General features: G+C 62.8%; 45 protein-coding genes. 29 read left to right on the top strand and 16 right to left on the bottom strand.

Translation table 11 applies throughout. The features are described 5' to 3' along the window. The first annotated feature begins 798 nt into the window (after window positions 1-798). Window positions 799-1,893, top strand: a complete 1,095-nt coding sequence (locus ACIGJC_RS28185) for a replication protein RepA (protein WP_483712826.1) — start codon at window positions 799-801, stop codon at window positions 1,891-1,893. A gap of 92 nt (window positions 1,894-1,985) precedes the next feature. Here the strand turns inward: ACIGJC_RS28185 and ACIGJC_RS28180 are convergent, their stop codons facing one another. Then, window positions 1,986-2,189, bottom strand: a complete 204-nt coding sequence (locus tag ACIGJC_RS28180; RefSeq protein WP_042880443.1) for a cold-shock protein — start codon at window positions 2,187-2,189, stop codon at window positions 1,986-1,988. Window positions 2,190-2,570: 381 nt separating this feature from the next. Here ACIGJC_RS28180 and ACIGJC_RS28175 point away from each other — a divergent pair, with 381 nt between their 5' ends. Together ACIGJC_RS28175 and ACIGJC_RS28170 are read left to right on the top strand one after the other, a co-directional pair. Next, window positions 2,571-3,230, top strand: coding sequence for an AAA family ATPase (locus ACIGJC_RS28175; RefSeq protein ID WP_483712825.1), 660 nt, complete (start codon window positions 2,571-2,573; stop codon window positions 3,228-3,230). A gap of 3 nt (window positions 3,231-3,233) precedes the next feature. Continuing rightward, entirely contained in the window at window positions 3,234-4,244 is a 1,011-nt protein-coding gene (locus tag ACIGJC_RS28170; RefSeq protein ID WP_483712824.1) for a ParB/RepB/Spo0J family partition protein, read from the top strand. A gap of 59 nt (window positions 4,245-4,303) precedes the next feature. On the opposite strand, the gene ACIGJC_RS28165 is transcribed toward ACIGJC_RS28170, so the two are convergent. After that, complete coding sequence (locus ACIGJC_RS28165; protein ID WP_483712823.1) at window positions 4,304-5,869, bottom strand: phage integrase family protein; 1,566 nt, start codon at window positions 5,867-5,869, stop codon at window positions 4,304-4,306. Between the two features lie 332 nt (window positions 5,870-6,201). Here ACIGJC_RS28165 and ACIGJC_RS28160 point away from each other — a divergent pair, with 332 nt between their 5' ends. From ACIGJC_RS28160 to ACIGJC_RS28095, 14 genes are all read left to right on the top strand, one after another. Then, window positions 6,202-7,425 (top strand): RtcB family protein, encoded by a 1,224-nt coding sequence (locus ACIGJC_RS28160; RefSeq protein ID WP_483714428.1) that lies wholly within the window; start codon window positions 6,202-6,204, stop codon window positions 7,423-7,425. Between the two features lie 190 nt (window positions 7,426-7,615). Next, on the top strand, window positions 7,616-8,722 hold the full coding sequence (locus ACIGJC_RS28155; RefSeq protein WP_483712822.1) for a ligase-associated DNA damage response exonuclease: 1,107 nt from the start codon (window positions 7,616-7,618) through the stop codon (window positions 8,720-8,722). Then, a complete protein-coding gene (locus ACIGJC_RS28150) occupies window positions 8,719-10,419 on the top strand; it encodes an ATP-dependent DNA ligase (protein ID WP_483712820.1) in 1,701 nt (566 codons plus the stop codon). The genes ACIGJC_RS28155 and ACIGJC_RS28150 overlap by 4 nt, the downstream gene beginning before the upstream one ends. A 729-nt stretch (window positions 10,420-11,148) precedes the next feature. Next, complete coding sequence (locus tag ACIGJC_RS28145) at window positions 11,149-12,006, top strand: response regulator transcription factor (protein ID WP_483712819.1); 858 nt, start codon at window positions 11,149-11,151, stop codon at window positions 12,004-12,006. A 198-nt stretch (window positions 12,007-12,204) separates the two neighbouring features. Continuing rightward, on the top strand, window positions 12,205-12,675 hold the full coding sequence (locus tag ACIGJC_RS28140) for a DNA-binding response regulator (protein ID WP_483712818.1): 471 nt from the start codon (window positions 12,205-12,207) through the stop codon (window positions 12,673-12,675). 96 nt (window positions 12,676-12,771) lie between these two features. Then, the gene (locus ACIGJC_RS28135; RefSeq protein WP_483714426.1) at window positions 12,772-13,050 is read left to right on the top strand and encodes a hypothetical protein; all 279 of its coding nucleotides are present in this window, start codon (window positions 12,772-12,774) and stop codon (window positions 13,048-13,050) included. A gap of 591 nt (window positions 13,051-13,641) precedes the next feature. Beyond that, on the top strand, window positions 13,642-14,625 hold the full coding sequence (locus ACIGJC_RS28130) for a DUF1839 family protein (RefSeq protein WP_483712817.1): 984 nt from the start codon (window positions 13,642-13,644) through the stop codon (window positions 14,623-14,625). Further along, window positions 14,622-16,739, top strand: coding sequence for a glycoside hydrolase family 2 protein (locus ACIGJC_RS28125; RefSeq protein WP_483712816.1), 2,118 nt, complete (start codon window positions 14,622-14,624; stop codon window positions 16,737-16,739). Before ACIGJC_RS28130 ends, ACIGJC_RS28125 begins: the two co-directional genes overlap by 4 nt. Window positions 16,740-17,029: 290 nt before the next feature. Then, window positions 17,030-17,752, top strand: a complete 723-nt coding sequence (locus ACIGJC_RS28120) for a Crp/Fnr family transcriptional regulator (RefSeq protein WP_483712814.1) — start codon at window positions 17,030-17,032, stop codon at window positions 17,750-17,752. Window positions 17,753-17,845: 93 nt separating this feature from the next. Beyond that, the gene (locus ACIGJC_RS28115) at window positions 17,846-20,257 is read left to right on the top strand and encodes a polysaccharide biosynthesis tyrosine autokinase (protein WP_483712813.1); all 2,412 of its coding nucleotides are present in this window, start codon (window positions 17,846-17,848) and stop codon (window positions 20,255-20,257) included. Between the two features lie 278 nt (window positions 20,258-20,535). Further along, window positions 20,536-20,787, top strand: a complete 252-nt coding sequence (locus ACIGJC_RS28110) for an acyl carrier protein (RefSeq protein ID WP_483712812.1) — start codon at window positions 20,536-20,538, stop codon at window positions 20,785-20,787. Next, window positions 20,784-21,983 (top strand): acyl-CoA dehydrogenase family protein, encoded by a 1,200-nt coding sequence (locus ACIGJC_RS28105; RefSeq protein WP_483712811.1) that lies wholly within the window; start codon window positions 20,784-20,786, stop codon window positions 21,981-21,983. Before ACIGJC_RS28110 ends, ACIGJC_RS28105 begins: the two co-directional genes overlap by 4 nt. A 10-nt stretch (window positions 21,984-21,993) precedes the next feature. Then, window positions 21,994-22,998, top strand: coding sequence for an amino acid--[acyl-carrier-protein] ligase (locus ACIGJC_RS28100; protein WP_483712810.1), 1,005 nt, complete (start codon window positions 21,994-21,996; stop codon window positions 22,996-22,998). Between the two features lie 20 nt (window positions 22,999-23,018). Next, window positions 23,019-25,577 carry a beta-mannosidase gene (locus ACIGJC_RS28095; protein WP_483712809.1) on the top strand — a complete coding sequence of 853 codons (2,559 nt, stop codon included), beginning with the start codon at window positions 23,019-23,021 and terminating at the stop codon, window positions 25,575-25,577. A 73-nt stretch (window positions 25,578-25,650) separates the two neighbouring features. Here the strand turns inward: ACIGJC_RS28095 and ACIGJC_RS28090 are convergent, their stop codons facing one another. Further along, the gene (locus tag ACIGJC_RS28090; protein ID WP_483712807.1) at window positions 25,651-26,685 is read right to left on the bottom strand and encodes a DUF1839 family protein; all 1,035 of its coding nucleotides are present in this window, start codon (window positions 26,683-26,685) and stop codon (window positions 25,651-25,653) included. Between the two features lie 253 nt (window positions 26,686-26,938). On the opposite strand from ACIGJC_RS28090, the gene ACIGJC_RS28085 reads away from it, so the two are divergent. From ACIGJC_RS28085 to ACIGJC_RS28075, 3 genes are all read left to right on the top strand, one after another. Continuing rightward, window positions 26,939-28,057 carry an acyltransferase family protein gene (locus tag ACIGJC_RS28085; protein WP_483712806.1) on the top strand — a complete coding sequence of 373 codons (1,119 nt, stop codon included), beginning with the start codon at window positions 26,939-26,941 and terminating at the stop codon, window positions 28,055-28,057. Window positions 28,058-28,288: 231 nt separating this feature from the next. After that, window positions 28,289-28,906 carry a sugar transferase gene (locus ACIGJC_RS28080; RefSeq protein ID WP_483712805.1) on the top strand — a complete coding sequence of 206 codons (618 nt, stop codon included), beginning with the start codon at window positions 28,289-28,291 and terminating at the stop codon, window positions 28,904-28,906. A gap of 117 nt (window positions 28,907-29,023) precedes the next feature. Continuing rightward, complete coding sequence (locus tag ACIGJC_RS28075) at window positions 29,024-29,662, top strand: phosphatase PAP2 family protein (RefSeq protein WP_483712803.1); 639 nt, start codon at window positions 29,024-29,026, stop codon at window positions 29,660-29,662. Between the two features lie 16 nt (window positions 29,663-29,678). Here ACIGJC_RS28075 and ACIGJC_RS28070 read toward each other — a convergent pair whose 3' ends face one another. From ACIGJC_RS28070 to ACIGJC_RS28055, 4 genes are all read right to left on the bottom strand, one after another. Further along, a complete protein-coding gene (locus ACIGJC_RS28070; protein ID WP_483712801.1) occupies window positions 29,679-30,347 on the bottom strand; it encodes an acetyltransferase in 669 nt (222 codons plus the stop codon). Between the two features lie 125 nt (window positions 30,348-30,472). Beyond that, window positions 30,473-32,698, bottom strand: coding sequence for a polysaccharide biosynthesis tyrosine autokinase (locus ACIGJC_RS28065; protein WP_483712800.1), 2,226 nt, complete (start codon window positions 32,696-32,698; stop codon window positions 30,473-30,475). Continuing rightward, on the bottom strand, window positions 32,695-33,159 hold the full coding sequence (locus ACIGJC_RS28060; RefSeq protein ID WP_483712798.1) for a low molecular weight protein-tyrosine-phosphatase: 465 nt from the start codon (window positions 33,157-33,159) through the stop codon (window positions 32,695-32,697). Before ACIGJC_RS28060 ends, ACIGJC_RS28065 begins: the two co-directional genes overlap by 4 nt. 15 nt (window positions 33,160-33,174) lie before the next feature. Next, a complete protein-coding gene (locus tag ACIGJC_RS28055; protein ID WP_483714425.1) occupies window positions 33,175-34,302 on the bottom strand; it encodes a polysaccharide biosynthesis/export family protein in 1,128 nt (375 codons plus the stop codon). A 493-nt stretch (window positions 34,303-34,795) separates the two neighbouring features. Here ACIGJC_RS28055 and rfaE1 point away from each other — a divergent pair, with 493 nt between their 5' ends. The 7 genes from rfaE1 to ACIGJC_RS28020 all read left to right on the top strand — a co-directional run bounded on the left by rfaE1 (window position 34,796) and on the right by ACIGJC_RS28020 (window position 44,141). Then, complete coding sequence (gene rfaE1 / locus ACIGJC_RS28050; protein ID WP_483714424.1) at window positions 34,796-35,755, top strand: D-glycero-beta-D-manno-heptose-7-phosphate kinase; 960 nt, start codon at window positions 34,796-34,798, stop codon at window positions 35,753-35,755. A gap of 7 nt (window positions 35,756-35,762) precedes the next feature. Beyond that, window positions 35,763-37,229, top strand: coding sequence for a lipopolysaccharide biosynthesis protein (locus ACIGJC_RS28045; protein WP_483712797.1), 1,467 nt, complete (start codon window positions 35,763-35,765; stop codon window positions 37,227-37,229). Between the two features lie 141 nt (window positions 37,230-37,370). Further along, window positions 37,371-38,408 carry a glycosyltransferase family 9 protein gene (locus tag ACIGJC_RS28040; RefSeq protein WP_483712796.1) on the top strand — a complete coding sequence of 346 codons (1,038 nt, stop codon included), beginning with the start codon at window positions 37,371-37,373 and terminating at the stop codon, window positions 38,406-38,408. A 66-nt stretch (window positions 38,409-38,474) separates the two neighbouring features. Next, complete coding sequence (locus ACIGJC_RS28035) at window positions 38,475-39,665, top strand: glycosyltransferase family 4 protein (RefSeq protein WP_483712795.1); 1,191 nt, start codon at window positions 38,475-38,477, stop codon at window positions 39,663-39,665. Window positions 39,666-39,902: 237 nt separating this feature from the next. After that, on the top strand, window positions 39,903-41,084 hold the full coding sequence (locus ACIGJC_RS28030) for an EpsG family protein (RefSeq protein ID WP_483712793.1): 1,182 nt from the start codon (window positions 39,903-39,905) through the stop codon (window positions 41,082-41,084). A gap of 173 nt (window positions 41,085-41,257) precedes the next feature. Next, window positions 41,258-42,742, top strand: a complete 1,485-nt coding sequence (locus ACIGJC_RS28025) for a right-handed parallel beta-helix repeat-containing protein (RefSeq protein ID WP_483712792.1) — start codon at window positions 41,258-41,260, stop codon at window positions 42,740-42,742. A 220-nt stretch (window positions 42,743-42,962) separates the two neighbouring features. Then, a complete protein-coding gene (locus ACIGJC_RS28020; protein ID WP_483712791.1) occupies window positions 42,963-44,141 on the top strand; it encodes an acyltransferase family protein in 1,179 nt (392 codons plus the stop codon). Between the two features lie 212 nt (window positions 44,142-44,353). Here ACIGJC_RS28020 and ACIGJC_RS28015 read toward each other — a convergent pair whose 3' ends face one another. The 5 genes from ACIGJC_RS28015 to ACIGJC_RS27995 form a co-directional block, all read right to left on the bottom strand. Further along, window positions 44,354-45,688: a glycosyltransferase family 4 protein gene (locus tag ACIGJC_RS28015; protein ID WP_483712789.1), complete on the bottom strand. Its 1,335-nt coding sequence runs from the start codon at window positions 45,686-45,688 to the stop codon at window positions 44,354-44,356. Continuing rightward, window positions 45,676-46,803, bottom strand: a complete 1,128-nt coding sequence (gene wecB / locus ACIGJC_RS28010; protein WP_483712788.1) for a non-hydrolyzing UDP-N-acetylglucosamine 2-epimerase — start codon at window positions 46,801-46,803, stop codon at window positions 45,676-45,678. The genes ACIGJC_RS28015 and wecB overlap by 13 nt, the downstream gene beginning before the upstream one ends. A gap of 1 nt (window position 46,804) precedes the next feature. Then, the gene (gene wbjC / locus ACIGJC_RS28005) at window positions 46,805-47,911 is read right to left on the bottom strand and encodes a UDP-2-acetamido-2,6-beta-L-arabino-hexul-4-ose reductase (protein ID WP_483712787.1); all 1,107 of its coding nucleotides are present in this window, start codon (window positions 47,909-47,911) and stop codon (window positions 46,805-46,807) included. Next, a complete protein-coding gene (locus ACIGJC_RS28000) occupies window positions 47,908-48,945 on the bottom strand; it encodes a polysaccharide biosynthesis protein (RefSeq protein ID WP_483712786.1) in 1,038 nt (345 codons plus the stop codon). Before ACIGJC_RS28000 ends, wbjC begins: the two co-directional genes overlap by 4 nt. Window positions 48,946-49,275: 330 nt before the next feature. Further along, entirely contained in the window at window positions 49,276-51,309 is a 2,034-nt protein-coding gene (locus ACIGJC_RS27995; protein ID WP_483712785.1) for a polysaccharide biosynthesis protein, read from the bottom strand. 541 nt (window positions 51,310-51,850) lie between these two features. On the opposite strand from ACIGJC_RS27995, the gene ACIGJC_RS27990 reads away from it, so the two are divergent. Then, window positions 51,851-53,047 (top strand): DegT/DnrJ/EryC1/StrS family aminotransferase, encoded by a 1,197-nt coding sequence (locus ACIGJC_RS27990; protein WP_483712783.1) that lies wholly within the window; start codon window positions 51,851-51,853, stop codon window positions 53,045-53,047. A 28-nt stretch (window positions 53,048-53,075) separates the two neighbouring features. Then, complete coding sequence (locus ACIGJC_RS27985; protein WP_483712782.1) at window positions 53,076-54,152, top strand: GNAT family N-acetyltransferase; 1,077 nt, start codon at window positions 53,076-53,078, stop codon at window positions 54,150-54,152. A 28-nt stretch (window positions 54,153-54,180) separates the two neighbouring features. On the opposite strand, the gene ACIGJC_RS27980 is transcribed toward ACIGJC_RS27985, so the two are convergent. The 4 genes from ACIGJC_RS27980 to ACIGJC_RS27965 all read right to left on the bottom strand — a co-directional run bounded on the left by ACIGJC_RS27980 (window position 54,181) and on the right by ACIGJC_RS27965 (window position 57,326). After that, entirely contained in the window at window positions 54,181-55,098 is a 918-nt protein-coding gene (locus ACIGJC_RS27980) for a glycosyltransferase family 2 protein (protein WP_483712780.1), read from the bottom strand. Window positions 55,099-55,179: 81 nt separating this feature from the next. Further along, window positions 55,180-56,127, bottom strand: a complete 948-nt coding sequence (locus ACIGJC_RS27975) for a response regulator transcription factor (RefSeq protein WP_483712779.1) — start codon at window positions 56,125-56,127, stop codon at window positions 55,180-55,182. Window positions 56,128-56,845: 718 nt separating this feature from the next. Next, window positions 56,846-57,157, bottom strand: a complete 312-nt coding sequence (locus tag ACIGJC_RS27970) for a hypothetical protein (protein ID WP_483712778.1) — start codon at window positions 57,155-57,157, stop codon at window positions 56,846-56,848. Window positions 57,158-57,200: 43 nt separating this feature from the next. Continuing rightward, a complete protein-coding gene (locus ACIGJC_RS27965; protein WP_041680323.1) occupies window positions 57,201-57,326 on the bottom strand; it encodes a hypothetical protein in 126 nt (41 codons plus the stop codon). Window positions 57,327-57,671 lie beyond the last annotated feature (345 nt).

The following is a 57,671-nucleotide window of genomic DNA, read 5'->3' as shown; positions in this document are numbered from 1 at the left end:
TCTGATGCCGCCCGGAAAGTATCCGCAGAAATGGGTACGCTAGGCTCAACAGGAGTCGTCTCGATGGACGCAGAAATGGGTACGGTCACGCTGCGCTCCCACCTTGAGCCGAGATCGCAGAAATAGGTACGCCGCAGAATTGGGTACGCCCGCGAGGTCCCAGCGCTGCACCGAGCCTTAGCGCAGAATCAGGTACGCTTTGCCCTGGTGTGGCGCAGAAACGGGTACGCTTTGCGGCGGAAGGGCGATGGGTATATGCCAGCACGAACCTATTTCTGCGGGGATAACTCCGTAAACCCGCCGCCCAGGCGCACTCAAACACCCGAAACCGCGCTTTCATCGCAGAAACAGGTACGCTAACGAGCTGTCTTGCTGTGGAAAAGCCTGTGGGAACAACAGGTTATCCACGCAGAATCCGGTTCGGGGTTTCCGCTGAAACAGGTTCGGTCTTGCGCAGATTCAGGTTCGGGCCTTCGCAGAATTGAGTACGGTTCTCCGCAGAATCTGGTTCGCGGGCGGTTCAATTCTTCTTTGAAATCAATGCCCTGACCTCTCCGTATACGGTTTACAAGTAGTTAACCCGTATCTGTATCGTTTACTTGTAGCCAAGGTCTGGCCATCCGTGGACAACCCCTACGGGTTGCCCACCGACAACCAGCCTGCCGTCAACGAGGTAAACACGGCACCTCAACCCAATCGGCATTCAGGGAAGCACCGTAGAAACGTATACGTACCCGTTTCTGCGTGACAAGGTTTACGGGTTCGCGTAAAAAGGCGGGTAATCCGAAGCACGCCACTATGCCCATCAAACGCTCCCCGGTCGCCGCGGGGGATCGCACCGTCCTGGATATGGACGGCGAGCCATCCCGCATCATTGTTCCTGGCAACGAGAACAGCCTGGTTCCGTCCGAGAAATTTCAACGTCTGTTCGACGAGGCGCAAGCCATGGAGCGCGAGGACGCCTGGCAAAGCGGCGAAGTCGGGTTCCTGAGTCGTGCCAGCGTCCAGGTCACGTTGCCGTATCGCGCGCCCAAAGGCGCGCCTCCCGTGTGGACGCGTACCAGCGGCAACATTTCGCTGATGATCCAGCCTGGCTACTTCACGCAGCAGCGCTCTGAGCGCGCCAGCAACGGCCGGCAGAAGCTGGTCTCCGAAACGGTTTCGCTGGGCTATCCCTATGGGTCGTATCCGCGCCTGATGCTTGCCTGGATCGGCAAGGAAATCATGGCCAAGAAGAAGCGGGGGGAATTCACCGGCACGGTGGAAGACCGACGCATCTCGCTGGGCAATTCCTTGTCGGAGTTCATGTACAACCTCGGCATTCCGATGGCGACGGGTGGCAAGCGCGGCACGATGACGCTGGTCCGACAGCAGATGATCCGCCTGTTCTCGGCGACCATCGCGATCGTCCAGAACAAGTCCACGCCCAGCCAGAACCAGAACAGCAGCCACGAGCCGTTGTCCATCGACCGTGTCGGCTACTTGCTGGCCGATCAGCTGTCGACGTGGTGGGATCCCATGCAGCCGGGCCAGGGCTCCATGTTCGAGAGCTTTGTGGTGCTCTCAGAGCCCTTTTTCAACGAGTTGGTTAACCGTCCCGTACCGGTCGACATGCGCGCGCTGAAGGCGCTCAAGCAGTCGCCGTTTGCGTTGGACGTTTACTCGTGGCTAACGTACCGATTCTTTACAATCCAGCGACGCACCGAGATCCCGTGGGAGGCCCTGCAGATGCAGTTCGGCACGGAAACCGAAAGCGAGCGCAAATTTCGCGCATTGTTTCGCAAGGCACTCAAGGACGTGCTGGTGGTCTACCCCGGCGCCAAGGTCGATGCGGACTCCTCGAAGGCCCTCATCCTGCAGCCGTCCCGAACCAGCGTCCGCAAGCTGGGCTGACGAAGGCGCGGACGACAAAAAAGGCAAGCTGGAGGCTTGCCTTTTTTGTTTTCGGGCGATGGCCACGCAGCAAGCTGCGTGGCGCACGCTCATCAGGCGGGCTTGATGGCCGATGCCTGCAGACCCTTCGGGCCTTGCTTGACCTCAAAGGTCACGCGTTGACCGTCCTTCAGGGTCTTGAAGCCAGCGCCCTGGATCTCGGAGAAGTGCGCAAACAGATCCGCACCGCCGTCGTCCGGGGTAATGAAGCCAAAGCCCTTGGTCTCGTTGAACCACTTGACCGTACCGGTTGCCATAGGAATTTCCTTTCGAAGCAAGTTCTCTTGTACACCACGCAAACAACCGTTCAAGCACGTTGATTCTCGTAGATACCGAACGGAAGCCGACGAGGTTGACACGACTTGACTCGACTGTAGGGCGCATCATAACCAGATTTGTCCTGGTCTGTCATGTGCGCCGTAAAGCGCACTACAAATACTTTAGGCGGATTGACTGCCGCATTTCAAGCGGAAATATCAAACATTGGCAGTTTCACCCCATCGCGGTGAGTGATCGCACTCGCTTGTCTAACTACAAATGTTATAAAAATTTAGAATACGGTTGATGCGCCACCTGGATTTGGCTAAAGTGGCGCCTAAAGTTAACCGCGCACTTTCAGCGCTGAAAGAGAGGTCCTTGTGGCAGCAAAAATCATCACAGTCTTCAACCAAAAGGGCGGGTGCGGCAAGACGACGGTGAGCATGCATCTGGCCGGAACGCTGGGCCTGCGGGGCGCGCGCTCGATGCTTGTCGATATGGACGAACAAGGCACGGCGACAAGATGGGCGGCTCAGGCCAGCGACGAGCGTCCTTTCCCCGCCTCGGTAATTGGTTTGGCGCCGTCCGGCGGCGCAATGCACCGGGAAGTCCGCAAATTCGTCAATGACTACGACTACATTGTTGTCGACTGCCCGCCGGCCGTGCACTCGGCTGCGCCGTCCAGCGCCCTGCTGATTTCCGATCTGGCCATCATCCCCGTGGTTCCGTCACCGCCCGACCTGTGGGCTGCGGTGGCGGCAAAAACCCTCGCACAACACGCGCAAGTCCAGAATGAAACGCTGTTGATTCGCGTGATGGCGAACATGGTGCAAAGGCGTGTTTCCATCGCGCGTCAGGCAATCGAGATCCTTGGTGACGACGGCGAAGTTCCTCTGCTGAATTCGATGATCGGTTCGCGTTCGGCGTTCCGGGAGTGCCAGGCGATCGGTTGCACCGTCCACGGTGTCGCTGGCGCGCGCGAAGCCGTGCAGGAGGTCGACATGATGGTCGATGAAGTGTTGTCTTTGATTGAGCATTAAGGCATGGCTACAAAACTGAAGAGCCTGAAAGCAGGCATGCTGGCCGGCATGGCAGCGGAAAAGACCCGTAACGATTCCATGGACCGTTTTGCGCGCGCGGAGGCCGCAATTTCGCAGCATCCGAACGGGCTGCTACAGGGTCGCCCGCCAGAACCGGCGCTGTCTTTCAGCGCTGAAAGTGCCGAAACGGAGAGCTCCCGCCCTCTGGTCCGCATTCTCCTGACCCACCTGCACGACAATCCGCTCAACGCCCGCCGGATCTACGACCCTGCCGTCGTGCAGGAGCGTGCCGCGTCGATCGCCACGCACGGACAGAAGACGCCCGGCCTTGCCGCTCCGGACCCATCCCGTCCGGGCCACTACATCCTGATCGATGGCCACTATCGCAAGCGTGCCCTGGCATCCGCCGGCAAGCTGGAGATGGAATGCTTTGTCGAAAATGATCTCAGTGATCTGGATTTCTACCGCCTATCCTTCATGCTCAACGAGCAGCGGTCGGACCAGTCCGCGCTCGACAATGCGATCGCCTGGCGCCAGTTGCTGGACGAGGGCAAGGTACAGAAGGAGGAGGACATCTGCGAACTGACCGGCATCTCCGCCGGCACGGTGAACAAGACGCTCGCCTTGCTGCGATTGCCGGAATCGGTGCTCGGTGTCATGCGCGAACGGCCGAACGCTATCGGCATTGCGGCGGGGTACGAGCTGACGCTCTATTTCAAGCTCGCCGGCGAGGACCGCACCCGCGACCTGGCAACACGCATCATGACCGACGGCTTGTCGAGCCGCGAAGTGGAATCCATCCGCAAGCAGGCCCAGGAAGGCAAATCGCGCAAGGTGAAGGAAATCAGTCGCCAGTACAAGATCCGTACCGAAGGCGGCCAGTTGCTAGGCACCATCAAGGAATGGGATTCCGGGCGGGTCATGCTCGATGTGCAACTCACCGACCGCGGCGCGCGCGAGGCGCTGGTCGAAGCGCTCAAGACGCGTTTTGGCCTGGACAAGACGTTGCTCTAGGACGTACCGGCCCCGATCCCGCGTTGGGGGAGGGCCCCTTGATGGCGTTCCCTGCGCCTTCACACTGCCGCGGAACGAATCTGTCTAGGTGTGAACGCGGGCAATGTCTTCGCCTGCGTGCTCGCGTAGGTCTTCCACGCGGCCCGCAACAACTGATCGAGACCGCTGGCTCCATAGCCGGCCGCGGACCCCGCCAGGCGCTTCGCGGCGCCTCGGCGAGTCGGCGGATAATCGGTCGGCCCCAGAAGCGCCGCGCCACGGGGCGGGGACTCCGTCAGGCCGCGCCGTACCCAATGCTTCCGCAACGCGGCAAGCGTATCCGGGGCCAAGGCGCGAGATCGTGCCTTCGCGTCATGCCAACGCAGGCAAGCTTCAGAACCTTCCGTTTGCAGCGCGTCGCAGGGGATGCTGGCAAGCTCGCCGAGCCTGAATCCGTCCCGGACCAGCAAGGCGGCAGCGAACGCTGCCTGCCACTTTGACTCGCCTTGCGTGCCCAGCCAGTCCAGGAATTCGTCGATGTCTCTGCGCGCGAGCACACTACGTCCATGTGGCTCGACGGCGACACTAGCGCTGATAGCTGGCGTGTCGACGAGATCGATGCTGCCTCCGAACGCCTTCGCCATCGACAGCGACTTCAACATGGCACGAATCACCCTCAGTGCCGCCGTCTGCGAACTGGCGCGCAGTGGTCCCTCGAAAGGCCGCCAATGTACGCGATCCCGAGGGCTGGCCGGCCCACACCAGAACGCGGCCGGCTCGGGTGCCCGCAGAAAGGCTACATATCTTTGCAACGATTCCACTGTGAGATCTGCCAGCTGCAGACGCTCTCTCGCCAGCCAGAGCAGTAGCCGTTCGGCTTCCTTTCGGTAACTGCTTCGCGTATGGGGCGACCTCGGCTTGGCGTCGAGCCATTGCCGGACGCGCTCCAGGTCCGATCCCGCCGCGTCCTGGGCAGGCTGGCCCAACGGCGGCTCCTGCATATGTTCAAGCGGTACCGGGTACGCCATGTGTGGACCCAATGGGAGCGGCACGATGGCGGGGCGCTGGAAGACCTCGGAGGGGGGCACGATATGTGCCCCAATAAGTGCCGTATTGTTATCTTTTGCCGCTTTGCGTTGCTCGATCAACCATCGTGTAATGACCTCCGCCGACTTCGGGCCAATTCGTGGCACCGCGCGCCACCAACTACTGCCGCGGGCATTGGCGAGGCTGGCGAGATCGGAAATCTTGTGAATGCCAGCGGCGGCGAGACGGCGTGCCAGGCTTGGGCCGAACCACAGTCCGACTTCGTGCCCCGAGGCCGGCCGACCCTGCCCTAATCCTTCCAGCGACGAGAGTGCATCGACCCGGCGCGTCATGCCCACGTCGGACCGCCCGCGCAGCGCCTCGAACATCTCCGCGATGTCCGGGCGGTCATGCTGCAAGGCAAACTGGACGAGGCGGTCCCGCAGCGCGAGGATACGCGCGATGGCCTGGCTCTCGGTCAGCGCGTCGTCATCGTCCGGATCGGACAGGTAGCGGTTGGCGATGTCGACCGGCCGCATGCCTTGCGCATAGGCGCGCACAACGGCGAATTCCGTCCGGGTCAGCTTGGTGGCGGCCGATGCGCCGTGATCTTCGCTCATCCTCGGTTCTTACCTAAGTGACTGAACTATAACAACTTTATTCAAAGTGGATTCTGAGCAGGCCACTTTTGCGGCATCAAAGTTAATGTAAATTATTTTTGTGCGAGCCACCACACTTTATTGGCTCGAAATCCGTGATTTCTGAGCGTGTGGCAGCGGCCGGACGAGGGCTTGCCATGCGGCCGTTCGATCCTGCCGACGGTCCACGCACAGGCCCCAAGATCAAAAGCGTACCCATTTCTGCGGGGCGCAGGCGCTTGAGCCAGGCGCTGCGGCCGGGCAAACTGAAGGCGTGGCCGATGGCGCAGACGCCGCGCTTTCAGGAAGTCGATATGAGTGAAACCGACTATCAGCTCATGGAGCTTGCCGAGGGCAAGCCCGTGAAGATGTGGACGAGGGGCGTGGCCGTCGAGGAGGAAGCGCTGCGCCAGTTGCGCAACACGGCGAGCATGCCGTTCGTCCATCGCCACCTTGCGGTGATGCCGGATGTCCACTTGGGCAAGGGCTCGACGATCGGCAGTGTCATCCCGACGCGGGGGGCGATCATCCCCGCAGCGGTCGGGGTCGATATTGGCTGCGGCATGATGGCCGTCCGCACGACGCTCAAGGCAACTGACCTGCCCGATTCGCTGGCCCGCCTGCGCAGTGCGATCGAGAAGGCCGTGCCGCATGGCCGCGCGCCCGGGCGCAACGACCCCGGCGCGTGGAGCGGGCGTGCCCCGCATCTGGTCGACGACGCATGGAAAACGCTCCTGCCTGGTTTCCGGCGCCTGGCGCAGAAGTACCCGAAGCTGGAGCGCACCAACCATCACGTGCACTTGGGCACGCTCGGCACGGGCAACCACTTCATCGAGATGTGCCTGGACGAGGCGGATAGCGTCTGGTTCATGCTCCACAGCGGCTCGCGCGGCGTAGGCAATGCGATCGGCTCGCTGTTCATCGCGCTGGCGCAGCAGGACATGCGGCAGCATCTCGCGAACCTGCCGGACCGCGACCTGGCGTATTTTGAAGAAGGCAGCCGGCACTTTGACGACTATGTAGAAGCCGTGGGCTGGCCGCAGGCGTATGCACGCCGTAACCGCGAGGTGATGATGGACGCCGTCATGGCAGCCGCGCGCGGCGTGATTCGCCAGCCCTTCGGTCTCGGTGAGCAGGCAGTGAACTGCCATCACAACTACGTGCAGAAGGAGCGCCACTTCGGCGAGGAAGTGTTCGTGACCCGCAAGGGCGCCGTTTCTGCGCAGAAGGGCCAACTGGGCATCATTCCCGGATCGATGGGCGCCAGGAGCTTCATCGTGCGCGGCCTGGGCAATCCCGAAAGCTTCTGTTCGTGCAGTCATGGTGCTGGCCGCGCCATGAGCCGCACCGAAGCCAGGCGCCGCTTCACGGTGGCCGACCAGGTCAGGGCCACCGCCCACGTCGAATGCCGGAAGGATGCGGCGGTGATTGACGAGATCCCGATGGCCTACAAGGACATCGACGCCGTCATGGCCGCGCAGCGCAGCCTGGTGGAGGTGGTCCACACGCTGCGCCAGGTGGTGTGCGTGAAAGGATAGGACCAAGGTCGGTAGTCGGCCATGGGCAATGCCGCTGGCGGAACCGGTCGGGCCACTTGTCGGCGCGCACCGACACCACAATCATCCTCTGCCGACTTCATTCCCTTCGGTGCCCGGTCGTATGATGCCCAGGTTCCCCACTCCGGGGTATCGCGACCGCCTGCCGGCCGCAGCGCATCAGGAGGCACGCTTGGACCCACCCCGACCGCTCCCCACCGACACGCCACGCGGCGGCGATCTCATCGTCGCCCGCCCGGAAGGCCTCTACTGCCCGCCCGGCGATTTCTATATCGATCCCTGGCGTCCGGTGGACCGTGCGGTCATCACCCACGCCCATTCCGACCATGCTCGCCTGGGGCACGCGCACTACCTGTGTGCCGAGCCCGGGCGCGGCGTGCTGCTGGCACGGCTGCCCAACATCCTGCTCGACACCTTGCCCTACGGCCAGCGTATCATCCACCACGGCGTCACGCTGAGCCTGCATCCGGCCGGGCATGTGCTAGGTTCCGCGCAGGTGCGGCTCGAATATGCCGGCCAGGTGTGGGTGGCCTCGGGCGACTACAAGCTCGAGGCGGATGGCACGTGCGACCCGTTCGAGCCCGTGCCTTGCGACACCTTCATTACCGAAAGCACCTTCGGCCTGCCGGTCTACCGCTGGCCCCCGCAGGCGGCGCTGATGGCGGAGATCTTCCACTGGTGGCAGGCCAACGCGCAGGCGGGGCGCGCCAGCATCGTCTACGCCTACACCTTCGGCAAGGCGCAGCGCATCCTGCACGGCTTGCTGCGCCACGCCGGCGCGGACAGCCTGCCCGGGCCGGTGATCGTCCATGGCGCGCTGGCCATGCTCAACGCCGCCTATGCCGAAGCGGGCGTGGCGCTGCCGCCGATGTCGGTGGCCACCGACCTGCCGCCGCGCAGCCCGCTGCTGCGGCAGGCCCTGGTGGTGGCACCGCCCTCGGCGCAGCGCTCGCCGCGGCTGCGCCGCTTTGGCGATGCCTCCGATGCCTTCGCCAGTGGCTGGATGCAACTGCGCGGCACGCGCCGCCGCCGTGGCGTGGACCGCGGCTTCGCGCTGTCCGACCATGCCGACTGGCCCGGGCTGCTGCAGGCAATCGATGCCACCGGCGCGAAGCGCATCATCGTGACCCACGGCAACGTGCCGGTGATGGTGCGCTACCTGAGCGAGCGCGGCTGGCAGGCGCAGGCCTTCGAGACTGAATTCGGCGATGACGACGATTCCGTGCGCACCGAGGCCCAAGCGGAGTCGGTCGCCGACGGCGAGCCAGCGTTGCCATGAAGGCCTTCGCCGAGCTCTACGCCGCGCTCGACGGCACCACCTCGACGAAGGCGCGGCTGGCTGCGCTGGTGGACTACCTGCGCGCGGCGCCGCCGCAGGACGCCGCCTGGGCGGTCTACTTCCTGGCCGGTGGCAAGCCGCGGCAGATCGTGCCGGTGTCGATGCTGCGCGAGCTGGCGCGCCAGGCCGCCGACCTGCCGGACTGGCTGTTCGAGGAAAGCTACCAGGCCGTCGGCGACCTGGCCGAGACCATCGCGCTGCTGCTGCCGGACCCGACGGATGCCGACCGCGCCGGCCTGGCCGAATGGGTCGAGCAGCGCCTGCTGCCGCTGCGCGGGTTGCCGCCTGAAGCCTTGATACCGCGTCTGGACGCACTGTGGCGGCCGCTCGACGCGCACGGCAGGCTGGTGCTGTTCAAGCTGATCACCGGTGCGTTCCGCGTGGGCGTATCGCGGCTGCTGGTGACGCGCGCATTGGGCGAGGTGGCGGGCATCGATCCCAAGCGCGTGGCCGAGCGCATGGTCGGCTACACGGACTTGTCGGCGCGGCCCGACCCGGCACGATTCCAGGCGTTGATCGCATCGGAAGGCGAAGACGATCGCGCGCTGCGGGCCGGTGGCCAGCCCTACCCGTTCTTCCTCGCGCATCCGCTGCAGGCGCCGCTGGAGCAGTTCGACGCTGTGCTGGGCGCGCCCGAAGACTGGTTGGTCGAATGGAAGTGGGATGGCATCCGTGCGCAGCTCGTTTGCCGTGGCAGCCAGACCTGGCTGTGGTCGCGCGGCGAGGAACTGATTACGGAGCGTTTCCCCGAGATCGTCGACGCGGCTGCGGCGCTGCCCGACGGCACCGTGCTGGATGGCGAGATCGTGATCTGGCAGCAGGGCCGCGTGCAGCCCTTTGCGCTGCTGCAGCAGCGCATCGGCCGCAAGACGCTGAATGCAAAGCTGCTGCGCGAAGCGCCCGCCATCCTGATGGCCTATGACGTGCTCGAATGGCAGGGCGAGGACTGGCGTTCGCGGCCGCAGGCCCAACGCCGTGCGCAGCTGGACCAGGTCATCGCCCGGCATGTGCATCCGTCGCTGGAACTGAGCCCGCTGGTCCAGGCCGATGACTGGCCGCACTTCGCCAGGCTGCGCGAGGCCTCGCGCGATCTCGGCGTGGAGGGCTTTATGCTCAAGGCTGCCAGCGCGGCCTATGGCGCGGGACGTACCAAGGATGTGGGCGTCTGGTGGAAGTGGAAGATCGACCCGTACTCGGTCGACGCCGTGCTGGTCTACGCGCAGCGGGGGCACGGCCGGCGCGCCAGCCTTTATACCGATTTCACCTTTGCGGTCTGGAGCGCGCCGCCCGGCACGCCGGGCCGCACGCTGGTGCCGTTCGCCAAGGCGTATTCCGGCCTGACCGATGAAGAGATGCGCGCGGTCGACGCCATCGTGCGACGGACCACGGTGGAGCAGTTCGGCCCCGTCCGCAGCGTGGAGCCGACGCAGGTATTCGAGCTGGGCTTTGAGGGCATCGCCCGAAGCGGGCGGCACAAGAGCGGTATTGCGGTGCGCTTTCCGCGCATGCTGCGCTGGCGCACCGACAAGCCGATCGAGGAAGCCGATACGCTGGCCACGCTGGAAGCCATGCTGCCCGGCGCCGGCAAGGTTGATGAGGTGGGAAGTCCCGTTTCATCGAGTACAGAATCGAGCTGAGCCTTCAGCAGGCCGAGCAGGCAAAACACGCTGAAGCTGGCCTCGGATCGTTCGCATTGCAGTTCGGACAAGCGTCGCGTGTTGCGGATCGTGAATCGATAAGACGGATCGCATTTATCTCAGGACCGTCACCAAGCCTCTGGGCCGTGGTGATGACTTGCTGGTCGTGCTTGGTACGCGGCGAGGCGATCATCTAAGTAGCCTGAGCGCGACATTTCATGCCTCATCCACACCCCCCTCTTCAGCGGGGAGCCGCCCTCAAACTCATGCCACCGCACCCCCCGATCGGGGGTCGTCATACTCGCGAACCCGTCATTGATATAACGCATTCTGCACAGCACGTCTCTCAACGAGACGATGACACCACATATCCTTCCCCGCGCGCATCATGAAAATTGACCATGGGGAAAACCCGCTCCGTCCGGAGCAGTCTTGCTTTCCTCCAACCCCTTTCATATGCTGGTTACCAGAGTTACGAAATTTTACATCTGAGTTCAATGGCGTCTAAGAACGCCATCGGGTTTGATAAGCGTCGGATAGACGCAAACGGGGCGATTCAACATCTCCAAGCGAAGGGACCATCAGCATGCTGGACGGGTACGCTGAAGGGGCTGGAGCGCTGTCGGATCGTAGGGAAAATGCATCCCGCAGGATAGCGAGGCATTTTCCGACCGCAAGTGCGGGTTGTCGCAGGGTTCGCGCTTGCCGCTACAAGAAAAGAGAGCGGCCATGGCCACCATCCTCTTGATCGAGCCTCATCCACTGTTGCGCCTGGGGCTGCGCCATCTGCTGGCGCAAGCACACATCCCCGGGGACCTGATCGATATCGATCCGCTGGCGCCCATTGAATCTGACCTCTGGCTGCATGGCGCAGACCTGCTGGTGTTCGGACTGCCGTCCGACCCCGGCAGCGGCTGCCATCAGCTGGCCCAACTGTGCGAGTGCCTGCAGCCGCAGCGCGTGCTGGTGCTGGCCGAATCCCCGGCCGCTGCGCTGGCCACCACCGGCTTGCCCGAGTCCGTGCGTGGCTGCATGCACAAGCACAGCAGTGCCGAGGCGCTGGACGCAGCGGTGCGCCTGGTGCTGGCCGGTGGCGAGTGTTTCCCGTCCCGCATCCAGATGGAAAGCGCCGCAGCCATGACCGATGTGCCGATGACTCACGGCATGCTGTCCGACGCGGCGGCCGGCGAGGCCCGCAACGTCGTGGCCCTGCAACGCGGCCATGGTTTGCCGGCGACAGGCACCCACGTGGAATCGGCACAGCCCGCACCGCGCACCGTGTCGCTGTCGCATGTAGGCGGCTACGAAACACCGTCCGCCGGCGCGCACCTGCTCAACATCACCGAGCGGCAGTACGAGGTGCTCGCACTGCTTGCGCGCGGCTATCCGATCAAGACCGTCAGCCGGATCCTCAACATCTCGGTCGCCACCGCCAAGACGCATGCGTGCACGCTGTACCAGCGGCTGCACGTGCGCAACAAGGGCGAAGCGGTCTACGTCGCGCTCCAGCGCGGTGCCACGCTCAACTGGGCCGGTCCGCCAACGGCCGGCCAGCCGCAGATGTCCGCGGGCATGGCGGCGGCATAGTCGCTGCCGGGCGGTCTCATCCTTCTGTAGAGCCGGGCTCATCCAAAAGCATGAGGCAGGCGTTGCGGCGGGTTGCTACGTTTCGAGTGAAGGCCCTGGCGCGCCCCGCTTGCCGCGCCGGGCAGGCGCGTACAACGTGCTCCCATTCTCCAACGGTGGTATTGCTTCCGCGGCCAGGGCTGCCGCTCCATACCGTCAATGTCGACCTATCTGATTGCCAGCAATGAAGTGATGTGCCGGGTCCTGGCCCGCCGGCTGCAGGCGCTCAGCCTGCCCAGCCCGATCCGCTGGCGCGCGCCGCAATGGCTCGACGAAGCCGATGACTGCATTCCTGCCGAACAAGCCGAAGACCCCGCCGACATGGCGCTGCTCGATTGCAGCGGGGTCGAAGGCGATCAACGCGCGCTGCTCGACCGCCTGCACGCCAGGCTGGCGCCGCGGCGCTGGCTTGTTATCTCCGACCGGCTCGATGCTTCGCTGATGCTGCATGCCGCGTTGCTCGGCGCGAGCGGTTGCCTGGCGGCGCCGGTATCGGCGGAGCTCGTGTGCGCCGCCACGGCGCTGATCTGGGCGGGTGGCCAGTGTTTCCCGCGCACCGCGCTCACGCTGGGCGATGGCACGCCGCTGTCCTCCCTCGTTTGCCCGGTGGGGACTACGGCGACCGGATGAGGGCGAATCGCGCGCAACGCGGCTATGCTTGATTTGCCCGCGACAGAAGCTGGTCCCGCTTCAGAGGCCGCCGCCGCGGGAGTGCAAGGGGGTCGTATGGAGTGCGGTCTGGAATTCCTCGTCGTGCGCGGCTTTGCCGTTCGCGAAGGGCGGGGCAAGTGGGCATGTTGCTTCGAAATCCGGCTGGCCACGCAAAGCGATGAACCGCTGCTGTACCGCGGCGAGCTGCATGGCCGGCAATTCGACTGCGAATTCGCGGCCGCCGAGGCGGCCCGCGAGGCAGGCGAGCGCGAGGCGCGACTGCGCGTGGACAGCCTCAAGGCTCTCATCATTGCCCAGCACCGCCACCGCGTCCCGGAATCATTTGTTCCGTAAGCTGAGGTCACAGCGCGAGCTTTGCGAAAGAGAGGATGGGCGTTAGCGACGTCGATCCGCTCAAGCTTGCCGGCCAGTGCGTCGCACAGCAGCCGAAGGCAATGATGCAATACCGGTCGCAAAGGCCGCAGCAGGTCGCCACCACCCATCCCCCGGCAGAGAACCAAAAAAGAAGCCCGCCGACCGGGGGACCATGCGGGCTTTGAACCGTGCAAGCCGTGTAAAGCGCTTGCACGTCCCATCGACGATAGGCAATCGCCGTCCTGCCCTCCATCCGCCAGAAGCACCATGCGTGCGGGGTCGCGCACCAGGCATTCATTCCTACTTCAACCCTGCCGCGGCCATGCGATGACCCCTTCGCGACCCGCCGCGCGCAGGCCCGCGGGACTCTGTGCGCCGTCCAACAGACTGCCGTGAACACGCCGCGCAATGATCGCCAGCACGACCGGTCATAGCAGCAGCGGATACGGTGGGGGAGGCGCGCAGGACAGGAGTAGATGCACGGGCATTCGACTGCAGGCGCGCTGGCGCGTGCAGCCCTGGCCGTGCGCGCCCGTGAACGCAACGTCTTGGCACGCGCGGAGGCCAATGGTGTACGGCGACACAAAGATGCGTGGGCGTGGCGGTCCGGGATTGCGCGGTGGAAATCCGGTCTGGTCGCACGTCAACAGCCATGTCGATCTGTGGATCGAACTGCTGCATGGCCTGGACCTGCCACCGATCGCGGCGCTGCCTTGCACCGTGAGGCAGGCGTTTGAAGCGGATCATTTTACGCAGTGCCGGATACCCGAAGCCGATCTCGAGCGGCTGTTCGGCCTGAGCATCCATGCGCTGACCTTGTATGACTCGCTCGAGAGCCACGTGGCCGCGCAGACCAGCCGCGGCAATATCGTGGTGATGGAAGTCGACAGCAGCCAGCTCCCGCCTGCGCCGGGCGCTGCTTACCATCGACAGCGCACGCTTTCATGCATCGGCATCGACGTGATGATTCCCGATGCGCTGGCCGTTGGGTATTTCCATTCGGACGGCTATCACACGGCCAGCGGCGAAGACTACACCGCGCTGTTCGGGCGGGTGGCCGGCACCCGCAACCCGGAAGTCCAGATCTTCACCCACGCCGACGTGGTGCGCCGCAATCCCTGCACGCACAGTGAGGCGTCGTTGCTGAAGGCCTCTCTGGAACTCTTTCGCTTTCACCTGGCGAACCGCCCCTCCGACAATCCGGTCAGCACCTTCCGAGCCGCGTTCCCCGAGCATCTCGATCGCCTGATGGCGCGCGGCGAGCCGGGCTTTCATCACTATGCGGCCGGCGTGCTGCGCCAGCTCGGCGCCAACTTCGAACTGCTTGCGCGTTATCTGCGCTGGCTGGTCGCGCAGGGCGAGCCGGTGCCCGACAAGACCGCCGAGGCCTGCTACACGATGGCATCGGAGGCCATGGTCATGCAGTTCCGGCTGATGCGCGCGGTGATCAGCCGCAAGCCCGACACCTGCGAAGATTGCCTGGACCAGCTCGAAGCCTCCTACCAGGCCTGCGTACCGGTACTGGCGCGGCATTTCGCGGGGAGCAAGACGTGACGACAGTGCCCGCCATCGCTGCGCGCGGGCGCCGCGATGCGCGGCTGCCCGGCGTGCTGCGCGTGCCGGGCGACTGGTCGTGGCTCGAAACACTGCCTGGCGCCGCGGACAGCCCGGCTTGCCTCGACGAGCGCGCGGCGTGGCTGCCGGCGCCGGTGCCGGGCACCGTGGCCGACGCCTTGCGCGTGGCAGGCCGCTGGCGCGAGACCACGTCAGCGGTGCATCGGCACGATTACTGGTATCGCCTGCGCTTTGCCGGCACCGGGCGCCGGCTGCTGCGCCTGCGCGGCCTGGCCGGCGCGGCGCAGGCCTGGGTGAACGGGCGCCCGATCGCCGCACCGCAGGCTCTGTGCGACGCCTGTGATGCCGAAGTGGAGCTGGCTGGCATCAACACCCTGCACTTGTGCTTCCGGGCCAGCGTGCCGCGCCTGCATGCGGCGCGCGGCACGCTTTGCTGGCGCACGGCACCGGCCTTCCAGTCGGCCCGCGTCATCGGATATGCCGCGGCCGAGGACATGCCGCTGCACGCGGTGGGCCTGTTGCAACCCGTCGAGATGCTAGAGCTGGGCGGCAGCGACGCGCTTGCCGATGCCGCGGTGGATCTCCGCGCCGGACTTCAGGATGGCGCGGGCCGTGTGGCGCTGCGCCTGCATCTGCATCGTGAAGCACCGGCGCAGGCGAGCCTGAGCCTTTGCAACGCGGATGGCGCCGTGCATGCGCCGCTCTTGCGCGAGAACGCCTTTACGCTGGAAGCCGATGTGCGCGTGGACGCCCCGCGCTTCTGGTGGCCCCATACGCATGGCCAGCCGGCGCAGTATCGCGTGCTGGCCGAAGCGGGCGGACACGTGCTCGATTGCGGGCGGCTCGCCTTGCGCAGCGTGCGCCTCGACCGGCAGGGAAGCGATCCCTTGCCTCGCATCAACGATGTGCCGGTGTTCTGCCGGGGCGCACGCCTGGACGCCGCCGAGCTGGCTGCGCTCGTTTCGTCGCCGCTGGCCGCGCGCCACCGGTTGCGCCTTGCGCGCGGAGCTGGCCTGAACGCGCTGGTTCTCGATCGCGACTGCGCGCCGCCCGCCGATTTGCGCAGCGCCTGCGATGCGCTCGGCATCCTGCTCTGGCGCGAAGGCATGCCAGCGCCCGACACCGCATGGTTTCCCGAGATCGCAGCTGTGCCGTGCGCGCGCACGCTCGACGCGCTTGGCCTGTCGCAAGCGCTTGGCGATCCGCGCTGGAAGGCCGGCGTATTGCACCGGAGCGGCACGCTGTGCGATGCCGAGGATGCACGCGACCGGCACTTGCTCGCGCTGTACGGCGTGGATCCGCCGCAGCTGCGCCGCACGGATCCGCAGCGCTATCTGCGCCTGTCGCGTGCGCTGGCCGCGGAACTGGCGAATGACTTCATCGCCGGTTGCCGCCGCGCTGGCGGCCAGTCCGGACTGGCGTTGGTGCCGGCGCTGCGCGATGTGGCGCTGGCCAATGGTGCCGGTGTGATCGATGTGCTGGGACGGCCCAAGTCGGCCTGGCATGCGATACGGGCCGCAAGCCGCCCGCTGCAGGTCCTGCTCGGGACCGATGCCGCGGGCTGCCTCCGCGTGGACCTGCTGAACGAGACCGCGAGCGCGCGAGACATCCGCCTCAGGGTTTGCTGGGTCCGGAACGGCATGCACGTACACGCCGAGTCAATGCAAATGCTGCAGCTGGCGCCACGTCAGTCGCTCGTGCTGACGCCGCGGCCGCAGCACGGCGGTTCCCCCGAAATGGGCGATATCGTGCTGGCCACGCTGACCGACGCCCGCAGCGGCGCGCCGCTCAGCCAGGCGGCGCACGTGCCCGATCGCCGCGCGCAAGCGCTGCCGCAGGCGGGCCTGCAAGCCGAAGTGCGGCAGGACGCGGGGCACTGGTGGCTGGAGATATCGGCTACGCATTTCGCGCGCTGGGTGCATATCGAGGACGATGTGCTGCGGCCGTCGCAGGACTGGTTCCATCTCGCGCCCGGTGCGCGAACGCGCATCCGACTTTTGCATGAAGGCGGCCATACGTCTCAACCCGGAGTCATGCCCGCCGGCAAGGTCTGGGCCCTGAACCAGGATCACCCCGCCTGCTACGCCGCCTAGCGGCCCCCCTTCCGCCTTCGCCTGCGCGCGGGGAGGCGCCGCGAGCACGCAGCCCTGCATGTCCGCTTTCCGGCCGACCTACCAATGGATGACGGCGCACCAGCCGTCTGCCTACTGTCCCATTGGCAATCCATGGCGCTAAATACAGACACCGGGTCAGGTGCATTGCCGCAGGGTGCGGGTCCGCGGCAGGCCTGTCCGGGAGGGAACACCAATGCAAAGCGCCGGCACGGCGGGACAAGCCGCCGACAGGTAGATTCTTGCCCGGATACGGGATGGGGGGTACGGAAATGATCACGCATCGCTCGGATCTGAATGCCAACTATCTGCTCAATGCCTTGCCGCGCAGCGAATGGGAATCGCTGGCGCAGCACATCGAGCTGGTGCGCCTGCGTGCCGGCGAGTTGCTGACGGATTCGGGGCAGCGCATCGTCCATGTGTACTTTCCCACCACGTCGGTGGTGTCGCTGCTGTCCTTGCTGGAAGACGGCGCCACCGTGGAAATCGCCGCGGTCGGCAATGAAGGCCTGGTCGGCGTGCCGGTGGTGACCGGCGGCGACACCATGCCTTGCCGCGTGGAAGTGCGCAGCCCGGGCCTGGCCTACCGTGTCCCCGCGCGGCTGCTGCGCAGCGAGTTGCCGCGCACTCCCACGCTGCAACGGATCACGCTGCTCTACGTGCAGGCCATGCTCACGCAGATCGCGCAGACGGCCGCCTGCAACCGGCACCATTCGCTGAACAAGCAACTGTGCCGCTGGCTGCTGCTGGCGGTGGACCGGCTCAGCTCGAACGAGCTGGTGATCACGCAGCAGGTCATCGCCAACATGCTCGGCGTGCGCCGCGAGGGCGTGACCGAAGCCGCCGGCAAGCTCGAAGACCTTGGCCTGATCCATCACAGCCGCGGCCACATCACGGTGCTGGATCGCTGCGGCCTGGAGAAGCATTCCTGCGAGTGCTACAAGCTGGTCAAGCGCGAATACGACCGCCTGCTCCCAGCGCTGGCGCATGCCTGAGGCGGGAACGCCGCACCAGAACCGCTATGGCCGGTGCCGCAGCACACGCTGCGTGTCCGGCCTTCATCGCTTTGAGGATGAGGAGTCGTGTCCGTGAGCAGACTGTCCTATGCCGGTGCACCGGCCGACCGGGAGATGCCCCGGCATGAAGCCCCGGTGGCGCGGGCCTTGCGGGCTCGCGTCCTGCTGGACCATCTGGGATGGATCGTCGCCGCCGGAGCGCTCGGCGCGGCCATCGGCGGCATGGTGGCGCTGTCGTCCCCGCTGGAATACCGTGCCCAGGCGCTGGTGCAGGTGGAAGGCAAGGATGGCGCCGCGCGCAATGCCGGGCAGACGCAGCCGGGCGCGCAGCTCGACGCCGGCCTGCTGCGCAGCCGTGCCATCGTGGCGCCGGTGGTCGAGGCATTGCACCTGGACATCACCGCGCGGCCGGTGCGCGCGCCGCTGCTCGGCGCGCTGTTCGAGCGATGGTCCACGCCAGGCCAGCCGCGTGGCACGTGGCTTGGCTATGCATGGGGCGGCGAGCGGCTCTTGCTGGACCGCCTGGCCGTGCCGGAGCGGCTGGTGGACCAGCCCATGATGTTCGAAGTGCTACGGGATGGCAGCTACCGCATCAGCTACCAGGACACCGCGCTGGTCGAAGGCGTGGTCGGCGAGAATGCCGCCGGCAACGGCGTGGAGCTGCGCGTGGCGCGCATCGAGGCCGCGCCCGGCACGCGCTTCCTGCTGACGCGCCATGACGCGGCCCGCATCGCCGATGCGATCCGGCAGGGCCTGGTCGTCGACAGCGAAAGCGGCGAGTCCGGTGGCAGCACGGTCCGCGTCGCCTGGCAATCTCCGGAGCCGGGTGCCGCCGCCGCGCTCGTCAATGGCGTGACGGCCGCCTACATCAGCGGACAGACCGCCCAGCGCCGCGGCGACGTCGCCGACTCGCTGGCCTTCCTGACCGGCGAGTTGCCGCGCGTGCAGGCCGAACTCGCGCGCGCCGAAGAGGCGCAGAGCCGCTATCGCGCCCGCACCGGCTCGATGCAACCCAGCCGCGACGCGCAATCGTTCCTGAACAACAGCATGGAGTACCAGCGCCAGATCACCGCGCTCAGGATGGAACGGACCAAGCTGCTGCAGCGCTTCACCACGGATGCGAACGAGGTCAAGACCGTCGACAGCCAGATCCAGCAGATGACGCGCGATCGCGCCGAGATCGATGCCCGCATGCAGAGCCTGTCGGCCTCCGAACGCGAGGCGGTGGCGCTGGCGCGCGACGTCAAGGTGGCCGAGGACATGTACATGACGCTGCGCACGAAAGTCGAGCAGTTGTCGCTGCAGCGTTCGGACAACTCCAGCCAGATGCGGCTGGTCGACAAGGCCATCGTCCCGGCGCGCTCGGTCGGCCCCGGGGCCTGGCCCTACGTCTCCGGCGGGCTGCTGCTGGGCCTGTGCCTTGGCGTGGCAGGCGTCGGCGTGCGCCAGCGCCTGAAGCCATCGCTGGCCACGGCCAACGATGCCGAGCAGCGGCTTGGCATTGCCATGCTGGGGGATGTCGCCTTCAGCGACGAACAGGCGGAGCTCGAACGCGAGATCGACGCCAAGCGGCGCCTGGGCATTGCCGCGGGTTTTGCCTTGCACGCGAACAGCCGCCTCGAGGCCCCGCGCGCGGGCACGGCGCTCGTCGATGCATCCGCCATCGACGAGTCCGACAGCGATTGCGCGGAAAGCGAACGGCTGCTCAGGCAGGGACTGCATGACCATTTCCTGCTGGCCCGGCGCGCGCCGCACTCGCTCGCCGTGGAAGGGCTGCGCAGCTTGCGCGCGGCGCTGCATTTCTCGCTGCGTGGTGCGCCCGATGGCGTGGTGGCCGTGACCAGCCCCGCGGTGGGCGCGGGCAAGACGTTCTCGGCGGTCAATCTCGCGGTGCTGTTCGCCGAAGCCGGCCAGCGCGTGCTGCTGGTCGATGCGGACCTGCGCCGCGGAAAGATCGCCGACTGGTTCGACCAGCCGCCAGAAGGCGGGCTTGCCGAAGTCCTGGCCGGCCGCCTGCAGATTGCCGAGGCCGTCCGGCCGACCGTGGTCAGCGGGCTATTCATCCTCACGCACGGCAAGACGCCAACCAACCCGTCCGAGCTGCTGATGCTGCCAACGCTGGCGGACAACCTGCGCCGCTGCGCGGGCCGCTTCGACCTGGTCATCGTCGACACGCCGCCCGTGATGGCGGTGGCGGACGCGACGCTGGTCGCCAGCCTGGCGGGATCGACGCTGCTGGTCATTCGCGCCGACGTCACGCCGGCGGAGCAGGTCAACGAAACCATCAAGCGCCTGGCGCGCGCCGATGCGCGGCTGATGGGCGGCATCCTGAATGGCGTGGTGCAACGGCGCAGCAACCGCGCGGATTTCAACAGCATCAATCCGTACCTCGGGATGCCCTTGCCGCGTGCCGCGATCAAGCATCCGGCGTTGACCAACCATGCCGACAAGGCGGCGGACGCATCGGGTACGAAGGCCGCATGAGGTAGCCCGGCGGCAGCCGGGCGTACCCGTTTCTGCGTGGCCCCATCCACGTCCATTCGGCTTTCTTTCGGCGCCCATTCCGAGTCCGATAGCGATCGGCGCGCGGGTCCATACCACGATCAGGTGTTCTTCGCCCGCGACGATGCACGGCTGCAACATCCGGGGCGATCCGGTGATTCGAAGATGCAACGTTCGTGTGGCACCGCACCGATTTCTTCACCCGCCTTAGGCCAAATGGGTGAAACACGGGCCAGCAGGCTCGCCTCGGGAGCGCAAGCATGAAAGCAGCCATACGTACCATCCTTTCGGAAGTCGCCCGGCTCGATGTACCGGTGGAGTCGTTGGACGACCAGGCCGACCTGTATGCGGCGGGACTTTCCTCGCTCGCTACCGTGCATGTCATGCTGGCGATGGAGAACGAATTCGGCATCGAGATCCCGGACCGGCTGTTGACCCGCCAGTTGTTCCGCAGCATCAACTCGCTGGCCGCCGCGGCGGAGCTGATCAAGCAAGAACAGGAGGCCGCATGAAACCCGTCCTTGCCAGCGTGGAGCTGGCGCATCCGCGGCCCGATGTCATGGATGCCGGCGACTGGCTGGCCGCAGCGCACCGCGCCGTGCCCGAGGCGGCCCGCTTTGCGGACCAGGTTGACGGCGAAGCGCGTTTTCCGCACGAAGCCTTCGCGGTGCTGCGCGAGCAGAAGCTGCTCGGCGCCATGGTGCCCGTGGCCTTCGGTGGCGGCGGCGCGTCCCTGGACACCATCGCAGGCGTCTGCCGCATCCTCGGAGGCGCCTGTGCCTCGACCGGGATGATCTACGCCATGCACCAGATCCAGGTGGCGTGCCTGGTCAACCATGCGAGCGACAGCGCATGGCATGCGCAGCTGTTGCGGCGCCTGGCCGGCGAACAGTTGCTGCTGGCCTCGGCCACGTCGGAAGAAGCCATCGGCGGCGCCTTGCGCAACAGCGGCTGCGCCATCAATGTCGACGGCGCCAGCCTGCACCTGCTCAAGATGGCGCCGACCATATCCTATGGCGCGCACGCGGATGGCATTCTCGTGACCGCGCGGCGCAGTCCCGATGCTTCGCCATCGGACCAGGTCATGGTCAGCGTGCTCAAGCCCGACTATGCGCTGGAAAGCCTGTCCACGTGGGACACGCTGGGCATGCGCGGCACCTGCAGCAATGGCTACCGGCTGGAGGCCCGTGGCAATACGGACCAGGTTCTCCCGGTGCCGTTCGGTGAAATCGCCGACGCCACCATGACGCCCGTGTCGCACATCCTGTGGTCCGCGCTGTGGACCGGCATTGCGGCCGATGCGGTGCAGCGTGCCAAGTCGCTGTTCCAGGGCCAGGCCCGCGCCCGCCCCGGAACGCTGCCGCCATCGGCCACGCGCGTGGCGGAAGCCGTGGCCATCATCCAGATGCTGGAAGGCAGGCTCGCACTCGCGTTGACGCACCAGCGCGAGCGTGACGCGGGCCAGAGCATGTCGGCGACTTTCAACCTGGCGGCGGAAATGAATGGCCTGAAGACCAGCGTGTCGGCCATGGCGCTGGAAGCGGTGCATATCGCGATGCTGGTCTGCGGCATGGCCGGCTACAAGCACGGCACGCCCTTCAGCCTGGGCCGCCACCTGCGCGACCTGTGGTCCGCGCCGCTCATGATCAACAACGATCGCATCCTGACCAACACCGCCAACCTGTTGCTGGCGGACCGGTCCGCGTAAGGAACCGACCATGGAAAATGCCAGCAGCGCTTATGCGCCGGACGACGAATCGCCGGCCGCTTCCGGCCGCAGCTATACCTCGCCAAAGCCCGCGCCCGACCCCGACGCGGGGCGTCGCGCTTACCGGCAGGCGCTGATCGATGCGCGCGTGCTTTATCCGAGCGCGGTCGACGGCATTTACGGCCGGAGCGGCTTGTTCGAGAGCATTGCCGATGGCCTGAACGCCGCCGTGACCCAGCTTGGCGCCGATCAGCACGCGGAAGTGATGCGCTTTCCCCCGGCCATGCCGCGCCAGGATTTCGAGGCCAGCGAGTACCTGAAGAGCTTTCCGCAGCTGGCGGGTACGGTGCATTGCTTCTGCGGCAGCGATCGCGACCACCACCGCCTGCTGGCGCGGCTCGAAGAAGGCGAGGAATGGGCCGACCAGCAGCGCCCGACCGATGTCGTGCTGGCGCCCGCGGCGTGCTATCCGGTGTATCCGCTGATTGCGTCGCGCGGACCCATGCCCGTCGAAGGGATGGTGGTCGACGTGCTCACGTACTGCTTCCGCCATGAGCCGTCGATCGATCCCGCACGCATGCAGATGTTCCGGCAGCGCGAATACGTGCGGCTCGGTACGGCCGAGCAGATCGTCGCGTTCCGTCAAGTGTGGATCGAGCGCGGCAAGCAGCTTGCCGGCATGCTGGAGCTGCCCCATGAGGTCGATCTGGCGAACGATCCGTTCTTTGGCCGCGGCGGCAAGATCGTCGCCGACAGCCAGCGCGAACTGAAGCTGAAGTTCGAACTGCTGGTGCCGATCAACGATGGCGCGCCGCCCACGGCCTGCATGAGCTTCAACTACCACATGGACCATTTTGCCCATGCGTGGCCCTTGCGCACGGCGGACGGCGAGCTGGCCCACACCGGTTGCGTCGGCTTCGGCATCGAGCGCCTGACGCTGGCATTGCTGCGCCATCACGGCTTCGAGCTGGCGAAGTGGCCGCGGCGCGTGCGCGAGGCGCTCGGGGGCCTCTGACACGCCGCGACGAGTGCCTCATGACGCAGCACAACTGCCTGGACACCAGCCGTGTGCCGATCTGGGGCGCGGTGCCGGCCGGCCGGCCAGGGATCGGCATCGTCAGTGCCGCGCTCGACGGGGCATGGACCTGGGCGCAAATGGCCGCCGGCGCCGCGCAAAGTCCCGCGGCCTTGCCGGCCGGCATGGCGTGGTTGCCAGCCCCGGTTCCGGGCACCGTGGCCGGCGCGCTGCGCGCCGCAGGGCGCTGGGACGACGCGGCACCGCCGCCCTTGCACGCGTACGACCATTGGTATCGCACGGCGTTCAGCGGCCAGGGCCGCAAGACGCTGCGCTTCAACGGCCTCGCCACGGTCGCCGAAGTCTGGCTAAACGGCACGCTGGTACTGAGCACGCGGCACATGTTTGTCGCGCACGAGGTCGAGGTCGACCTCGCCGGCGACAACGTGCTGCATATTTGCTTTCGCGCGCTCGAACCCTGGCTGCGCAAGCAGCGCGGTCCAGTGCGCTGGAAGCCAAGGATGATCGTGCCGGCGCAGTTGCGCGCGGTGCGCACGACGCTGCTGGGCCACATGCCGGGCTGGTGCCCGCCGGTCCATGCGGTCGGGCCGTGGCGGCCCGTGGAACTGCTTGACCCGGCCAGCGGCGATATCCTGCACGGCCTGCGCGCCGACTTGCGTGCGCGCATGCAGGAACACGGTGGAGTGGTCTCGGTGCGCCTGCATTTTCCGGCAACGGCGCCCGCATCGGGATCGTTCGAGGTCAGCGACCAATCGGGAAGCCGCCATTGGGGCGCGTTGACGCGAACCGATGGCCACACGCTGGAAGGTGCCATCCATATCGATCGCCCGCGGCTATGGTGGCCGCATACGCATGGCGAGCCGCATCTCTACGGCGTCGAAGCGAGCATCGAAGGGCGCACCGTCGACTGCGGCCGGATCGGCTTTCGCAGTGTCTCGCTCGGCCAGGCCGATGAATCGGGCGCGTTCGCACTGCACATCAACGGCGAGCGGATATTCTGCCGCGGCGCCTGCATATCCAGCGTGGACCTGCCCGGTCTTGCCGATACCGATGAAGCGTCCCGGCGCTGGCTGGCACTGGCGCGCGCCGGCGGCGCGAACATGGTTCGCGTGAGCGGCGTGACCTGCTATCCGGGAGACGCCTTCTACCGGATTTGCGATGAACTTGGCCTGCTGGTCTGGCAGGACTTCATGTTCGCCAACTTCGACTACGGCAGCATCGGGCCGGGCGTTGGCCTCACGGAAGACGTGGCGCGCGAAGTCGCAGAGTGGCTGACCTCGACCCGGACTCACCCATGTATCGCGGTGGTCTGTGGCGCCAGCGAGGCGGAGCAGCAGGCCGCCATGCTCGGTGTCGCGCGCAGCGAATGGAAGCAACCGCTGTTCGATGCCTTGATGCCGGACCTGGTCGCCACCCATCGGCCCGATATCGTGTATGTCGGCAACTCGCCCACCGGCGGCGCCTTGCCATTCCAGCCCGATACCGGAGTCAGCCACTATTACGGCGTGGGTGCCTACCAGCGTCCGCTGGCTGATGCGCGCCTTGCGCAGGTACGGTTCGCCTCCGAATGCCTGGCCTTCGCCAATGTCCCGTGCGAGCGCACGCTCGCGGAGAGCGGCTCGCCGCCGTTGCATTCCCCGCGCTGGAAAGCGAGGGTGCCACGCGATGCCGGCGCATCGTGGGACTTCGAGGATGTGCGCGAACACTACCTGCGCACCTTGTATGACGTCGACCCCGCGCGCCTGCGGTATGAACAGCCGCAACGGTATCTGGTCCTGTCGCGCGCGGTGGTCGCAGAGGTGATGAGCGATGTCTTCGCCGAATGGCGGCGCGTCGGGTCGAGTTGCGCGGGCGGCCTGGTCTGGCAGTTCCAGGACCTGCTGCCGGGCGCCGGCTGGGGCATCGTCGATGCCTGCGGCCGTCCCAAATCGGCCTGGCATGCGCTGAGGCAGGCCTGGCAGCCGCTGCAGGTGCTGATCACCGACGAAGGCCTCAACGGCCTGCACCTTCACGTGCTCAACGAGACGGCGCGCGCGCGCGCATTGTGGCTGGAGTTGCGTTGCCTGCGTGATGGCGAGGTCGTCGTGGCACAGGCGCGCCAGCTGCTTCGTCTGCCTGCCCACGGTGCCGCGTGCGTGGAAGCGGGCGCGCTGGTCGACCGTTTCTTTGATTTCACCTACGCCTACCGCTTCGGCCCGCCCACGCACGACGTGGTGCTGGCGACGCTGTTCGCGGAGGAGGGCGGCGAGCCGCTCAGCCAGGCCGTGTACCTGCCCGATCGTCGCGCCGCAGCGCTCAAGTCCCCCGACCTGCAGGCACGGCTCGAACGCGTCGGTGACGACTGGTGGATCACCGTCACGGCCCGGCGCTTTGCCCGATGGGTGCATATCGAGGACCGCGCCTACCACGCCAGCGAGAACTGGTTCCATCTCGCGCCCGGCGGCAGCCGGCGGCTTCGTCTTGTGTTCGATGGCAAGGCCGGCGGCGATGCCGTGCCGGCGCCTTCTGGCGAGATCTACGCGCTCAACGCCGAGCACCCGCTTGGCTACGACGGATGACGCCCGGCCACTTGCCGCGCGCGGTGGTCGCGATACCGCGCCGCATGCGACGCGACGGGAACCGCCGACGGTTCTAGGCGGCTGCCGCGACCGAGCGGCCGAAGGCCGCTACCAGATTGTCTATCGTCTTGTCGTAACCGGATTCCAATGCCTCGAGACTCTGCGTGCAAGGGTCGGCACGGCGCCGCGCGACCGCACGGGCCAGGCGGAACTGCAGGACCTTCGCTTCCGTTGCGATGGCGCATGCGGCGTCCGCGGCCAAAGCCGTCAACGGACTGCCACCGCCCTGCTCGGCCAGCCACCGCAGCCAGTGGTGCAGCATCTCGAAGTTCGCGCCGAGCTGACGCGGCAGATTGAAGGTGTAGAGGTGGAAGTAGGCCTCTTCGCGCGCCAGCAGCGTGTCCATATGCTCGTCGAAGTCCTGTCGCCAGTGGCTGACGGGGTTGATGGCCGGCAGCCGCTCCAGGTGCTGGCGCATCAGCGCGACCGAGGCGTCGGCCATGGCTGGCATGGCCAGTGCGGGCCGCACGCGCTTCGCGCATTCGGCATAGGGAAAGAGGATGTTGCCGTTGCCGCTCAGTTCCGGCGACAACCTCAACAGGCCGCGATAGTCCTCGTCCTGCGCGCTGTGATATCCCAGGCTGTGGAAATACGAGAGCCGTTGCGCCTGGGGGCTGATGTAATCGATCGCCACCGTGGTCTTGACGTGCTCGCGCCGGTACGCCGTTGCGTGCGTGTCGGGCAGGTAGTAGCTGTCGACTTCGACCAGCACTGTATGGCCGCGTTCGACCTGCGCCGTGACGTGCGCCTGCAGCGTGTCATAGACCGCCATTTCCTGGACGACCGTGCCGTACAGCGTCTCCAGGTCGGCTTGCGGGTATTTGAAGAACGTGAAGTGATCGCCTTCGAAATCCTGTGCGACCGTGAACGGCAGTGCAGCGCGCGGATCGAGGCCCCAGGCGTGCAGCAGTTCGATCCACAGGTCGATATAGCAGTTGGTTTCCTGCCAGATCGCATCGGGACCGTGCAGCGGGTGAGGTTGGGCGGATGCTGGCGTGGTGGCATCGAGTCCGCCACCGCCTTCGCTGGGTACGGTCGTTGATTTCATGTTGATCCTCTGCACCGGTCACCGGGCGCGCGGCAAGCCCGATCGTCGTCACTGACTGTACCGACGCCGCCAGGCGGCTTCGGTGCGCTCTCCAACAGAACCCCTGATCCCTTGGCATGGCAGTACCGCAAAGCGACCCCGTGTGTGTGAGATGGCGAACTGTGTCGCCGTTTGCCACGGGCCAGAATGGCACGGCACGCCCCCCGTTTGGGGCATACATGCTCATTCAGGCCACGATCGGAGCACAGCAACCATGTCCAGGCAAAAGTTGTCTTCCGTCCAGTGCTTGCGTGCCATCGCAGCGATGGCCGTGGTTGCCTATCATGCCGCCGCGACGATACAGATCCACGGCTGGAAACCGGGGATCGTGAGCCAGGCGTCCGCGTGGGGATGGGCGGGCGTCGACATCTTCTTCTTCATCTCCGGCTTCGTCATGGTGATGACGACCGCCGGACGAGACCGGGGTGTTGCTGCGGCAAAGGAATTCATGGCCGCCCGGATCGCGCGGATCGCCCCCATGTACTGGCTTCTGACGAGCCTGATGCTGGTGATCGTGTGGATCGCGCCGAGCCTCAAGACGACGGAGTTCACGCTGATGCAGGCGGTGACCTCCTATCTCTTCGTCCCATACGAGGTCCGGGAAAGCGGCAGCTATTACCCGGTACTCTATGTTGGCTGGACGCTGACCTATGAGATGTTTTTCTATGCCGTGTTTGCGGTGTCGCTCTGCCTTGCGGAACGACGCGGCCGACTGGTCCTCGCCGCCTTTTTCGTCGGGCTTTCCATCCTGTCACTGACGCGACCATCGGCGTACCTCTTCAGGTTCCTGACCGATCCGTTGTTGCTGGAGTTTGTATTCGGCTGCGTCTTTGCCTGGGCTTATCGCTCCGGCTTCAGGGTATCCGCGCGAACCTCCGCCATCATCATCGCTGCAGGTGTGCTGGGCTTCTGCATAGGGACGCCCGGCTCCGACATGGCGCACCGGGTGGTATTCGCGGGGATTCCGGCGGCGTTGCTGGTAGCAGGGGTGATCCTCAGGGAAGCCGCCGGCAGCTGGAAGGCGAGTGACCTCCTGCAGCAGGTCGGCGACGCATCGTATTCCCTGTACCTGCTGCAGGCATTCACGATTCCTGCGTTTGCACGGGTGCTGACCGCAGCGGACAAGCATCGCCTCTTGCCGGGGGACCTGATCTGTCTGTCGCTCGTGTTTGCGTCGGTGCTTGTGGCGGCATTTGTCTATCGCACTGTCGAACGCTCCATCGATATCAGGGTTCGCTCGTGGATCGGGGACTATCGCAAGGCGGGGGCCGCTGACAATGCCGCGCTGGCGAAGCAGGCGGCGAGGGTCGCGCAGCGCGACCGCGGGATCTAAGGGGAAATTGCCCACTGTGCCCGACGCCACATATCGGCCGTCGGCACATGCTTCCGGTCGATTATATTTGGCGAATGGTGCGAATCGGTCATGGTTTGTCTTCGCGGCAGGTGGCCGGGGCACAGTATCAGGCGAGTGACAGGCCTCGTCCTGCGGTGTTCGACACCCATACTGAGAACGTAGTGGCTTGCATCGTCAAAGGCCGGGTCTCAATGATTGGCGGGAAGCATCATGAAGCGCATCTTTGACGTTGTTCTATCCGCGGTGGGCCTGCTTCTGCTCGCTGTTCCCCTTCTCATCCTGACCTGTGCAGTCCGCCGGAAGCTGGGCACGCCGGTCTTCTTCCGGCAAGTGCGGCCGGGACTGCATGGCAAGCCATTTCAGATCCTGAAGTTTCGCACCATGACCGACGCGCGAGGGCCGGATGGCGAGTTGCTGCCCGATCCGGAGCGCCTCACGAAGTTCGGCGCCTTCCTCCGCTCCACCAGTCTCGACGAATTGCCCGAGCTCTGGAACGTTCTGATCGGGGACATGAGCCTGGTCGGGCCGCGCCCGCTGCTGATGGAATACCTGCCGCTCTATTCGCCGGAGCAGGCACGTCGTCACGATGTCCGGCCGGGCATCACCGGGCTGGCACAGATCAGCGGACGCAACGCGATCAGCTGGGAGGAGAAGTTCCGGCTGGACGTCTGGTACGTGGATCATGTGTCCGTATGGCTGGACATCGTGATCCTGTGGCGGACGGTCAACAAGGTCCTGGCGCGGGACGGGATCAGCGCGGCGGGAGAGTTCTCGGCGCCGCGATTCAGGGGGAGCCCACGGCGTGCCCCGGACGCCGATATCGCGTGACACCAGCCCGCTGCGGGAGCGGAGTATCGCGCGGTACAAGACAAACAACGACGAGTTGGAGGAACCGTAGTGCAGACTTCCTGGCATATGGTTGTGCATCTCGGAGAAGCCTCGCTCATGTTCCCCCTCGCAGGAGTCGTCGCATTCCGCCTCGCCTGGCAGGGCCGGTGGCGCAGGGCGTTCCGCTGGCTCCTTTCGCTGGGTGCAGGCACGGCCGCCATCCTCCTCGGTAAGCTGGCATTCGAGCTTGGCGGATGGTCCGTACCGTCCGCAAACGTCTACAGCGTCAGCGGGCACGCCATGCTTACCGCGGCCGTCTACCCTATGCTGTTTGCAGTTCTCGGTGAGGCCTGGAGCAGCCGGGCCGCGCGGCTGGGTACGCTTGCCGGCGTATGCGTGGCCCTGATGGCGGCGGTGGCCTTGGTCGTCGGTCGCTACCACACGGTGGCCGAAACCTTGATCGGCATGAGCGTGGGATTCATCGTGGCGTGGGCAAATCTGCGCCGCCCGGGGCGACGGTCCACCGACCAACCTCCGGCGATTGCACGGCTGGTGCTATGCGCGGTCCTGATCGTGATGATTCCCGTGTCGCTGTATCCCATCAGGGCCCGTCTGTGGTCGCATGGGCTGACCTGGCTAGGTGTCTCGGAGCGCTATACCAGGATCATCGGCATTGATCCGGCGTCTGGCCGGACCATTGTGACAGTCGTGCAGTTGCCGCTGCCTGCCTACCGGAAGACGTCCGAACTTTTCTGATGCCTGGCGGCGCGCCTTACGCTTCGCGAATGCGGCGCGACGTGATCTGGTAAGCGCCGGAGGTGATGAACTGCCGGTCCTTCGTGCTGGACGAGACGCCGGTATGGGAGTCGACCGTGCACTCGGCGCCGATCTTTACCCCCGGATAGATCGTGGCGCGTGTGCCAAGGAAACATCCGGGACCGATAGCGGTGTCGCCGTTGAGAACCGCATAGGGCGACAGGACCGAGCAGGCCCCGGCGTGAGCGCCGTGGCCGATTCCACAGAAGACGTTCATCACTACGCCGTCATCGACGATCGCGTTGCGGCTGATTACTGTGTATGGGAAGATCAGCGCACCAATGCCAAGGCTGGACGAAGGCGATATGAGGGCCGTGCCATGTACGTAGGATGGCACCGTTATCTCATGCTCGAGCAGCCATGAGAGTACGGTCTGCCGTGCCTCGGGGGAGCCTATCGCAACCAGGACTGCCTGATGTGGCGCGGGATCGAACTGCCTGATAGTTCCCAGATACGGAACATCGATGCCGTCGGGGACCTTGCCTGGTCGATCATCGATGAACCCGGCGACATTCGGCGCGCCGCCCGGTGTCTCCGCCTGTAGGTAATCATAGAGTTCCAGACCAAGTCCTCCTGAACCAGCGATCACAATGGAGGAGATGCCGGAAGCATCGACAAGTGGCATGGCTTGCTACCTTCGGAAGATAAACGCCTAGCTCCGGTGGGTACGTGATCTAGGCTCATCCCGACATCGGGAGTGGATTATTCGCCGTCGATGCACCTGGCCTCCGTCCATCCGGGTAAACCGATTCAGGCTCGCTTGGACGTTGCACTGCTGTACTCGCCCGGGTAGCGATACTTGCCGAAGTAATAGTGAGCACGATACCAGCGGCCTTCCACAACCAGGCCGTTGAGGAGTACTCCCTTGATCTTGGCGCCAGCCTGCAGGATCGATCTTTGCGACGCGACGAGTTCGCTGATTGTCGTGCTCTCCGCCCGAGCGACCAGAAATACGGCGCTGGCTTTTGCTGCGAGGATTCCGGCATCCGACGCCGCAAGCACCGGCGGCGTATCGATCAGGACAATGTCATAGCGAGACTTGAGTTGTTCCAGTAGCGTATCCATCGCCGGGCTTAGCAGAATATCCGCTGGAGTCGGCGGCTTCGCGCCCGTTGGAATGAAGTCCAGGCCCGGCGCAACTTGACGCCGTACGACCTGATCCAGCGGTGCCCCCATGAGGAGTTCGGTCAGCCCGGGGCCGCCCTTGATATCGAAGGCATGATGGAGTTCGCCTCGACGCAGGTCGGCGTCAATCAGAACAATACGGTGTCCCGCGGCGGCAATCGTGGCGAAGTTCGCACAAATGAAGGACTTTCCAACGCCCGGTGCCGGGCCGGTGATGACTATCGTTCGGTTATTGCTGCCGGATAGCGCGAACTGCAGCGCCGTTCGGAAGCCGCGCAGCGTCTCGATTACGGGATCGCCTGGAGATTGCAAGGCGAGCAGTTCTCCCTTCGACTGCAGGGCCTCTTGTTGGTCGCTGAAAGGGATGGTCTGGTAGACCGTCATCCCGGTCTGCCGTTCGATGTCATCCGCATCCGCGATGCCGCCGTCAAGCATATTGCGTACCAAGGCAACCAGAAAGCCCGCGAAAAGCCCGACAGCCAATGACACGCCGGCAATCAGCAACCGATTGGGGCGCACCGGCTTGAACGGCGCCTCGGCCGGGTCAATGATACGTGCTGTGCCAACCTTGCTGGCCTTGATCAACTTGAGCTGTTGAACATCATTCAGCAGGGACTGGAGCGAATCGGTACTTACCTTGACATCTCGCATCAAGCGCAGAACGTTCTGTTCCACGTCGGGCAGCTTCTGAATCTTCCCGGTGATGCCATTGAGTTGCGCCGTCACACCGGCAATCTGGTTGTCAACGAGTTCAAGGGCAGGGTGATTGGGCGTGAAGCGCGATGCAAGTTCCTGGCGCTTCTGCTTCAATTCCTGAAGCCTTGTCTGAATCTGCACCGATTGCGCCAGGATCAGCTTGGACTCTTCACTGAGATCGATAGTGCCGCGCTGGTATCGCATTGCGTTATATCGGCTCTCCGCCGCTTCGACCTGCTGCTTGACCTGAGGCAACTGCTGTTCGAGAAAGGCAAGGGATTTCTCGGCTTCCGCGGCTTTGCGGCGCAGATTCTGCTCGACATAGGCATTGCCGATATCATTGAGAATTGCTGCCGTGATTTCCGGGGATGTGCCATCCAGCGATACGCCAACCACGCCGCTTTGCTTGCCGCGCTCGGTAATGATCAACCGCTCCTGCAACGCGGTGATCGCGGTGACACGGGGCAGGCGGCGAAGTACGAACTGGCATCCGGCGCGCCCTTCGAGACGGCTCACCAGCAGGGTCACCGGCCCGGCTGCGGTGGAGAGTTTCAACAACTCGCCCACGCTGCCGGTAGCTTCTGTGCCTTCACCGGGGAACGCGACATGATACTGCCTAGCGTCCAGCGCAGTAAGGACGAACTTTTCGTCCTCCATCGACGTTGGTACCTCCAGCTGTGCAACAGAGATCGCTTCATGCCCCCAGGCATATCCTCCCCAGCCGAACAGTCCAGGCCTGGACAATCCCCGGTTCCGGCCCGCGATGGTGGCACCGATGAGCGGGAAATACCGCGGTGCTGCTTCGATATTCAGCTGCAGATTGTCAACTGCCTTGCCGACAACCATCCTTGAGCGCAAGAGTTCTATTTCAGCTGTGGTGGCAGGCTTCACATCAACCACCGGAGAGCTGCGATTGTCGGCCCGTCCCCCGGTGGAATTGTCACTGGACTCCTCTATCTGTACCAGCAACTCGGTCCGGTAAATGGGCTTCGCCAGGAACGCATAAGCAAGACCCATGCAGATAATTGATCCGGCCACGACCACGAATGCCCTGCGATAGCGAACCAGAACATCGAGATATGCGGTCAGATCGACTGTGGATACTTGCTCCTCGGGGCCATCAGGGACATTGCCTCGCATATTCGCTACTCTCATGATGCCTCCCCGTGACTGTCGGTCGGCGCAACGACTCCCAGTTGCGCCGACCAAGAAGCGATGCCCTGCTTGATCATCTCAAGTACGATGTCAAACATGCCCTGGGAACATCCGAAAGGATCGGGCACGTCGCAGTGCGTATATTCACAAAGCCGGTAAGTCTTTCCCTGTGCCTGCGGATAGTTCAATTCCAGCTCTGCGCGTTGGTTGTTATCCATTACCAGGATCAGGTCTGCCGCCGCCACCAGCGATGGGTCGATGGCTCGGGCACGATGCCCTGGGAACTGGTACCCCTCTCGTGCCAGGGCTCGTGCCGCCCGCGGGTCGATCGGGGCGCCGATCGGTGGCGCAAGGCCCGCCGACCAGACCTGACAGGCTGGCAGCTCACGCGCCAGGAGACATGCCGCCATCGGACTGCGGCACACATTCCCGAGGCAGACCACCAGTACCGAGCGGACCATTTCCTCTTTTCTCGCCTACTTCGCGGCCGTCGCAGCGCCGATGATGGGTTGCGTGGAGGGAAGCAGCTGGTTGATTACGCGACTCCATCGGACCACCTCTCGCGCATCCACATACACCACATCCTTTGGCTCCAGTTCGAAGCCCTCGGCAATCGCCAGCGCCACCGGGGAGTTGCTGTCCAGGTGAAAGACCTTCGGCTCGCCGTCGGCAGCTTTGCGAATGACGAAAATCTGTTCCGCGTTGGCCGAACTCGGATTGACGCCGCCGGCATCGCCCAGCGCCTCGTTCAGCGTCATCCGCCCGTTGCGCATCAACAGCGAAGTTGGACGCACAACTTCGCCAGTGACGAAGATCTTGTTGTCTTCGCGCTGCTCAACGCGGACGATGTCGCCGTTTCGCAGCAGGATCCGGGACGGATCGATGCCCTTTCCCAGCAGCGCGGGAATGTTGACATACCAGCTCCGCTCCCCGCGAGTGACGCGTATGCGGCTGTTGTCGCCAGTCTGGTTGAGCACGCCGCCGGCACGATTCAGTGCCTCGACGAGGGTCATGGGTGCGTCGTCGATCGGCTGCATGCCGGGCGTCTTGACCTCACCATCGACATAGACTCGCTGGCTGCGGAATCCGAGTACGCGCACGGTCATCTGCGGATCCTTGACTACGCGCGAAAGCGCACGCGCCATCTGGTCGCGTACGTCATTAGCGGTCTTGCCGGACACTTTCATGACACCGGCGTACGGAAACTGAATATCACCTTGTGCGCTGACCACGTAGCCAGGCACATTGGAACCCCCGCTCGAGACCGGCATCTCGAACGTGGCGCCAATGCTGTAAGTCTGTGTCGGGAACACCAGTTCTGGATGGTCCCAAACCACCACCGATATGATGTCGCCAGGGCCAATCCGATACGGCTCCGGCGTCGCGAACAACTCGTTGACGTACTCGTTGTCTGACCGCGACCTGCTACGGAGATCGCGGATAAGATCCAGGGTGATCGGCGTCACCTTCGGCACGACATCAGGCCCGATTGCGGCAACCGCGGCATTGCGGTCAAAGTACATTCCCGGCGAGGCAGCGCAAGCGGAAAGGAGCAAAGTAATTGCGAGCAAGCTTGCGCGGGAAAGATGACTATCGCCAAGCAGAGAGAAGCCCCAAATCGGAATACGGAATTTGAGCGGTCTCACGGCAGACTCCTTGCGAAAGACGGTTGGGCATCACACCCAAAGGGTAGTCAGTTCAATGATGGCATCGTAGGAAGCATCGCTTCCCCGCATCGGTGCGTTCTCGCACACTGAGGATCTGTCGACTGGCGCATGGCCGCGCAAGCCCTCGACGGCCGTTCAGCACCAATTGCGTTCTTGATCCGATGCGGTGCCTCGAATCGAATCCTCCATGCAAGGACGCAGCTGGCATATCCCAATTTCCCAGCTTATTCATTGAGCCCGCTAAGATTTGTCGGATGGGTCCGTCTGGGTGGGCCAACGAACAGATGATCCGGCTCAAGCCGCAGATGCTAGCGGCACAAGGCGGTTGTCCGCGCCGCACGGCTGGTGTGCAGACTCCGATACCGGCGTCGTAAGGGCGACCCCGCGTTTGGCGACGCAAAGAAGGTGAGGAGGTCTAATGGACATCGGCATCGCGAAGGAAGTGGCTATCGCCGCAAGCCTGGCATCCGCGCGCCTGCTAGTGGTCGGAGATGTGATGCTGGATCGCTACTGGTTCGGCGACTCGACCCGCATTTCGCCGGAGGCGCCGGTACCGGTAGTTCTGATCGACGATGAAGACGAACGGCTGGGCGGAGCAGCGAATGTTGCGAGAAATGCCGCTGCGCTCGGAGCTCAGGTCGGGATGATAGGAGTCGTCGGTGACGATGAGCCAGGGCGGACCATCGCACGCCAGCTTGCCGGAATCGGGGTGGAGACTTGTCTGGAGGTCGACACCAGCCTGGCGACCACGGTAAAGCACCGCATTCTTGCGAGGCGGCAACAGTTGCTCCGGATCGACATGGAAGGCCAACCTGGGGCCAAGGCGCTCGCAAACAAGATGGACGTTATCGCCGCAACGCTTCCTCGCTATTCGGTCGTCGCATTGTCTGACTATGGAAAAGGCGCGCTGCAGCGCGTCAGCACTGCAATCGGGCTGGCCCGCGAAGCCGGAAAAATCACAATCGTGGACCCGAAAGGTGCCGACTACTCGAAGTATCGTGGTGCCACGATACTCACGCCCAACCGCACCGAGTTGCGGAGCGTCGTTGGCGCGTGGCATTCGGAGCGCGATCTTGCGCACCGCGCGCAGGAACTCCGCCGCGCGCTGATGCTCGATGCGTTGCTGTTGACGCGCTCGGAGGAGGGGATGACGCTCTACACGGAAAATGATGCATTGCATTATCCGGCACAGGCCAGGGAAGTGTTTGATGTCTGCGGTGCCGGCGATACAGTTGTCGCGGTGCTCGGCGTCATGTTGGCTGCGGGAGTGCCTGTGCGCGAAGCAGCGTACTACGCGAATCGTGCCGGCGGAATTGTCGTAGGAAAGCTTGGGACGGCAACGGTGACAAGCTCCGAGTTGCTATCGGTCGATGCCGTGGAGATGAGCTGACCTGATCATGAAAGCTGCCTATTTCGCCGGCATCTTCCGTAATCGAATCTCGTGGCTCGCCGGCGATGACCGACCGGAGAAGGGCAACAGTCACGAGGGGCTTCGGCGCGCCGGCGCGGAACTCGGGGAAGGCGCGCAGCAAGACGAGAAGGCGGCCGCTGCAGCTCGTAACCGGTTCGGCAATCCATTGCTGCTGGTGTCTTCGGGGTGGGGCGCGCGCATCGTTGCAATGTGCCTGCAGCTTCTGATCGTGCCGGTGCTCACGCGCAGCCTTGGCGCGGAACAGTTCGGCGCATACGCTTTGGTCGGCTCCTTCCTCGCATGGTTCTCGCTAGCCGACCTCGGTCTGGGCGTTGCTGTCCAGAACTTCGTCAGCGAGCGGCGGGAGTCGGGGAAATCCGTTGAGGAACTCATTAGTCTGACCAGCCTCTGTATTGCTGCAGTCGTACTGATTGTCGGCTGCATGTCTCTGCCCGTAGCGAGATTGCTTGCGCCCGTCCTCTTCAGGAACAATGCGGTAGTCAGCATGGAATCCGGGGCTCTGCTGCTGGTGGCAGCCGGCGTGTTCTTTTCCATGGCTACCGCCGGTTCGGTCGGCACGCGGTTGCTCTACGCGCTTGGAAAAGGGGTTACCGCAAACCTCTTTCAGGTCGTCGGCGCGGTCGTCTCCTTTGTTGCCGTATGGATATCGGTGCGCTATGCCGATACCGAGAACCTGCTGGTCTGGGCCTTCCTGAGCTACTCGGCGAGTCTCGGCCTGACCGGGGCAGCCACGCTTGCCCTCGTAGTGAAAGAAAGCGGAGCGCTGCCGAAATCCCGCAGCCTTGACCATCTGACGCCGGTGGTGCCACGTGCCCGGAACGCCTGGATATTCGCGCTGGTCGGCCTGCTTTCGTTCAATACCGAATACCTGGTGATGTCCCAAGTGCTAAGTGGCACGGACATCTCGCAGTACAACGTGCTCTACCGCCTGGGCTGGGTCTGGATGAGCCTCTACTGGACACTGCTGAACGCTGCCTGGCCCGCCTGGAGTGCATTGGGTGTGCGCGGCCGTCTGGACCAGATTGCCACGTCCGCGCGCCGACTAGCGCTTGTCGGCGTGCTTGGGGTTGCGCTGGAAACGACAGCCCTGCTCGTGGTCCGAAAAGATACGTTCCAGTTGCTGTTTGGCGCGAATGCTCCCGTTCCGGGATTATGGGAGACGGTGCTCTTCGGGTTCTATCTTTCAGTCCGGTGCTGGACGGAGGCGCATTCATTTGCGTGCCAGGCACTCAATCGGCAGAGCGTTCTGATTCGGATCACTGTTGCTCAAGCCGTTGTCAATGGCTTGCTTCAATACTACCTTGCCACGAAGCTGGGTTTCGTCGGCGTCTTGCTGGGAATGATCTGCTCTGCCGCTCTGATAGGGGCGATCTGGATTCCGCTTTCCCTTGGGGCAGCGAGAAGATTTGTCGATCCGGAGAACGGGGGGTGACGGCTGCGGCCCTCGGTTGAAGCAAAGGACCACACCTCCTCATCAACGGTATGGCGCCGGTCAGGTAGAGCTCAGGGAAGGACGAGAATAATGCCGCAACGGATACTAATATTCAGAACCGGTTCGCTCGGCGATACAGTCGTGGCGCTGCCCGCGCTTCATCTTATTGCCCGGGCATTTCCCGACTCCCATAGAACAATCCTCGCGAATCTTCCGGTCGGCATTGGCCAGAAGGAGGCGCCCATTGCTTCTGTGCTGGCCGCCAGCGGCCTTGTCGAGGATTTCATCAACTACGACGTCCATTCGCGCTCGATCAGGGATCTGCTGGCACTGGCGCGTCGGCTCAGGACACTCAGATTCGACGCTGTCGTCTATCTCATGCCCCAGCGCAACCCGCAATCACTGGTACGAGATCGCATATTTTTCAGACTTGGCGGGATACCCAGGGTGATCGGGCTGAACTATGGCAGCAACTTTCATTCGCACCTGCACGTCCCGGGCGAAGACAAGTTTGAATCAGAATCGTCGCGTCTGGTCAGGAACCTGTCGGCGATTGGTACGGCTGACCTCGAAGATCCGGCAATGTGGGACCTGGGACTCAGGCCCGACGAGCGCGAGCAGGCGCGTGCGATGATCCGTAGCTGGCGTGGTATCAGACGCTTCATCGTGGCCAGCATTGGCACAAAGGTCGACGTGAATCACTGGGGGACAGAGCGCTGGCAGAGCTGGGCCCATGCGCTGTCGACGCTCGAGCCGGATCTCGGGCTGGTGCTTATCGGGGCGCCAGATGAAATTCAGGAGAGCGCGAGAATCGCGCAATGCTGGCATGGGCCCGTCATTAATCTGTGCGGGAAACTGACTCCCAGGCAAAGCGCCGCATTGCTCCAGATGGCCAGGCTATATGTCGGTCATGACAGCGGACCGATGCATCTGGCAGCCGCGGTCGGAGTGCCGTGTGTGGCGATTTTCAGCGCTCGGTGGCAGCCTGGAATCTGGTTCCCGCGCGGCAGCGAACATCGCATCCTCTACCGGCAAACGCCATGTTGCGGATGCGGGCGAAAGACCTGTGAGGAGTTTGACAAGATGTGCATACGCGCCATCAAGGTCGAGGACGTCGTCGCAGCAACGCAGGAACTCTTGATTGGAGGTACTCAGACCAAGGGAACCGAAGCCGCTTGACGAGGGCCATCATTACTAATCGATCGCAAAGCCTTTCATGTTTCTCGTGCGCATACACAGTGAAAAATGAAAAAGAAAAGCATACTCGTATTCCTGCAGCATTACTTACCGGGAAACCTTTCGGGGGGGCCGGTGCGAAGTGTTGCGAATATGGTCGAGACGCTGGGCGAAACCATTGACTTCAGGGTTGTCTGCTCGGACAGGGATCTCGGGCAAGCTGCGGCTTATCCCGATGTACGGATTGGCGTGTGGCAGCCGGTGGGAAGGGCAAGAGCGATCTACCTGCCAATGACGGCGATGAGGCCCTGGCACTTGCGGAGCTTGCTCGGCAATGAGGCCGCGGACATGGTGTACTTCAACAGCTTCTTCAATCCGCGCTTTACGATCTTTCCGCTTTGGTCGGTCAGGTATGGTCTGCTACCGGCGTGGAAGGTGCTGATCGCACCGCGTGGAGAGTTTTCAACGGGTGCACTGAAGTTCAGTGCACAGAAAAAGAAGGCGTACCTGTGCGCCGCATTGGGCAGCGGTGTGCTGAAGGGCGTTCAATGGCACGCTTCCACACATTTCGAAGCTGAGGATATCAAGCGGGTAACGGGGGTCGCGGACGAACGCATCACAATCGCGCCGGATCTACCCGGAGGCCATTCGCTCCCGGCGGCTCAGGCAGCCAAGTCACCTGGCGTGCTGCGCGTTGTAGCGCTGTCCCGGGTGGTGCCGCAGAAGAACCTGGCCAGGGCAATCGAAATCGTATGCCAGCTTGAAGGCGACATTGCCTTCGACATCTATGGGCTCCAGGAGGACTTCGGCTACCTTGAAGCGTGCAAGGAACTGGTGAGATCGGCGCCCGGAAACGTAAAGATCAACTTCATGGGCCCCATCTCTCACGAGGCCGTAGCGACTCGATTGGCGCAGTATCACGTCTTCCTGCTCCCCACAAATAGTGAGAACTTCGGTCACGCGATCTACGAAGCAATGAACTGCGGATTGCCGGTTGTCATCAGCGATCGGACGCCGTGGAGGAATCTTCAATCGCGCGGCGCGGGCTATGATCTCGATCTTGGCGACAAGGCTTCGTTTGTCGCCGCGCTGACTCGTTATGTGTGGATGCCTCCAGCGGAGTTTGAGCTTCACCGGAATAGTGCCCGCCGGTTCGCGCAGGATTGGATTCGCAGCTCGGGCGCGATGGAACTGAACCATCGCCTGTTCTCGGGAATGTTGCACGCACCTACCAGTGTCTCGGTCGGGGAGCCTGCCTGACTGGCGCTACGGCGCGCCAGCTGCGATCCCGTGCTTCCGGCTATGTGACTTGCCCAACTGAAGGTAACCATCGCACAGCCGGAACGGGCTATCCTCCGATCAGCGCAACAGAACCGGTGCGCGATTTCGCACAACATCTGTCGGGCCAGATTGCCATTGCCCCCGGGCCAGCGGCCATCTGCGACACGAACTCGACAGCAACGTCGTTTGAATTTGTGTATTTGGAGAGAGTGTGTCATGGCCTCCGCATTGGTTGCGCTTGTGCTGTTCGTCACTATCGCTTGCGCACTACGGATTCCGCTGCCGTTTGCTTTCGCGTTTGCCTTGCTCACGATCATCGAGCCCAAATTCCGCTTGGCTCCGGGCTACCGTCTGGTCGAGTTCATGGTTTTTCTGAATGCGAGTCTGGCATTTTCCTTTCTGCTGGCGGTGCGGCCGTACCTGAGTGGCGACGAGATCGGATTCGGTCCTGATATGGACAGCTATGCGGAGGGCTTCGACTTTCTGAGGACGGGGCAGTATGACAGCTTTGCAAGCATGCTCGAAGGTGTCAACAACTTTACCGGTAGTACGGAGCCGATATTCTGGATCACGGCGAAGCTGTTCTCAAGCATCTTCCCTTCATCGGTTGGTATTCATGTAGCTCTAAGCATGTTGGGCTTTGTCCTGATTTATGCCGCAGGCATGATGCTGGCGGGACGAGGTCTTGTCGCATATTTGCTGTACTCATCAACGATCACAAGCTACGCGTTTCAGGGGTCCGGCATTCGATCGGGGCTCGCATTCTGTGTGATGTTGTTTTCGGTGGCACTGATGCTTCGTGGGTTTAAGCGAGGTTCATTCCTCACCGCGGCGGGCGCAAGTGCCGTGCACTACAGCATGTTGCCAATGTCGGTGATGGTTCTGGCAAGGGTCGGTGACACCAGGGACCTGAAGCGAACCATAAGCATGCTGATTCTGGCTGGCGGCTCCGTAATCGGAGCGTACCTATTGGCCAGGGTAACCGGGGAGATTGGGCTGGGTTCGAAGATTTCTGCCTATAGTTCGGAAACGGCGCTGGAAGTCAGTTCCTCTATGCAGTTCTTAATCGAATCATGTGGCATGGGTATCCTGCTGCTGATTTACAGAAAAAAAATAGAGAAAAATCTCCTGGTGACTATCCTCGTAAGCTTCGCTGGTTCCGCGGCTATGCTTGTTCTGATGCCGGGTGCATTGCCCAGATACTATCGGTACGAGTATGTATTTTTTCTGGTGTTCTTCCTGTCTATTTTTAATGAAATTGGCCGGGTCAGGCAACTAATCATTGTTTCCGTAGTGTTTTCATGGCATCTGCTTATGATCTTCGATAGATTTTCCGGTCATTTCTGGGGGCAAGGGTTTTTTGATCATCTATTGTTTTCCGTCATCGATATTGTCTAGTTTGCTTTATCTCGAAAATTGCATTGACAGTAGCTGGTCATCAGGTGGGGGATCGCACTTGCATGACGATCAGAAAGCAGTAAGGCGCAATCAAGCCGTGAGTAATGAGGGAATATCCCGCAGTGTTCCCATGTGAGGTCTTGGCCGGACGGGATAGCGAGGAGAGAGAGACTATGTTCGAAAGATTCAGGACAATGATCTTCGTCCCTGTAGGGATAGTTGTCTTGCTCGCTCTTCTTTTTTTGCTCTATCCGGACCCAATTGCGGCACCGGCTCGCAAGTCCAGGACGATCGACTACTACGTCGACAATACATGCACTTTTAATGGTGATGGTACCACTCAGACATGCGCGGCCGGACAGGGAAGAGCCGGGCCTTTTAACTCGAGAGCCAATGCCCAGGATGGACTGACTGGGAGTCACCCCGACACGCGGTTGCTGTTTCGTGCTGGACAAACCTTTACCGGGATGTATTTCCTTCATGCCTCCGGTACGCCTGGCCGACCGCTTACGATTTCCTCATACGGTTCGGGCGCCAAGCCATTATTTGATGCCAAAGGCGCGCTATACGCCATTGGCATTACCGATCTCAGCAACATCGTCATCGACGGTGTTGCCGTAACCAACGGCACGCGAGGAATATGGATCTACAGGAGGACCGTGAAGGTAAATAATATCATCATAAAAAACAACACGGTATATGGAAATCCGCAGTTCGGAATTGCTTACTATAGTGAGCCGGGCCTTTCACGTGCAGATGCGTCCGGGTCGGAGATATATGGAAATGATGTGAGCGCCTCGGCGACGGCTATCTATATAATGCGTGTCAACAATTTGATGATACATAATAATATATGCAGGGACAATGTTTACCCGAATGGCCATGAGCCTTACGGTATTGCCGTGCAGGGCGGATCTTATAACAGGATATATGACAATTACATTGTCAATAATTTCGTAACTGGCTTGGCCATATATGGTGATAGCGGGGCGGTTGACGGTCATTCCGATGGTAATAAGGTCTACAGAAATGTCATTACGGGGACGAAATTCCATGAGGGTGGGTGGGCGAGGGATATCGCCTGGCAGGCATCTCCCGGTGATTACGTGGGCTCGAATAATCAGATAACCAATAACATTCTCATCAGCGTCGATCCGCAGATGGAGCACATCGTTATTGACGATTCTTCTGGCGCGGCAGTCGGAAACGTTATGCATGGAAATACGGTCTTCGGCGGCCGGACCGGAGTCCGGTTCGTAGGGGGTGGGGCCGAGTGGACGTTGATGAACAACATATTTTCCGGTATGAGCGGAAATATCGTGGCGGCGGATCAAAATACGAGAATTCTCTTCTCGAACAATCTGTATTACAAGCCTATTGGCCCGGTTTTGATCCAATACAATGGCGGCGCCTATACGGCCGAGGATATCAGGCGCACTCTTGATCCTCATGCGATAACATCCAACCCGAATTTTGTAGGAAATTCGACGTGGTCTGAATTCAGACTGCAGCCGATATCTCCCGCGATCGGTGCCGGCAGGAATATTGGTGAGCAGTTTCAGAAGGCTTTTGACCCTGGCTACCTGAGCTGGCCGGGCGCGGTAGGCGCGCAGGGAGCAAGAGGTAAGGGGTGGAGCATCGGGGCGTTTGCCTACTGATAGTGAGCGAAAAACGGCGCCACGTGCAAAGCCCCTCTTTCATGGTTGCGAGCCACGGGCGTTCGTCGGGCGGATGGTGTCGGCATCCAATGCCGCGTGCGACGGATAACAGTGGTAGCGAATCGTCAGACGCTAGAGTAGGACCGCCTTGTATGGAGCCGGCACCACGGAGGGCGCCGGCAGATTGCATCTTCAATCCTTTTCGGAGGGCCTTCCCGATATGGAAAACCGACTACGGGAGATTGACGGCATCAGGGGCTGGGCAGCGTTTTCGGTACTGCTGTTCCATCTGTTTTCGGAGATATTCGGCGTACTGATGCCTGGCTTTCGCGGAGACTCTATCTATTTTCTGATCAACGGCAGCCTGGCGGTCACGGTGTTCTTCATCCTGTCAGGCGACGCGCTTTCCGCGGGCTATTTGCGAAGTGGAAATCTCTGGTCGCTTGACGCGATGGTCATCAAGCGCTATTTCAGGCTGACCCTGCCAATACTGCTGTCTTGCCTGATTGTTTATCTCCTGATGCGTGCGGGCCTGACCTTCAACGTTGCCGCCAGTGAGATTGTGCGCCGCCAGGAATGGCTGGGTTCCTTTCTGCCGTTTGGGCCAAACTTGGCTTCCATGCTGCGCTACAGCTTCTATCTCGTCTATGACGGGCACTCGGTGGGGAATTCGTACAACCCGTTCCTATGGACGATGTCTATCGAGCTCATTGGGTCGATGCTCGTCTTCCTGTATCTCTATTTGTCCGAGCGTATTCGCCATCCCTTCGTCGTCTTGTCGGCGATCCTGATCTTCCTGTTCGCCGCCGGGTCGTTCTATTGCCTGTTCTTCATTGGTCTGATGCTTGGAAAGTTGCGAGCAAACGGTACCTTTGACAGGCTGCGGGCATCCCGGAAATGGCCCTTCGTGGCAGTGGTGCTCATCGCTTTGGTTGCCGTTGCCGACACGCGTCTGCGAAACGCTCCCAGAATGGCGACGCATATCAACATCGTTGTTTCGGCGATTCTGGTGTTCTGCTTCTATTCCATGAACTGGACGGTTGCGCTATTTTCATCCCGTCTTTCCAGGTTTATGGGCGACATTTCGTTCCCGCTATATCTGGTGCACTTTGGTGTCCTCATCTCACTCACATCATTCCTGATCGTCAGGTTTCATGAATCAGGAGCATTGGATGCCATGCATATCTGGATCGTCATCTTGTCCTCCGTGGCGGCAAGTATCGGGGGCGCCGCGATCTTCCACCAGGTCGAGAAGCGGATGCTCAAGGCAGTTAACCGGCTACCGTCGTGGCTGCTTGATCGAGGGAGGATCAGGGAGGTCGAACAAGCGGAATCGCTTCTCGTAACACCGGCAATGAGCCATTCCGGGATGCCTGGGATGCCGCGAAACGCGGAATAGGGCAACTGGTGTGGGAGACGCCAGTACGCGCTGTAACGGGCGCCTGCCTGCAAGCGCACCTTATTTCGCGGCACAAGCCGGGGTAGACGCCGAGACGATAATGGTGGTCACACGGAGCTTGAGCCGGGCAGGCAAGGGCCAGTCCGGCTCAGTCTCAAGAGCGGCGTCGCACAGGTCTATCAGGTTCACTCGGACTCAGGACCGCCAGACTCCTAGCGGTGGATATTGCCTGCCTGATTTTGTGGGTGAGTCGGAGCCGCCGGCAGTCGCTCCGTCCTGCGCTTTGCACGCTTCTCGGAGTTCGATTTCCCCGCTTGCTCGAGCAACGCTGCAAGTTTGGCGATTCCGACCTTGACCGATAGATTCTTCTCATAGAAGGATCGACCCCGCCGCCCCATGTCGAGCAGAACGTCTTGCTCCATCGATGAGAAACGGAGAGCCGCTTGTGCAATCGACTCCGCATTCTCCGGTTCCGCACAGATTCCGGCGTCTGCCTGCTTGACCAGGTCGGCCGCGTCTCCGTGCACCGCCATCAGAACGGGCTTGCCGCTGAAAAGGTATGCCTGGGTCTTGGAGGGAACCGTGATGGAAAAGAGGGGGTCATCGCGCAGGTGCACCAGAAGCACGTCTGCTGCCTGCAGGACCTCGCCGACCTTGGTGATCGGCATTCGCGGAAGGAACATCACGGCATTGCCGAGCCCCATTGCATCGGCACGGTCCTGCAGCAGCGACGCCTGTACGCCACCACCGACAAAGACGAACTGAATTCGCGGATCAATGGCGTGCGCGTTGCCAGCGGCGAGAAGTACGGTGTCCAGAGCTTGAGCCGGGCCCATGTTGCCGGCAAACACAATATTGAATCGTGTGGCCATGCCAGGCGGTACCGCACCCTCGGATGGCCTGATTGCCAGCGCCGCCTCGTCGCACCAGTTGTAGATCATGTGCAGCTTTTCACGTGGCACGCCGCGATCGAGCAGGCGCCGTTCGAATCCGGGCGATTGCGCAATGATGGCCGCGGCTCGCCGATAAACGAACTGGCATGCCCTGGCGACAAGCGCAAGCGCATTCGGGTTTGAGATCATGCCGGTCGACTTGAGTGTGTCTGGCCACAGGTCTTGAATATCATAGACAAACGGCATTCTGTGCACCAGTCCGATGACAGCGGCGGCCATCCCGACCGTGAGCGGGGGGTGGTAAACGTACGCCACATCGAACTTCTTTCGATTGAGCGCGCCATAGACTGCCGCAGCCGCCGCGAAACTGACATAGTTGAATATGCGTCCGATGGCGGAGCTGCTATGGCTTGGGTACAGCGGAACACGGGTCACGCGAATACCCTCGATGATGTCTGTCCGGAGCAATTTCAGTCGGTACCCGGGGTACAGCACACCGCCTGGATAATTCGGAAATCCTGTGAGTACTTCCACGTCATACCCCAATGCCTTCAGCTCGCGGGCGAGCAGCATCCCCTTCAGCATGGGCTCCGGTTCAAACCATTGGGTGATCAGCAATATGCGCACGTTGTTCGCCTCGTTTATTGCTTCCACACAGTTCGCATGACGTAGTCCGTGTAGCTGAGAATGATCCTGACGACCTTGTCGGAAACATTGTCGGCACCGTAGTCCTGCACCGCGTGCAGCAATCTTTCTCTTCCTCTGGGCTGGCCTTCAAGCAGGGCGAGGCCCTGCAGCATGCGATCCGCTCGCAGGCCGATCATCATGACAGCGGCTTCCTCCATGCCTTCGGGGCGCTCGTGGGCTTCGCGAATATTCAGTGCGCGGAAATTGAGGATGGAGGACTCTTCCGTAATGGTCCCGCTATCGGACAACACCGCGCGAGCGTCCAACTGCAGTCGGACGTAATCCGTAAAGCCAAGCGGTTTAAGCAGCTGGACGCGCGGATGGAACGCAATGCCAAGGGCGTCTATCCGCTTCCTCGTCCGCGGGTGGGTCGAGACAATGACAGGCAGATCATAGGTCTCGGCCAGTGTATTGAGCATCGCGACCAGTCGCGTGAACATGTCTTCATCGTCGACATTCTCTTCCCGATGCGCGCTGACAACGAAGAACTTGTCGCGAGTCAGGCCGAGCCGCGCCAGCACTTCGGAGCGATCGATTCCCGAACGGTAGAACTCCAGGACCTCGCGCATAGGACTGCCTGTCTTGATCACCAGGTCCGGCGGCAGACCTTCGCGCAGCAAGTACTCGCGCGCGATGGCGCTGTATGTCAGGTTCACGTCTGCCGTGTGATCCACGATCCGCCGGTTGATCTCCTCGGGCACGCGCTGGTCGAAGCAACGATTGCCTGCCTCCATATGGAAAACCGGGATCTTTCGGCGCTTGGCGGGGAGCGCCGCCATGCAACTGTTGGTATCCCCGAGGATCAGCAATGCGTCCGGCCTGATCTTCTGGAGTACCAGATCCGTCTGAATAATGACGTTCCCGATCGTTGCGCTACCCGAACCGCCGGCTGCGTTCAGGAATACATCAGGTTGTCGAATGCCCAGATCACGGAAGAATATCTGGTTGAGCTCGTAATCGTAGTTCTGACCGGTATGGACCAGAACGTGCTCCGCAAACTCATCGAGCTTTGCGATCACGCGCGACAGGCGGATGATCTCCGGGCGCGTACCAACCACGGTCATCACCTTGAGTCTCGTCATGTCAGACCTTATGGCTAACGGTGTCCGGGCGGGAGCGGTCGAATGGTTCGTTGGCCCACAGCATGACGACCAAGTCGTCGGAGCCCACGTTCGTGACGTCGTGTGCCCAGCCTGGCACGGTTTCCACAATGACAGGGCGTTCGCCGCAGGTACGCACTTCGTGCACTTCATCCGAGGCAATGTGTCGGAAGGCGAAGCGAGCTTCTCCCTTCAGCACGAGGAACTTCTCGGTTTTCGAGTGGTGATAGTGCCCTCCGCGCGTGATGCCGGGCTTTGCTGTGAAAAAAGAAAACTGTCCGCAGTCAGGGGTCTTCAGCACTTCGGCGAACATACCCCGAGGATCGCTGTAGGCTGGAATTTCATAGGTGAATCGATCGGGAGGCAAGTAGCTTACATAGGTGGCATACATGGCACGGGTCAGTCCGACGCCGACGCGCGCCATGGCCAATGTGTCGCGGCTGTCGCGGAACGCGCGGATAAGCTCCGCGAGTTCCCCTACGCTGACCGTGTACTGCGGTGTCACTTCAGGGGCTTGCGGACCCTGACCCCGGTTATCCATTACCTGCAGGAAAGTCCGAACGACGTCGTCAACATAGACAAGCGTCAGCGCGTGGCGCGGGTCCGCGATATGGATGGCCAGGTCACGGGCGACGTTATGGCAAAACGTGGCAACTACCGAGTTGTAGTTCGGTCGGCTCCATTTTCCGAAGACATTGGGAAGCCGCATGATGGTGACGCGCGCTCTGCACTGTTTCCCGTATGTCCGAAGCACTTCCTCGGCAGTGGACTTGCTCTGACCGTATGGGTTAACCAGCGCAGCCTGCGTGGACGAGGTGTACAGGACGGGGATCGCCTTGCCGGTCCCGCGCAGGATCTCGCAAAGCTCTCGTGTCAGCTCGACGTTCCCGCGCCAGAAATCGGCTTCATCGGTTGGGCGGTTGACGCCTGCAAGATGGAAAACAAAGTCAAGTCCGGCGGCCTGATCGGATAGGTCGGCAGCGGTCGATTCCCGGGTGAACGGTATGACCTCAATATCGAGCCGCTCCCGCAGTGCGACGACGAGGTTCTTTCCAATGAAGCCACCGGCTCCGGTGACAAGAACTTTCATGCCGCCTCCACAAGCTTCGGGGCGTTGGGCAGGCAACGGCGAATGCTGTTCATCTCCAGGAGCAAGCTGCACATGCCTTCGATATCCAACTGCTCCGTGTTGTGGGAGTTGTAGTCTTCGCTATGGGAAATGCGCCGCTCGCCCTGCTCGACATACTTCTCGTAGTTCAGATTGCGCATATCCGGTGGCACGCGGAAGTAGCGCCCCTGGTCTTCCGAGCAGGCCATTTCCTCGCGGCTGAGCAGCGTTTCGAACAGCTTCTCGCCGTGACGCGTGCCGATGACGTGAATCGGGTGCGTAGGCATGTCGAACAGGCGCAGTATGGCTTTCGAGAGCGTGCCGATCGTCGCTGCCGGGGCCTTCTGCACGAAGATGTCTCCGTTCGAACCATGTTCGAAGGCGTGCAGCACGAGGTCTACCGCGCCCTCGAGCGTCATCATGAATCGCGTCATGGCCGTGTCGGTAACGGTCAGGGGCTTGCCGCTCGTCAACTGATCAACAAATAACGGAATGACGGAGCCGCGAGATCCCATGACGTTACCGTAGCGCGTACCGCAAACCACGATGCGCCCGGCGTCCAGGTTCCTGGACGTGGCTACCATCACCTTCTCCATCATCGCTTTGGAGATACCCATTGCGTTGATCGGATATACGGCCTTGTCGGTGCTCAGGCAGACCACACGCTTTGCACCGCCGTCGATTGCGGCATGAATGACATTTTCGGTGCCCAGGACGTTTGTCTTGACCGCCTCCAGGGGATAGAACTCGCAGGAAGGCACTTGCTTCAGGGCTGCCGCATGAAACACGAAGTCGACGCCCTGCATCGCGCCCGCGATGCTTCGAAAATCGCGAACGTCACCGAGGTAGAACTTGAGCTTCGGGTCCTGGTACTTCTTGCGGAGATCATCCTGCTTCTTCTCGTCTCGGCTGAAGATCCGGATTTCCCGAATGTTGGAATCGAGAAAGCGCTGGAGCACAGCGTTTCCGAACGATCCAGTGCCGCCTGTAATCAATAAGACTCCGTCAGAGAACATATCTCCCCCCAGTTATCCTTCGTCCGCAGCCAACCGGGTCAGTCTGGAGCGGTCGCGGGCAAGTCAAGAAAAGCGCCTTTCTTTGCTTTCCGTCGCCAGTCAACGGTGCAGCACGGACGTGCCGGCGAGGGTCTAAACCACCTCTAGACTAAGTATCGTGCGTGGGATTGCGATTGCAATGCGTCAGAGTGGGTGAGCGAACGCATGGATCGGGAGTCGTAGCCAGGTCGCATTCATGAGGACGTGCCGCATGCCGCCGCCGAACGGGCTGAGCCCATGAAATCCGCTTCATCGGTCGTGGGTTGTGCGTTTGAACCGGAGGTCTGCCCATCAGGTTGCCTCGCCCGGGCTGGACAGCGTTCGGTGATTGAGGTCCGCCGCACTATCCGGGGCAAGCAGCCGGCCGGGTACGATGCGCAATGAGGATTGAGGCACCTGGCCCGCGTCCTGCCGTGCGGGCACGACCTGGCGAAGCGGGGAATCCAGCGAGCTGTATGGAGCGTACTCGGGAACCAGGCTCTGCAAGGCGATCTGGATCTCGAGCTGATCGCGGGCATCGCATGCGGCAAACAGCTTGTCGAGCTTTGTCCGTAGCTCGGCTTCCTCAATGAAAGGCTCGTTCGAACACAGGATGCGTTCGTGCTCGCTCGGCGTGACCTCACCTCCGATCAGGAGTTCTTCAAAGAGCTTCTCGCCAGGGCGCAGGCCAACCACCCTAATTTCGATGTCGCCTGCCGGGTTCTTGCGAGTCTTCTCGACCAGTCCGGACATTTCGATCATCGTGCGCGCGAGGTCCATGATGCGGACCGGCTTGCCCATATCAAGGACGAAAACCTCTCCTCCCTTTGCCATGGCGCCTGCCTGGATAACCAGCTGGGCAGCTTCGGGAATCAGCATGAAGAAGCGAATGACGTCGGGGTGCGTGATAGTAATGGGTCCACCTTCGCGAATCTGCCTGCGAAAGAGTGGTACTACCGATCCGGACGAGCCCAGTACATTGCCGAAGCGCACCATGGAGAACACCGTGCGCGTATTGACTCGAGCGGCTGCGCCCTGGAATGCCAGTTCGGCGATGCGCTTGGTCGCGCCCATCACGTTAGTGGGCCGTACCGCCTTGTCGGTGGAAACCAGCACGCAGGTCTGGACGCCGAAGTGGTCGGCGAGGTTGGCGACAGTGCAGGACCCGAGCACATTGTTGCGGATGCCTTCAGACATGTTGGCCTCCACAAGCGGTACATGCTTGTAGGCCGCCGCGTGGTAGATGGTATCGACCTGTTGTCCACGCAGCGCGGCCGATACCGCTGTGGCGTCGCAAACCGAGCCGATGCGCGCCGTGACCTGGAGATCGGGATAGCGCTGGCGCAGTTCCTGTTCGATGGCATACAGGGCGTACTCCGAATGATCGAACAGGATGAGTCGCTGGGGACCCTGTGTGGCGATCTGCCGGCACAATTCCTTGCCGATGGAGCCGCCGGCCCCCGTCACCATCACGGTCTTTCGCTGGGTGCATTTCGCAAACAGGTCTTCCCGGGGCGGTACAGCGTCGCGTCCCAGCAGGTCCTCAATGCTGATATCACGGATGGACTGCACGGTGATCTTCCGGTCAACGAGCTCGAGCAAGGACGGCACGGTTCGCACGCTGACAGAATAGCGATGCAAACTGTCGACCAGTTGCCTGCGACGCTCGGTGGTCAACGATGGCACGGCCAATACGACCTCGTTGATGGCGTGCTCGGAGATCCGGCGGCGCATCTGGCTACTGTGGTGGACGGGAAGATCGGCAAAGATGCTTCTGCTAAGCGTCATGTCATCGTCGAAGAAGCAGACGGCCTTGTGGCTCAAGCTCGCGCGCATGGCAATGGCGAGCTGAAAGCCGGCTTCTCCAGCACCGAAGATGCCAACGCGCAAGGCGGTGGCCTCCTTCTGGGTCCTCTGCTTCTGTTGGGTGCGAGTTAGCAGCGCGCGCGCGACAAAGCGCGAGATCACGACATATGCAAACGCGATGAACCAGTAGATCAGCAGACCGGTGCGAGGCAGTCTGTCGAGATGCACGAGAAATGACAGCGCGTAGGTAAGACCCACCAGGCAGGCCAGGCTCGTGCCGGTGGTCCACAAGACCCTCAGGTCGAAGTATCTGACGACGGTGCGGTACAGCCCGCTCAGCGAGAACACGGGAATCGTGCACGCGGCAATGATCAGTGGCGGCGTAATGCCGTACTGGACAAGCAGTTCGAAATTGCCGGCGCGAAGGAATAGTGCCAAGGCGAAGCACATCGGCAATGCAACCAGATCCGCCGATAGCATGAGCGCGACTTTGCGTCGTCTCGGAAGGGCGATCAGCCAGCGCGAAATCAGGTTGGTCATATGCGGGCACCTCCTGGCGCCATCGTGGGCCGAGGCATCGCCATATCCAGAACTGAATCCTGACAACACGGTGTGGTGAACAGGAGAAGTTGCGCACAGTTCAGCATTGTCTTAAGGCTTCTTCTGTTGGAAGGTACCTGGGCCGGCAGTCTGTGCTTCTCGCCATCGGCTCCCGCTTTGCCTTTCATCCCGTCAGCGCGACCAGGTACTTGGACGCACATCCCGATGGAAGCATTATTGCTGTCGCGGATTCCCGTGCAATACGCCAACGTGCGCTCGCGTACCAACGGTGCACGGCGCGCAAAGCCCGCCGTACAGGCTTGGTCATGCTCCGGATCGGCCGTGTGATCTAAGCCATATGGCGACCTTCACTTGATGTCACAAGTTTGATTAGATGAATGCGAGAGAAAGCTGCTTGACGGACGTCTTGCGTCCCGAGTTCAAAGGCTACGACCATGGGTCGGTGGCCGTCGCCTGCTTTTCCGTTGCCGATCTTGCTTCGCTACTGTCTTCAACTCTTGATGGCTGAGGTGGCCTCCCGATGCTAGATACCCCGTTCTCGCCATGGCCCAGCTTTACTCCCGAAGAGCAAGCCGCAGTGCAGAAGGTTCTCCTGTCCAATCGGGTGAACTACTGGACCGGAACGCAATGCCGCGAGTTCGAGAGCGAGTTTGCGCGTTGGTGTGGCGTACCCTACGCGGTGGCCCTCGCCAACGGAACGTTGGCGCTGGACGTTGCGCTTCGGGCGTTGGGTATCGGTCCAGGCGATGAAGTCATCGTCACACCGCGCACATTCATGGCCAGCGTTTCCTGCGTGGTCAATGCCGGCGCGATTCCAGTTTTTGCGGATGTCTGTGTCGACAGCGGCAACATCACGGCCGAGACCATCGAGGCCGTGTTGACCCCGCGCACCCGTGCCATCATCTGTGTTCACCTGGCTGGCTATCCCTGCGAGATGGATCCGATCATGGCGCTTGCCGACGCCCATGGCGTCAAGGTGATCGAGGATTGTGCCCAGGCGCACGGTGCGCGCTATCGCGGTCGTTCCGTCGGAACCATCGGGGCGGTTGGCGCATGGTCGTTTTGCCAGGACAAGATCATGACGACGGGGGGAGAGGGGGGCATGGTGACCACCAGCAACGCCGAATTATGGTCGGCCATGTGGTCGTACAAGGATCACGGCAAGAGTTGGGACGCCGTCTACAGGCGAGAGCATCCTCCGGGGTTCCGCTGGCTTCACGAATCCTTTGGCACGAACTGGCGCATGCTGGAGATGCAGGCCGCGATCGGCCGTGTTCAGCTCGCATCGATGCCTGACTGGACGCGACGGCGCAGCCGGCACGCAAACTTGCTTGCTGAAGCGCTTCAAGACATTGACGCGATACGGATTCCGCTGCCACCGGCGCATAGCGAGCACGCCTGGTACAAGTTCTATGCTTTTGTCCGGCCGGAAGCCCTGCGAGGCGACTGGAGCCGCGATCGCATCATGTCAGAGATACTGGCCAGGGGCGTGCCGTGCTACGCCGGCACATGCTCGGAGGTATATCTGGAAAAGGCCTTCGACAATACGGGCTGGCGGCCAGCGCGTCGGTTACCTGTCGCCAAACAGCTAGGCGAGACCAGTCTGATGCTGCTGGTCCATCCAACGCTGACCGACGCCGAGGTCGCGAAGACGGCGGAGGTCGTGCGGGAGGTTGTGGCTTGCGCCACACGGCTGGTCGAGGTGGTCGGTTCGTAACAGGGAGCCGCGGAGGGGGGAGAACAAGATGATTCGAGTCAAGTTCCTGGGCACCTCTGCTTCAGAATGGACGGCTGTGCTCCGGCGATGTTCGCACGATTGCTACCATCTGCCTGGCTGGATGCGGGCCGCCGAGTTCGGCGATGGTGGCAAGGCACGCGCAATCTACGCGACCGACGGAGAGCGCGAGCTGCTCGTGCCGATCATCCGCAGGACAGTCGATGCCGGCTGCTGGGACGCGGTATCGCCATACGGCTATGGCGGCCCAGTCGTCACTGATGACGTTTCCCGCGACTTCATCGATGCAGCCTTGCCGGCCATCGTCGACCGCCTGCATGAGACGGGTTGCGTTTCCTGGTTCATGCGATTGCATTCCTTGCTGAATGCGGACTGGTGGAGCTCTGTCGGGGAGATCGTCGAGGAAGGTAGGACCGTGTCCGTAGACCTGACGAAGTGCGGGGAAGAGCACTGGCGCGAGACCCGCCGCGGTCATCGGCAAAATATCGTCAAGGCGACCGAGGCGGGCGTTACGGTCCGGATCGATCGAAATTTCGATGCGCTTCCGACGTTCGTTCGCCTTTATGGTGAAACGATGTGCCGCCTGGGCGCTGCAGCCAGCTATCGCTTCGACGAACGCTACTACGAGGTTCTGGTGGAAGAGGTAGGCGCTAACCTGAGATTGTTCGTGGCGGAAGAGGCCGGGGAGATTATCGGCGCCACATTGTTCTCGGTGGCGTGGGACGCGGGAATCATGCAGGCTCATCTTTTCGGGATGGATCAGCGATACATTCTTCGGCAGCCCTGCAAGATCATTACGCATGCTGCGCGCAACTGGGGGCGGGAGCGACGTCTCAAGCGCCTTCACCTTGGCGGCGGGGTTGGCGGCTCTTCCTTGGATTCCTTGTTCCACTACAAGAAGGGGTTCTCTCCAGACACGCATGCCTTCCGGACACATCGAGTCATCGTCCATCCGGAAAAATATCTGGCGCTGTGCGGCGGAGACAGCTCAGTGCTGTCCGACATGACGCACTACTTCCCCGCCTACCGGCGAGAAGCGGCAACGGCCGATGCCAGCGTCGGCAGCGAAGCCTTAGCGCACGGTTGAAGTCGTTGTCCGGCAAGCCAGGAGTGGGCTACGCCGCCTTGCCTTCCCGGGTGAGGCCGGAACCGGCTTGGGCGCCTTCGCGCAACAGCCCGCGGAATTGCTTGAGGGTACGCCAGGCAGTGCCAGCGCCTTGCAGGCCCTGGGTCCGCACATGCCTGCAGAGTATGTCGCCCGATGCGAGAAGGACGAATGCCAGTGCCGTCACGGAACGGTGGCGAAGACGCTGATAGCCACGATACGTCGCATAGACCCGCGAGGCATCGTTGAGCTCGGCTTCTCCAGTGGCAGCCGTCGTGGCGAGGCTCCGATTCACCGCACTCGGCACCAGCTCAATGCGATGCCCCCGTGCATGGACAGCGTGATCGACAAGCTCCACGGTGTCATAGCCGCAAGTGAGCTGTTCATTGAAGCGTCCTTGCTCGAACAGTTCGCGCGGGAACACCGCGCTATGCAGCAACACTGACCGTGGCCGTTCACCGCATCGGTACTCGGGCGACGGATAGCCGAGGAACGAAGCCTTGCAGGGCCTGCAGCAGCGCCCGTCCCGCATCTCCATGCCTGTCAGGATCAGCGGCGCAACTGCGTTTTCCACCTGGGCCCGGTGGATATGGTCATCCGCGATCCGCTCTGCCATCTGCTGCAGGAAGGTCTCGCCCAGAAGCGTCATGTCGTCGATGAACAGCACGTGCGAGCCGGTCGCGACGCGCACGAGCCGGTTGCGGTTTGCCGCAGGCGTGCGCCTTGGCCCTTCGAGATACGGGATCGCGGGATACTCCTCGCGCATCATCTGCCGCGTGTCGTAGTTGCTGCTGTCGTCAGACACCAGGATCTCGTGCGGCGGCATGGTCGATGCCAGGACCGAGCGCAAGGTCTGGCGCAGGCCGTCGGGATTGTCGCGCGTGCAGATGCACACGGAAAACGTGGGCAGGAAAGTGCTGGCAGGCATGGCTGACCCCTTCAATCCCCGGCTTGGCCCGGGGCAGCGCCGGCCCGCTTGTCTCGCGGGTCTCGGCGTCGGTGCTGGCGTTCAGAGCGTCGGGCTTGCGGCCTCGTAGACGGCCGCTTCGCTGTGGCGCGCGATCACGGGGCGCATGCTGCTGTCCCGCGTCACGCGCTCGTCGCCGCTCACCCATTCGAGCGTGGCGCCACGCTGCAAGGCGGCGTAGACCGCTTCGCCCTTGTTGCGCACCTTGAGGCGCTGGTAGAGCGTGCAGGCATGGCTCTTCACCGTGGCCACGGAGATGTTCAGCATGCGGCTGACGGTCTTGATCGGATAGCCGCGCGCCAGCAGCACCAGCACCTCGTACTGGCGCGGCGTGATCTTGAGCATCTCGGCTTCGTCGTAGCTCGGCTCGGCCTCGGCCAGCGGTTCTTCGACCGGGCGCGCGCTGCCCGACAACGGCAGGCCGGGCTTGAGTCCCGTGAGGTCGCGCACGGCAACGCTGCTGCGCATGCCGCTGCGCGGCGCGCTGGCGCACGTGGCCAGGGAAAGCTGTTCGGGCAACGCCGTGGCCGGCAGCGGTGTGGCGGACGCCAGCGATTGCGCGACCGGCAGGGCCGGGCGCGATGCCGATGGCAAGGTGCCGGTCTCGGCGCTGAACAGCAGGCCTTGCACCGCGGAAACCGCGAGCCGGATGGCGGCCTCGATGACCGCCAGCGATGCCGATTTGGGCAGGCATCCGCAGACACCGCGCGCGCTTTCGGCGTCGGGCATGTGCAGCGGCAACTGATCGGCGAGGATCAGGATGCGCTGGGGCGAAAGGAGTTCGCGAGCGACTTGCAGTTGCGCCCATCCGCTGCGGATGTCGGTGGGCATGCCGAAGACCAGCAGGTCTGCGTTGTGCGGGACATTGTCGTGTCGTCCGAGCTCGTCAGGCGCGAGCGCCGCAACGTGACCGGAATCCTGGATGTTCTCGAGCATCTGCAGCAGCCCGAGACGGAGCAAGGGATGCTCCTCGATCAGCAAGGCGTTCATTTGTTTCACTCCCCGTTACTCGGGAGGGAATGCGGGCGCTTTGCGTGTGGGGAGACATGACACGGCAGGCGGGCGCGCGCTGCGGTCCGCTCACTGCCTTGACCCCCGTGCTTCCATGTCCGGCCTGTTCCCTTTTCTGCTCTGAACTTGTCGGCGGCTGGAAGATGACCCGAACCCAAACCCGAAAATTACTCACTCCTAAATCGGCTTAAAACCATCTTATGGGGTGGTGGTATGGATTGCAAGCGGCGCTAATGGGCGGGGGGTGAAGTGGGAATGAAGCGGGCTTCATAATACCTGCCGAAAATCCCTCCAAAAGGTGGGGGCATGTTGTGGAGGCGCCATGCCGGCGCGCGCGCGCAACCGTATCAGATCTGAGACATCGCTTTGCCGGATGGTTACAGGCCTGCAACGGATTTGATTATTCGAAGGCCTCCCGTGCCTGATATATAACCCCTTCGGGTGGATAAAAGAAAATCAAGGAATATTTAGTGACGCAATTATGAAACGGCTCGAATTACCCGTGTTAACCCATAGCCGCGTCGTTTGGTGCCCATGCCTGCGCACGCGATCTAGTGCTTCTGGATGAGAGGGGACTGCCACCTCGGGATGAGGCCGGAGCAGCGTGCGTCGCAGCCGCTCCGTGGCCTTGCCACCAACCTGTCGTGCCGGGTCGGGGGGCCAGGCCGGCGCCGCACGGCGCGCCCTCGACGCATCCTCAACGCGACCAGTAGCCGGGGCGCATGACCCAGCCGTGCGGGCCTTGCACCCAGCGGTCCGGCACGTAGCGTTGGCCGGGTCGTTGCGCCTGCCAGTAGCCGCCGCGCCAGTCGTAGTGTCCGCCGCGGGACACCCAGTGGCCGGGCACCCAGGCCTGGCCGGGGCGTGCCGGAGGGCGGGCTTCGTAGCGCGGCGCGGGCGGCGGATGGCCATAGGCGCGGAAGCCGTCATGGGCTTGCGCGGGGCTGAGCAGGCCGAAGGTGCCTCCGGCGGCGAGGACGGCTGCGGCGAGAAGGATCTGGCGTTTCATTTTGGTTCTCCTGGTGTCGGGTGGTCGGACCGGGCGGCAGGGATCAGTAGCGGTCGTGGTAGTAGTGGTAGCGGGGCGGCGGGCCGCCGCGCGGCGGTACCACGATGCAGGCGGAAAGCAGGGCTGCGGTGGTGGACAGCAGCACGGCCAGGCAGAGGGCGCGTTTCATGTGGGGCTCCGGATCGTTCGCGTTGAACACGGCTTCAATGTAGCGACGCGGCCCCGCGCTGCGTGCTTGCACTTGTAAGTCTGTCTCACATGACGCATGCGTGGCGCGGCGGCCAGGGCTGCTCGGTGGTATCGCCTGCAAAGCCTTGTGGCACAAGGCTCCGGAGGAAGCCTGCAGGATCCGCCCGCGTGCTTGCGGGAACCGGGCAAGGGGTAATGTGGCGTTACATCGGAAATAAATCTTGCAAAGGATTCGGCGTGCGCGGCCTCGTGGCGTGGCCGGCGTGCTATCGTGGCGGCAGTGCAGCCTTACGCAGAATCGGGTACGCCCGCGCGTTTGCGCTGC

Source organism: Cupriavidus sp. C3SS-1 (assembly GCF_057073755.1).
This window is presented reverse-complemented; position numbering and strand designations above follow the sequence as displayed.

Excerpts from the sequence above, each read along its gene's own strand:
- ACIGJC_RS28185 (WP_483712826.1), top strand. The coding sequence starts at position 799 with ATGCCCATCAAACGCTCCCCGGTCGCCGCGGGGGATCGCACCGTCCTG.
- ACIGJC_RS28180 (WP_042880443.1), bottom strand. The coding sequence starts at position 2,189 with ATGGCAACCGGTACGGTCAAGTGGTTCAACGAGACCAAGGGCTTTGGC.
- ACIGJC_RS28170 (WP_483712824.1), top strand. The coding sequence starts at position 3,234 with ATGGCTACAAAACTGAAGAGCCTGAAAGCAGGCATGCTGGCCGGCATG.
- ACIGJC_RS28165 (WP_483712823.1), bottom strand. The coding sequence starts at position 5,869 with ATGAGCGAAGATCACGGCGCATCGGCCGCCACCAAGCTGACCCGGACG.
- ACIGJC_RS28160 (WP_483714428.1), top strand. The coding sequence starts at position 6,202 with ATGAGTGAAACCGACTATCAGCTCATGGAGCTTGCCGAGGGCAAGCCC.
- ACIGJC_RS28150 (WP_483712820.1), top strand. The coding sequence starts at position 8,719 with ATGAAGGCCTTCGCCGAGCTCTACGCCGCGCTCGACGGCACCACCTCG.
- ACIGJC_RS28145 (WP_483712819.1), top strand. The coding sequence starts at position 11,149 with ATGGCCACCATCCTCTTGATCGAGCCTCATCCACTGTTGCGCCTGGGG.
- ACIGJC_RS28140 (WP_483712818.1), top strand. The coding sequence starts at position 12,205 with ATGTCGACCTATCTGATTGCCAGCAATGAAGTGATGTGCCGGGTCCTG.
- ACIGJC_RS28135 (WP_483714426.1), top strand. The coding sequence starts at position 12,772 with ATGGAGTGCGGTCTGGAATTCCTCGTCGTGCGCGGCTTTGCCGTTCGC.
- ACIGJC_RS28120 (WP_483712814.1), top strand. The coding sequence starts at position 17,030 with ATGATCACGCATCGCTCGGATCTGAATGCCAACTATCTGCTCAATGCC.
- ACIGJC_RS28110 (WP_483712812.1), top strand. The coding sequence starts at position 20,536 with ATGAAAGCAGCCATACGTACCATCCTTTCGGAAGTCGCCCGGCTCGAT.
- ACIGJC_RS28105 (WP_483712811.1), top strand. The coding sequence starts at position 20,784 with ATGAAACCCGTCCTTGCCAGCGTGGAGCTGGCGCATCCGCGGCCCGAT.
- ACIGJC_RS28100 (WP_483712810.1), top strand. The coding sequence starts at position 21,994 with ATGGAAAATGCCAGCAGCGCTTATGCGCCGGACGACGAATCGCCGGCC.
- ACIGJC_RS28095 (WP_483712809.1), top strand. The coding sequence starts at position 23,019 with ATGACGCAGCACAACTGCCTGGACACCAGCCGTGTGCCGATCTGGGGC.
- ACIGJC_RS28090 (WP_483712807.1), bottom strand. The coding sequence starts at position 26,685 with ATGAAATCAACGACCGTACCCAGCGAAGGCGGTGGCGGACTCGATGCC.
- ACIGJC_RS28085 (WP_483712806.1), top strand. The coding sequence starts at position 26,939 with ATGTCCAGGCAAAAGTTGTCTTCCGTCCAGTGCTTGCGTGCCATCGCA.
- ACIGJC_RS28080 (WP_483712805.1), top strand. The coding sequence starts at position 28,289 with ATGAAGCGCATCTTTGACGTTGTTCTATCCGCGGTGGGCCTGCTTCTG.
- ACIGJC_RS28075 (WP_483712803.1), top strand. The coding sequence starts at position 29,024 with ATGTTCCCCCTCGCAGGAGTCGTCGCATTCCGCCTCGCCTGGCAGGGC.
- ACIGJC_RS28070 (WP_483712801.1), bottom strand. The coding sequence starts at position 30,347 with ATGCCACTTGTCGATGCTTCCGGCATCTCCTCCATTGTGATCGCTGGT.
- ACIGJC_RS28065 (WP_483712800.1), bottom strand. The coding sequence starts at position 32,698 with ATGAGAGTAGCGAATATGCGAGGCAATGTCCCTGATGGCCCCGAGGAG.
- ACIGJC_RS28060 (WP_483712798.1), bottom strand. The coding sequence starts at position 33,159 with ATGGTCCGCTCGGTACTGGTGGTCTGCCTCGGGAATGTGTGCCGCAGT.
- ACIGJC_RS28045 (WP_483712797.1), top strand. The coding sequence starts at position 35,763 with ATGAAAGCTGCCTATTTCGCCGGCATCTTCCGTAATCGAATCTCGTGG.
- ACIGJC_RS28035 (WP_483712795.1), top strand. The coding sequence starts at position 38,475 with ATGAAAAAGAAAAGCATACTCGTATTCCTGCAGCATTACTTACCGGGA.
- ACIGJC_RS28030 (WP_483712793.1), top strand. The coding sequence starts at position 39,903 with ATGGCCTCCGCATTGGTTGCGCTTGTGCTGTTCGTCACTATCGCTTGC.
- ACIGJC_RS28025 (WP_483712792.1), top strand. The coding sequence starts at position 41,258 with ATGTTCGAAAGATTCAGGACAATGATCTTCGTCCCTGTAGGGATAGTT.
- ACIGJC_RS28020 (WP_483712791.1), top strand. The coding sequence starts at position 42,963 with ATGGAAAACCGACTACGGGAGATTGACGGCATCAGGGGCTGGGCAGCG.
- wecB (WP_483712788.1), bottom strand. The coding sequence starts at position 46,803 with ATGACGAGACTCAAGGTGATGACCGTGGTTGGTACGCGCCCGGAGATC.
- wbjC (WP_483712787.1), bottom strand. The coding sequence starts at position 47,911 with ATGAAAGTTCTTGTCACCGGAGCCGGTGGCTTCATTGGAAAGAACCTC.
- ACIGJC_RS28000 (WP_483712786.1), bottom strand. The coding sequence starts at position 48,945 with ATGTTCTCTGACGGAGTCTTATTGATTACAGGCGGCACTGGATCGTTC.
- ACIGJC_RS27995 (WP_483712785.1), bottom strand. The coding sequence starts at position 51,309 with ATGACCAACCTGATTTCGCGCTGGCTGATCGCCCTTCCGAGACGACGC.
- ACIGJC_RS27990 (WP_483712783.1), top strand. The coding sequence starts at position 51,851 with ATGCTAGATACCCCGTTCTCGCCATGGCCCAGCTTTACTCCCGAAGAG.
- ACIGJC_RS27985 (WP_483712782.1), top strand. The coding sequence starts at position 53,076 with ATGATTCGAGTCAAGTTCCTGGGCACCTCTGCTTCAGAATGGACGGCT.
- ACIGJC_RS27980 (WP_483712780.1), bottom strand. The coding sequence starts at position 55,098 with ATGCCTGCCAGCACTTTCCTGCCCACGTTTTCCGTGTGCATCTGCACG.
- ACIGJC_RS27975 (WP_483712779.1), bottom strand. The coding sequence starts at position 56,127 with ATGAACGCCTTGCTGATCGAGGAGCATCCCTTGCTCCGTCTCGGGCTG.
- ACIGJC_RS27970 (WP_483712778.1), bottom strand. The coding sequence starts at position 57,157 with ATGAAACGCCAGATCCTTCTCGCCGCAGCCGTCCTCGCCGCCGGAGGC.
- ACIGJC_RS27965 (WP_041680323.1), bottom strand. The coding sequence starts at position 57,326 with ATGAAACGCGCCCTCTGCCTGGCCGTGCTGCTGTCCACCACCGCAGCC.